Origin of the sequence: Rhodococcus sp. H-CA8f (assembly GCF_002501585.1) — a bacterium.
GTDB lineage: Bacteria > Actinomycetota > Actinomycetes > Mycobacteriales > Mycobacteriaceae > Rhodococcus_F > Rhodococcus_F erythropolis.
In genome coordinates, this window is sequence record NZ_CP023721.1 from 54,504 (window position 1) to 109,446 (window position 54,943).

The 54,943-nt window shown below is 62.7% G+C and carries 65 protein-coding genes (1 of these 65 running past the window's edge); 20 read left to right on the top strand and 45 right to left on the bottom strand.

Annotated features, from left to right (window positions below):
- Positions 1-243 precede the first annotated feature (243 nt).
- From CPI83_RS30835 to CPI83_RS29175, 7 genes are all read left to right on the top strand, one after another.
- Positions 244-384, top strand: a complete 141-nt coding sequence (locus tag CPI83_RS30835; RefSeq protein WP_157920648.1) for a hypothetical protein — start codon at positions 244-246, stop codon at positions 382-384.
- 72 nt (positions 385-456) lie between these two features.
- Positions 457-753, top strand: a complete 297-nt coding sequence (locus CPI83_RS29145) for a hypothetical protein (RefSeq protein ID WP_097388335.1) — start codon at positions 457-459, stop codon at positions 751-753.
- Between the two features lie 190 nt (positions 754-943).
- A complete protein-coding gene (locus CPI83_RS29150; RefSeq protein WP_097388336.1) occupies positions 944-1,876 on the top strand; it encodes a hypothetical protein in 933 nt (310 codons plus the stop codon).
- Positions 1,877-2,106: 230 nt separating this feature from the next.
- Positions 2,107-2,610 (top strand): Pycsar system effector family protein, encoded by a 504-nt coding sequence (locus CPI83_RS29155; protein WP_097388337.1) that lies wholly within the window; start codon positions 2,107-2,109, stop codon positions 2,608-2,610.
- A 100-nt stretch (positions 2,611-2,710) separates the two neighbouring features.
- On the top strand, positions 2,711-3,334 hold the full coding sequence (locus CPI83_RS29160) for an adenylate/guanylate cyclase domain-containing protein (protein ID WP_232816962.1): 624 nt from the start codon (positions 2,711-2,713) through the stop codon (positions 3,332-3,334).
- A gap of 225 nt (positions 3,335-3,559) precedes the next feature.
- Complete coding sequence (locus CPI83_RS29165; RefSeq protein WP_097388611.1) at positions 3,560-4,261, top strand: adenylate/guanylate cyclase domain-containing protein; 702 nt, start codon at positions 3,560-3,562, stop codon at positions 4,259-4,261.
- A gap of 468 nt (positions 4,262-4,729) precedes the next feature.
- A complete protein-coding gene (locus CPI83_RS29175) occupies positions 4,730-5,299 on the top strand; it encodes a hypothetical protein (RefSeq protein WP_097388340.1) in 570 nt (189 codons plus the stop codon).
- A 16-nt stretch (positions 5,300-5,315) separates the two neighbouring features.
- Here CPI83_RS29175 and CPI83_RS29180 read toward each other — a convergent pair whose 3' ends face one another.
- Positions 5,316-5,690: a hypothetical protein gene (locus CPI83_RS29180; RefSeq protein ID WP_232816963.1), complete on the bottom strand. Its 375-nt coding sequence runs from the start codon at positions 5,688-5,690 to the stop codon at positions 5,316-5,318.
- A gap of 135 nt (positions 5,691-5,825) precedes the next feature.
- Here CPI83_RS29180 and CPI83_RS29185 point away from each other — a divergent pair, with 135 nt between their 5' ends.
- On the top strand, positions 5,826-6,221 hold the full coding sequence (locus CPI83_RS29185; RefSeq protein ID WP_157920649.1) for a hypothetical protein: 396 nt from the start codon (positions 5,826-5,828) through the stop codon (positions 6,219-6,221).
- 64 nt (positions 6,222-6,285) lie between these two features.
- Here CPI83_RS29185 and CPI83_RS29190 read toward each other — a convergent pair whose 3' ends face one another.
- A complete protein-coding gene (locus CPI83_RS29190; RefSeq protein WP_157920650.1) occupies positions 6,286-6,801 on the bottom strand; it encodes a hypothetical protein in 516 nt (171 codons plus the stop codon).
- Positions 6,802-7,380: 579 nt separating this feature from the next.
- Here CPI83_RS29190 and CPI83_RS31115 point away from each other — a divergent pair.
- Both CPI83_RS31115 and CPI83_RS29200 read left to right on the top strand, forming a co-directional pair.
- Positions 7,381-8,286, top strand: a complete 906-nt coding sequence (locus tag CPI83_RS31115; protein WP_198586388.1) for a hypothetical protein — start codon at positions 7,381-7,383, stop codon at positions 8,284-8,286.
- A 122-nt stretch (positions 8,287-8,408) separates the two neighbouring features.
- On the top strand, positions 8,409-8,885 hold the full coding sequence (locus CPI83_RS29200) for a hypothetical protein (protein WP_157920651.1): 477 nt from the start codon (positions 8,409-8,411) through the stop codon (positions 8,883-8,885).
- 251 nt (positions 8,886-9,136) lie between these two features.
- Here the strand turns inward: CPI83_RS29200 and CPI83_RS29205 are convergent, their stop codons facing one another.
- The 16 genes from CPI83_RS29205 to CPI83_RS29280 all read right to left on the bottom strand — a co-directional run bounded on the left by CPI83_RS29205 (position 9,137) and on the right by CPI83_RS29280 (position 20,720).
- A complete protein-coding gene (locus tag CPI83_RS29205) occupies positions 9,137-10,648 on the bottom strand; it encodes a DUF6578 domain-containing protein (RefSeq protein ID WP_097388344.1) in 1,512 nt (503 codons plus the stop codon).
- 188 nt (positions 10,649-10,836) lie between these two features.
- Complete coding sequence (locus CPI83_RS29210) at positions 10,837-11,364, bottom strand: CGNR zinc finger domain-containing protein (RefSeq protein ID WP_097388345.1); 528 nt, start codon at positions 11,362-11,364, stop codon at positions 10,837-10,839.
- Entirely contained in the window at positions 11,361-12,173 is an 813-nt protein-coding gene (locus CPI83_RS29215) for an alpha/beta hydrolase (RefSeq protein ID WP_097388346.1), read from the bottom strand. Before CPI83_RS29215 ends, CPI83_RS29210 begins: the two co-directional genes overlap by 4 nt.
- A 451-nt stretch (positions 12,174-12,624) precedes the next feature.
- Entirely contained in the window at positions 12,625-12,960 is a 336-nt protein-coding gene (locus CPI83_RS29220; protein WP_097388347.1) for a hypothetical protein, read from the bottom strand.
- Complete coding sequence (locus CPI83_RS29225; protein ID WP_232816964.1) at positions 12,957-13,733, bottom strand: hypothetical protein; 777 nt, start codon at positions 13,731-13,733, stop codon at positions 12,957-12,959. The genes CPI83_RS29220 and CPI83_RS29225 overlap by 4 nt, the downstream gene beginning before the upstream one ends.
- 311 nt (positions 13,734-14,044) lie before the next feature.
- Positions 14,045-14,356 (bottom strand): hypothetical protein, encoded by a 312-nt coding sequence (locus CPI83_RS29230; protein WP_097388348.1) that lies wholly within the window; start codon positions 14,354-14,356, stop codon positions 14,045-14,047.
- Between the two features lie 26 nt (positions 14,357-14,382).
- A complete protein-coding gene (locus CPI83_RS29235; RefSeq protein ID WP_097388349.1) occupies positions 14,383-14,997 on the bottom strand; it encodes a TetR/AcrR family transcriptional regulator in 615 nt (204 codons plus the stop codon).
- Between the two features lie 120 nt (positions 14,998-15,117).
- Entirely contained in the window at positions 15,118-15,525 is a 408-nt protein-coding gene (locus CPI83_RS29240; protein WP_097388350.1) for a hypothetical protein, read from the bottom strand.
- 142 nt (positions 15,526-15,667) lie between these two features.
- Entirely contained in the window at positions 15,668-16,363 is a 696-nt protein-coding gene (locus tag CPI83_RS29245; RefSeq protein ID WP_097388614.1) for an HNH endonuclease family protein, read from the bottom strand.
- A gap of 103 nt (positions 16,364-16,466) precedes the next feature.
- Complete coding sequence (locus CPI83_RS29250) at positions 16,467-16,862, bottom strand: HD domain-containing protein (RefSeq protein ID WP_232816968.1); 396 nt, start codon at positions 16,860-16,862, stop codon at positions 16,467-16,469.
- Positions 16,863-16,965: 103 nt separating this feature from the next.
- Positions 16,966-17,181: a hypothetical protein gene (locus CPI83_RS29255; protein WP_157920652.1), complete on the bottom strand. Its 216-nt coding sequence runs from the start codon at positions 17,179-17,181 to the stop codon at positions 16,966-16,968.
- A gap of 568 nt (positions 17,182-17,749) precedes the next feature.
- On the bottom strand, positions 17,750-18,112 hold the full coding sequence (locus tag CPI83_RS29260; RefSeq protein WP_157920653.1) for a hypothetical protein: 363 nt from the start codon (positions 18,110-18,112) through the stop codon (positions 17,750-17,752).
- A gap of 128 nt (positions 18,113-18,240) precedes the next feature.
- On the bottom strand, positions 18,241-18,480 hold the full coding sequence (locus CPI83_RS29265) for a hypothetical protein (RefSeq protein WP_157920654.1): 240 nt from the start codon (positions 18,478-18,480) through the stop codon (positions 18,241-18,243).
- A 155-nt stretch (positions 18,481-18,635) separates the two neighbouring features.
- Complete coding sequence (locus tag CPI83_RS29270) at positions 18,636-18,977, bottom strand: hypothetical protein (RefSeq protein WP_097388354.1); 342 nt, start codon at positions 18,975-18,977, stop codon at positions 18,636-18,638.
- A gap of 55 nt (positions 18,978-19,032) precedes the next feature.
- Entirely contained in the window at positions 19,033-20,235 is a 1,203-nt protein-coding gene (locus CPI83_RS29275) for an RNA-guided endonuclease TnpB family protein (RefSeq protein ID WP_097388355.1), read from the bottom strand.
- A 287-nt stretch (positions 20,236-20,522) separates the two neighbouring features.
- Complete coding sequence (locus tag CPI83_RS29280; protein ID WP_097388356.1) at positions 20,523-20,720, bottom strand: hypothetical protein; 198 nt, start codon at positions 20,718-20,720, stop codon at positions 20,523-20,525.
- A gap of 129 nt (positions 20,721-20,849) precedes the next feature.
- Here CPI83_RS29280 and CPI83_RS29285 point away from each other — a divergent pair, with 129 nt between their 5' ends.
- The 3 genes from CPI83_RS29285 to CPI83_RS29295 all read left to right on the top strand — a co-directional run bounded on the left by CPI83_RS29285 (position 20,850) and on the right by CPI83_RS29295 (position 23,047).
- Complete coding sequence (locus CPI83_RS29285; RefSeq protein WP_097388357.1) at positions 20,850-21,515, top strand: hypothetical protein; 666 nt, start codon at positions 20,850-20,852, stop codon at positions 21,513-21,515.
- A gap of 292 nt (positions 21,516-21,807) precedes the next feature.
- Complete coding sequence (locus CPI83_RS29290) at positions 21,808-22,182, top strand: hypothetical protein (protein ID WP_157920655.1); 375 nt, start codon at positions 21,808-21,810, stop codon at positions 22,180-22,182.
- A gap of 220 nt (positions 22,183-22,402) precedes the next feature.
- Positions 22,403-23,047, top strand: a complete 645-nt coding sequence (locus CPI83_RS29295) for a hypothetical protein (RefSeq protein ID WP_157920656.1) — start codon at positions 22,403-22,405, stop codon at positions 23,045-23,047.
- A gap of 462 nt (positions 23,048-23,509) precedes the next feature.
- On the opposite strand, the gene CPI83_RS29300 is transcribed toward CPI83_RS29295, so the two are convergent.
- The 5 genes from CPI83_RS29300 to CPI83_RS29320 are packed head-to-tail and all read right to left on the bottom strand — an operon-like array spanning position 23,510 to position 28,131.
- On the bottom strand, positions 23,510-24,202 hold the full coding sequence (locus CPI83_RS29300) for a type I-E CRISPR-associated protein Cas6/Cse3/CasE (RefSeq protein WP_097388360.1): 693 nt from the start codon (positions 24,200-24,202) through the stop codon (positions 23,510-23,512).
- Entirely contained in the window at positions 24,199-25,008 is an 810-nt protein-coding gene (gene cas5e / locus CPI83_RS29305; protein WP_097388361.1) for a type I-E CRISPR-associated protein Cas5/CasD, read from the bottom strand. The genes CPI83_RS29300 and cas5e overlap by 4 nt, the downstream gene beginning before the upstream one ends.
- On the bottom strand, positions 25,005-26,171 hold the full coding sequence (gene cas7e, locus CPI83_RS29310) for a type I-E CRISPR-associated protein Cas7/Cse4/CasC (protein WP_097388362.1): 1,167 nt from the start codon (positions 26,169-26,171) through the stop codon (positions 25,005-25,007). Before cas7e ends, cas5e begins: the two co-directional genes overlap by 4 nt.
- A gap of 35 nt (positions 26,172-26,206) precedes the next feature.
- Complete coding sequence (locus CPI83_RS29315; RefSeq protein ID WP_097388363.1) at positions 26,207-26,761, bottom strand: type I-E CRISPR-associated protein Cse2/CasB; 555 nt, start codon at positions 26,759-26,761, stop codon at positions 26,207-26,209.
- A complete protein-coding gene (locus CPI83_RS29320; RefSeq protein WP_097388364.1) occupies positions 26,761-28,131 on the bottom strand; it encodes a type I-E CRISPR-associated protein Cse1/CasA in 1,371 nt (456 codons plus the stop codon). Before CPI83_RS29320 ends, CPI83_RS29315 begins: the two co-directional genes overlap by 1 nt.
- A 66-nt stretch (positions 28,132-28,197) precedes the next feature.
- On the opposite strand from CPI83_RS29320, the gene CPI83_RS29325 reads away from it, so the two are divergent.
- A complete protein-coding gene (locus tag CPI83_RS29325) occupies positions 28,198-30,171 on the top strand; it encodes a DEAD/DEAH box helicase family protein (RefSeq protein ID WP_198586389.1) in 1,974 nt (657 codons plus the stop codon).
- A 1,306-nt stretch (positions 30,172-31,477) separates the two neighbouring features.
- Here CPI83_RS29325 and CPI83_RS29330 read toward each other — a convergent pair.
- The 7 genes from CPI83_RS29330 to CPI83_RS29365 all read right to left on the bottom strand — a co-directional run bounded on the left by CPI83_RS29330 (position 31,478) and on the right by CPI83_RS29365 (position 34,796).
- Positions 31,478-31,720 carry a hypothetical protein gene (locus CPI83_RS29330; RefSeq protein ID WP_097388366.1) on the bottom strand — a complete coding sequence of 81 codons (243 nt, stop codon included), beginning with the start codon at positions 31,718-31,720 and terminating at the stop codon, positions 31,478-31,480.
- 121 nt (positions 31,721-31,841) lie between these two features.
- Positions 31,842-32,162 carry a hypothetical protein gene (locus CPI83_RS29335; protein WP_097388367.1) on the bottom strand — a complete coding sequence of 107 codons (321 nt, stop codon included), beginning with the start codon at positions 32,160-32,162 and terminating at the stop codon, positions 31,842-31,844.
- Positions 32,163-32,736: 574 nt separating this feature from the next.
- Positions 32,737-32,952, bottom strand: coding sequence for a hypothetical protein (locus tag CPI83_RS29340; protein ID WP_097388368.1), 216 nt, complete (start codon positions 32,950-32,952; stop codon positions 32,737-32,739).
- A gap of 15 nt (positions 32,953-32,967) precedes the next feature.
- Complete coding sequence (locus tag CPI83_RS29345; protein WP_097388369.1) at positions 32,968-33,201, bottom strand: hypothetical protein; 234 nt, start codon at positions 33,199-33,201, stop codon at positions 32,968-32,970.
- Positions 33,202-33,253: 52 nt separating this feature from the next.
- The gene (locus CPI83_RS29350; protein ID WP_097388370.1) at positions 33,254-33,763 is read right to left on the bottom strand and encodes a hypothetical protein; all 510 of its coding nucleotides are present in this window, start codon (positions 33,761-33,763) and stop codon (positions 33,254-33,256) included.
- Between the two features lies 1 nt (position 33,764).
- The gene (locus tag CPI83_RS29355; protein WP_097388371.1) at positions 33,765-34,124 is read right to left on the bottom strand and encodes a hypothetical protein; all 360 of its coding nucleotides are present in this window, start codon (positions 34,122-34,124) and stop codon (positions 33,765-33,767) included.
- Between the two features lie 405 nt (positions 34,125-34,529).
- Positions 34,530-34,796: a hypothetical protein gene (locus CPI83_RS29365; protein WP_097388373.1), complete on the bottom strand. Its 267-nt coding sequence runs from the start codon at positions 34,794-34,796 to the stop codon at positions 34,530-34,532.
- Positions 34,797-35,013: 217 nt separating this feature from the next.
- Here CPI83_RS29365 and CPI83_RS29370 point away from each other — a divergent pair, with 217 nt between their 5' ends.
- Positions 35,014-35,328: a hypothetical protein gene (locus CPI83_RS29370; RefSeq protein WP_097388374.1), complete on the top strand. Its 315-nt coding sequence runs from the start codon at positions 35,014-35,016 to the stop codon at positions 35,326-35,328.
- A 137-nt stretch (positions 35,329-35,465) separates the two neighbouring features.
- Here CPI83_RS29370 and CPI83_RS29375 read toward each other — a convergent pair whose 3' ends face one another.
- From CPI83_RS29375 to CPI83_RS29395, 5 genes are all read right to left on the bottom strand, one after another.
- The gene (locus CPI83_RS29375; protein ID WP_097388375.1) at positions 35,466-35,957 is read right to left on the bottom strand and encodes a helix-turn-helix domain-containing protein; all 492 of its coding nucleotides are present in this window, start codon (positions 35,955-35,957) and stop codon (positions 35,466-35,468) included.
- Between the two features lie 342 nt (positions 35,958-36,299).
- Positions 36,300-38,933, bottom strand: coding sequence for a DEAD/DEAH box helicase (locus CPI83_RS29380; protein WP_157920657.1), 2,634 nt, complete (start codon positions 38,931-38,933; stop codon positions 36,300-36,302).
- A 515-nt stretch (positions 38,934-39,448) separates the two neighbouring features.
- The gene (locus tag CPI83_RS29385; RefSeq protein WP_157920658.1) at positions 39,449-39,745 is read right to left on the bottom strand and encodes a hypothetical protein; all 297 of its coding nucleotides are present in this window, start codon (positions 39,743-39,745) and stop codon (positions 39,449-39,451) included.
- Positions 39,746-39,871: 126 nt separating this feature from the next.
- Positions 39,872-40,669, bottom strand: coding sequence for a hypothetical protein (locus CPI83_RS29390; protein ID WP_097388378.1), 798 nt, complete (start codon positions 40,667-40,669; stop codon positions 39,872-39,874).
- Between the two features lie 87 nt (positions 40,670-40,756).
- Positions 40,757-41,281, bottom strand: coding sequence for a 3'-5' exonuclease (locus CPI83_RS29395; protein ID WP_097388379.1), 525 nt, complete (start codon positions 41,279-41,281; stop codon positions 40,757-40,759).
- A gap of 220 nt (positions 41,282-41,501) precedes the next feature.
- On the opposite strand from CPI83_RS29395, the gene CPI83_RS29400 reads away from it, so the two are divergent.
- The 3 genes from CPI83_RS29400 to CPI83_RS29410 are packed head-to-tail and all read left to right on the top strand — an operon-like array spanning position 41,502 to position 44,467.
- Positions 41,502-42,146: a hypothetical protein gene (locus CPI83_RS29400; protein WP_157920659.1), complete on the top strand. Its 645-nt coding sequence runs from the start codon at positions 41,502-41,504 to the stop codon at positions 42,144-42,146.
- A gap of 40 nt (positions 42,147-42,186) precedes the next feature.
- Positions 42,187-42,513 carry a hypothetical protein gene (locus CPI83_RS29405; protein ID WP_097388381.1) on the top strand — a complete coding sequence of 109 codons (327 nt, stop codon included), beginning with the start codon at positions 42,187-42,189 and terminating at the stop codon, positions 42,511-42,513.
- A 1-nt stretch (position 42,514) separates the two neighbouring features.
- Positions 42,515-44,467, top strand: a complete 1,953-nt coding sequence (locus tag CPI83_RS29410; protein ID WP_097388382.1) for an FtsK/SpoIIIE domain-containing protein — start codon at positions 42,515-42,517, stop codon at positions 44,465-44,467.
- A gap of 96 nt (positions 44,468-44,563) precedes the next feature.
- Here CPI83_RS29410 and CPI83_RS29415 read toward each other — a convergent pair whose 3' ends face one another.
- Entirely contained in the window at positions 44,564-44,860 is a 297-nt protein-coding gene (locus CPI83_RS29415; RefSeq protein WP_157920660.1) for a hypothetical protein, read from the bottom strand.
- 423 nt (positions 44,861-45,283) lie between these two features.
- Positions 45,284-45,847 carry a hypothetical protein gene (locus tag CPI83_RS30650; RefSeq protein ID WP_157920661.1) on the bottom strand — a complete coding sequence of 188 codons (564 nt, stop codon included), beginning with the start codon at positions 45,845-45,847 and terminating at the stop codon, positions 45,284-45,286.
- A gap of 82 nt (positions 45,848-45,929) precedes the next feature.
- Between CPI83_RS30650 and CPI83_RS29425 the strand changes: the two genes are divergently transcribed.
- Positions 45,930-46,520, top strand: coding sequence for a hypothetical protein (locus tag CPI83_RS29425; RefSeq protein ID WP_097388385.1), 591 nt, complete (start codon positions 45,930-45,932; stop codon positions 46,518-46,520).
- Positions 46,521-46,531: 11 nt separating this feature from the next.
- The gene (locus CPI83_RS29430; protein WP_157920662.1) at positions 46,532-47,449 is read left to right on the top strand and encodes an ESX secretion-associated protein EspG; all 918 of its coding nucleotides are present in this window, start codon (positions 46,532-46,534) and stop codon (positions 47,447-47,449) included.
- A 260-nt stretch (positions 47,450-47,709) separates the two neighbouring features.
- Here the strand turns inward: CPI83_RS29430 and CPI83_RS29435 are convergent, their stop codons facing one another.
- The 8 genes from CPI83_RS29435 to CPI83_RS29470 all read right to left on the bottom strand — a co-directional run.
- Positions 47,710-47,994 (bottom strand): hypothetical protein, encoded by a 285-nt coding sequence (locus tag CPI83_RS29435; RefSeq protein WP_097388387.1) that lies wholly within the window; start codon positions 47,992-47,994, stop codon positions 47,710-47,712.
- A gap of 38 nt (positions 47,995-48,032) precedes the next feature.
- On the bottom strand, positions 48,033-48,332 hold the full coding sequence (locus CPI83_RS29440) for a WXG100 family type VII secretion target (RefSeq protein WP_097388388.1): 300 nt from the start codon (positions 48,330-48,332) through the stop codon (positions 48,033-48,035).
- A 64-nt stretch (positions 48,333-48,396) separates the two neighbouring features.
- A complete protein-coding gene (locus CPI83_RS29445) occupies positions 48,397-49,491 on the bottom strand; it encodes a PPE family protein (RefSeq protein ID WP_097388389.1) in 1,095 nt (364 codons plus the stop codon).
- Positions 49,492-49,501: 10 nt separating this feature from the next.
- Positions 49,502-49,816, bottom strand: coding sequence for a hypothetical protein (locus CPI83_RS29450; protein ID WP_097388390.1), 315 nt, complete (start codon positions 49,814-49,816; stop codon positions 49,502-49,504).
- 495 nt (positions 49,817-50,311) lie between these two features.
- The gene (locus tag CPI83_RS29455) at positions 50,312-51,853 is read right to left on the bottom strand and encodes a type VII secretion protein EccE (protein ID WP_097388391.1); all 1,542 of its coding nucleotides are present in this window, start codon (positions 51,851-51,853) and stop codon (positions 50,312-50,314) included.
- Positions 51,850-53,220, bottom strand: a complete 1,371-nt coding sequence (gene mycP / locus CPI83_RS29460; RefSeq protein WP_097388392.1) for a type VII secretion-associated serine protease mycosin — start codon at positions 53,218-53,220, stop codon at positions 51,850-51,852. Before mycP ends, CPI83_RS29455 begins: the two co-directional genes overlap by 4 nt.
- Positions 53,217-54,695, bottom strand: a complete 1,479-nt coding sequence (gene eccD / locus CPI83_RS29465; protein WP_097388393.1) for a type VII secretion integral membrane protein EccD — start codon at positions 54,693-54,695, stop codon at positions 53,217-53,219. The genes mycP and eccD overlap by 4 nt, the downstream gene beginning before the upstream one ends.
- Before the next feature lie 18 nt (positions 54,696-54,713).
- Positions 54,714-54,943, bottom strand: partial view of a hypothetical protein gene (locus CPI83_RS29470; protein WP_097388394.1) — the 3' portion only. The gene runs 61 nt beyond the window's last position; the window shows 230 of its 291 coding nt (coding positions 62-291); its start codon lies off the right edge, out of view; the stop codon is at positions 54,714-54,716.

Here is a 54,943-nt window from a genome sequence, read left to right on the forward strand (position 1 = left end):
ACTCCCAGTTCGAGACATTTGGTCAACAACCTGTTGGCCAAATTCCCGACCGGAATCGTGTACGCCGGAAGTCGGTCGACTTGGTCGGGCGCGGATCCACCAAATGATCGACAGCGTCGCCGACAGCCTCGTTACTGCCGAGGCTGGATTCACGACCGCGCAGAGTGCGGTGGGCAGTTCCCGGTTCAGCTCAACGCGTGGTTCGGTGAGAATTCGTCGAGGTAACCGCTGTAGCGTCGAACCATGAGAATCGCGCCCCATGCCGATAGGCCTGACGCGCCGCTCGCCGTGCTGGTACCGGGCGAAACCTGTTGCCTGACGGTGCAGCCCGTCGAATCGACTCATCACAAGGTTGCCTCACCTCCGGACACTCTGCACCGCTAGTGTGGCCCAAGTCGACGAGACACCCACCTGCCAGACCCCGACACACGGCATTCGACCCTACGAGGAGGAACAATGTTCAAGGGTTTCAACGATATTGAAGAGATATTGGCCGCAAACGAGAGCAGTCCACAACCCTGGTACCGCCACCCGAGGTGTGAGCTCGAGGCTGCGAGGATCGAAACTGAGGTCATCGACGGCCAGTACTTTGTCGAATCACGTAACCGAGTCCGAGGCATGGAAGAACTAGGCCGCATTTTCCACGCAGTCAAAGCCGATCGCTACGGCGAGTTGCAATTCCTGTTCGGCGGCGACCCTTTCAATACCCTCGACGACGCCCGAAACGCCCTCTCCGAGTTCCTCCGCCGCTAGCCACTTCGACCCGGAAGAGGACTGCCAGTCCAAGCCTGCGTTGCCGCTCAAGCGCCGCCGAAGATCTCCTCAAATTCTCTGGATCACCGCAGCTCAAAGAGTGTTTCGCCAATTTCCTTGCGTGCATCTCGTTCTGCTATTTGCGCACCCTCGCTAAGCTGATGAGTTCTCAAACGAAAGGCATCACACGATGGCGCACAACTTCTTCGACGACCAGAACTTCGCTCGTATCGCGGCAGAACAGGCAGCAAAGATCGACACGAACGGCATTCGAGATGCGGTTCTGCAGAACGTCACCCCGTACGACACGAACGCTGCGCAGCAGGCCATACAGCAGAGCATTTCGGCATTCAATACGGTGGATCTGATCAACTGGCAGAGCCCGGCGCACAATGTTCTCGCTGGCATCACCGAACAGCTCACCGCGCCTGCGTTCGATCAGATGCAGATCGCCCTGCGCGACCTGAACGGTCCTTGGCTGGACTCGATCTCCGCTACCCTCGACCCGATCGGTGACGCCGAATGGCTCAAGCCCTATTTGCAGAGCGTCGACACAGTGACCGTGCTCGACACCGTCTACTCAGCACAGTCACCGATCGTCGAGATGGTGGCGCAGATGAACGACACCGTGCGTGATCAGTTCTTCCTGTCGCCGACGATGACGGAGTCAGTGATCAGTTCACAGTTCGCGTCGATGGTCGACGCCATCGGCGATCTGGTGACTCCGGCGTTGATAGGACAGTTCCGGGACTCGGTGATTGCCCCGAATGTGTCGTCCGTTCTGGACAACATCGCCAAGAGCGCCGACGACGATCTGATCGAGAAGATCGAAGGGTTCCTTGCCAACGTCTCGGACGAGCAGGAAGCGTTCGTCGAGAACCTGATCGACGCCAATCCGACCCTGAAGGTCAAATTCCAGGGCGCGATCGCGAGCCTGGCTGGGAAGATCGCGACAACAGTGGATGAGCGGCAACTGGGTGCTGGGCTCCTTATGTTTGCAGTCACCGCAGTCATTCATACGGTGTTGATGGTGGCACCGGAAGAGGCCCGTGAGCAGACGATGCAGTTCGTGACGATCGCCGCGTTTGTATACGGGGTCTACTTTTTTCACAGCAAGAAATAGCGACTCCAAACCGGCACTAGGACTGGGCATTTCGGTCTGGCTCGCCATCTCGGCATGAACTGAACCGGCGGTGAGCACTCGCAGTGAATGAATCGCGCTGCAAGTACTCACCGCCGGTTTTCCTATCCCCCTCCATAACTTCCTAGAACCTTCACCGCTCTGGCGCAGCATTCCCACCGAACGCCTGAAAAGAGGTCGGGCACGTCGGAGGCGCCTGCGATGATGAACCCGTGACCAACAACCCGGCCAACCCAGCCTCCCCGTCGGAGCAGTCCATGCTTGCGGAAGCGCGCGCAGAAGTCGCCCAGGCCGACCACAAGGCGAGTCTGGTCCTGACCGTACTCGGCATCGGTTTCGGTGCGATCCTGGGCGGCATCCTCGCCGGAAGCTGGAAACCTGATCAGTACCACGCCCCCGGCGAACTCATCTGGTGGCTAGGAGCCCTCGTCGCCCTCGCCTCAGTGCTCTGCGCCGCCTCCGCTGTCTGGCCGCGGTATTCGTCCCACGACGCCTCCGAGGGAATCTTCTACTGGGGACACGTGGCGACATACGACAAACACTCCGAATTCGTGACCGCGCTCGACAACTCACCTCCGGCGGACACCGACCGCACCCGCCACCAGCTCTACCGCCTGTCACGGATCGTCGCACGCAAGTACAACCTCGTCCGCTGGGCAATGAGCCTGGCAGGCACAGCCGGAGTCCTGTTCGCAGCAGCCGCGCTCACCGGCTAGCAATCAACCCGAAGGAAATCCTATGTCTCTCGCCGAACGGCTGAAAAACTATGTCGCAGATACACACCGCGATCCATGGACGACCCGGCAAGGACGGACCGTGCCCAGTACAGACGACATCACACTGTCGAACGACGCCGTCAAACTCGAAGGCACCGTTCTGTACGCGGACCTTGCGCACTCCACGACCATGGTCGACTCTGAACCCGATTGGTTCGCCGCCGAAATCTACAAAAACTACCTCTACTGCGCCGCCCACATCATTCGCGAGTTCGACGGCATCATCACCGCCTACGATGGCGACCGGGTCATGGGCGTCTTCATCGGCGACATGAAGAACACGAACGCCGCGAAATGCGCGCTGAAAATCAACTACACCGTCAAAAAGATCCTCAGACCAGCGCTCGCGGCGAAGTACCCGAAGTCGACGTTCGTGCTCGAACAACGCGTCGGAATCGACACCTCCAACCTGTTCGTCGCGAGAACCGGGATCCGGGGAAGCAACGACCTTGTCTGGGTCGGCAACGCCGCCAACAACGCCGCAAAAATGGCAGCCCTACCCACGTCCTACCCGTCCTACATTTCAGCAGCCGTTTACAACCGACTCGATCCGGAATCGAAGTACTTCGACGACATCACCATGACCGACAACATGTGGACCAATCTGGGCGATTCCGACCTCGGATACGTCATCTATGGCTCCACCTATTCATGGGTGCTGTAGTGAACCCGACCGATCACATCCGACTGGTCGCCCCCTCCATACTCCCAACGGCGACAAAGCATTTCCAGTCTCCACCAGGCCCGGAGTGCGAGATCGACCCTGACAAATGCACGCCGGGAAACAGAGTGGCCAAAATCCGAACAACCTGAGACGAATCGCTGACCTCGCCACCTCGACCCTCCACTGCACGACATGCCCCCCAGCACCCCACCCGAAGGAATTCTGATGTCGCTCACCGATGAACTGAAGGCCTACGTCGCGAATACACACAACAATGCGTGGACGACCCGCGACGGAACCACCGTGCCAGATGCCGACGACCTCAAACTGTCGAACGACGCAGTCGAGCTCGAAGGCACCGTTCTCTACGCGGACCTCGCACACTCCACAGACATGGTCAACAGCTACCAGAATTGGTTCGCCGCAGCGGTTTACAAGAACTACCTCTACTGCGCAGCGCGAATCATCCGCCTGCACGACGGCGTGATCACCGCGTACGACGGCGACCGCGTGATGGGCGTCTTCATCGGCGACTCCAAGAACTCGAACGCCGCGAAATGCGCGCTGAGGATCAATGCAGCCGTGGTGAACATCCTCAGACCCGAAATCAAAACCCGCTACCCGAGTATTTCGTTCGAACTCGAACAGCGAGTCGGCATCGACACCTCCGATCTGTTCGTCGCAAGAACTGGAATCCGAGGCAGCAACGACCTCGTTTGGGTGGGAAAAGCCGCGAACAACGCCGCGAAAATGGCCGCACTCCGCACCTACTACCCGACCTACATTTCCGAAGCGGTGTACACCCAGCTCGATGCCCACACTACGTACAGGGACAGCACCAACCATCGTGACGACATGTGGACCAATCTCGGAACCTCTGATCTCGGCTACGTCATCTACGGATCTCGATACAACTGGCCGTTCTGAGCCATCACCTTGACTCTGTCCTCTCGCCGGTCGGAGAAACTTCAGGCTCGTCGACGCACACCCATCAGCTCCACGAACGATGAACGTCACGCACACTTGCTGGGAGGCAGACAATTTCGAAGCTCGCGCGGCTACTTGACGATGAGCCCGTTCAACGATGGACTGCAACCGTCGCCACCGCCCTGTTCCCTCTGGTCGTTCTGCCTTCACAGATCAACCGGACCGTCGTCGACGCCTCGGCGTGGAACTGGGCACTCCTCATGATCCTTGCCGGGGGGACATACGCAGTCGCCAACGACGCCATCACCAAGTGGCGGAGGCATTTTGCTCGCAGGAAGCAGATCTGATCACAGACGCTCATTCGAGCCGTTGCACCCCGGCCGACAAGACTTCCGAGATCGCCCTCTGCCCTCGAACATCTGCCGTAATGTCGGCCTAACCAGCATTCCTGTCGACAAAGGGGGCCTTATGCGTTGGTTGCTGTCCATGCTCATCGTGGCCGGTCTTGCGGGAGCATTACCGTTGGCGACTTCCGCCCCTGCCTATGCCTGCTCATGTGTCTACGCCCCCGATGGACCTGAGATCGTCGAACAAGTCTCGCAGACCGCATCGGTCTTCACCGGGACCGTGACGGACAAACGCGAGCGCGAACCCATGTGGATCTACGAATTCGATGTGCGCGAAGTCTTCTCGGGGGACGTCGGCCCGACGGCGACCGTATCGGCATACGAGCTGAGCGCTTCCTGCGGCCTCAGTTTCGAAGTCGGGACCGAATACATCGTTTTCACCTCCAAACGCGAAAACCCCGCAGCGTCATGGTCGGTGAACAGTTGCTCGGCGACTACTCAGTCGACCAACGACCGAACACGTGCTGCCGCAGTCACCGTCTACGGAACGCCTCGGACAATCGATCCGCAGTCGAGTGTGGGCAGCGGCGACGGCGAGAAGTCCTTGTGGTGGGTACTCACCGTGATCGGTGGTATCGCCGCGCTCGGCATAGTCCTGTTTGTCTGGCGATTGAGATTGCCCAGACGCTGACAGGCCGCGGGCCTCCCTACGGGGCGCCCGAGAGTTGATAACTGATGTACTTGTAACCCCATTCGAGGTAGGCAGTCGACGTTGCCTGGCCGCGGATCTGGTCGTTCTGCCACTGGTAGACAGGAAGACCCAGTGGGATCGGAAAGGAACTCACCCGTTCGAAGGTGTAGCTCGTGCCATGCCCCTGCGAGTACCGCTGGTCGAGCTCTTCACGACTGCGTGGCGGAAAATTGCTGATCAGGTAGGTGCGACCAAGGGATGTCATCCGCTCCGGCGGTGCGAATACATTGGCACTGCGAAAGGCGGAAGCAAAATACAGATAGACCACCGCGACGATGGCGACCAGCGCCACCACGACGATCTTCGACGTGCGAGGGTGCGACAGCGACATGGTTCACCGTACAACGGGAAACGGACCATGCACCTCACTGCCACGGAGTGGCATCGTGTGGGTCAGCCTCCAGGTGGCGGAGTCCAATGGCCCAGGTTCGCAGGGATTTCCGTGGGCGGACGATAGTCTTCTCCGATGGGCGAAGGTCGAACATCTGGCAGCAAGTCCCGCAGGACTGATGCAGTGGTCATTTGCCTGTTCGTCATCGTCCTTGGCATTGTCGTATTCGCGATTGCGCTGGCCGCTCCGTGGATGGGCGCACCTGGCAATTTCGCGGGATTGTGCGCTGAGCGCGCACCGTGGGGAACTCCGGAGAACCCGCCTTACCCGGGGCCAGCCGGGGTGCGCGCGGTTCGGTCGTGGTGGCCGATCGGGGTGACATGTGACGGCCCTGACCCAGGCAATGGTTTGAATGTCATTGTCCAGCCGAAGAACTGGGGTCCGACGGTCGTGGCGTACATTTCGCTCGCACTCACCTTCCTGGGCGCGTTCACACTGGCGGTGCAGTTGAAGCGCCCGGTAGCTCTGTAGCGACAGGCGAGCGACCGGGGTTTCTCGGCGCCCCATCGACCGCGGGCAACACACAGAACCCCTCTCACAATGCACGTGGCAGATAGAGCACGTCTTCGCTCTGCACCGTCAGGTTCATCACCGCCTCGTACGCCTCCGGAAGTGGTAACCGACATGTTCCACCGACCGGAAATGCCACCCTTACAGCGTTTCCCGCGCCATCGACCAGCCACACCACAGGTGCAGGAATGCTCGAGACTGTGGGGCACTCGCCGAACCATGGCGATTTCAGGGAGTCCCGCTTCAACTGTGCCACTACACGCGCCATGTCCCCAGTTAGGACCGTCCGCGAAAGGATCGCCTCACTGAAATCGTCTGTGTATCTGATGAATTGACACACCTCGACGGATGTGGGCTCAAAGTGGTCGGGAACCGTGCCAGCAGGGGGTAAGGGATCCGATGGCGGCTCGGGCGACTGCACCGGTCCCGGGACCGCCGCGGCGAGGATCTCCGGCGCTGTACAGGTGGCATGATCGACCGCCAATCCTGTCGGCAACGACGCGGGGGCGCGGCGTTCGTCGAGGGTGCGGAACGAGATCACTCCTCCGACTGTGAGTGCAGCGATCACAACTGCCGTGGTGAGGCTCGTCCGTAATCGCTGCATAGCCAACAGTAGGCCCGCGCTACCTGAACTCAGGACACGCTCGATCTCACCTTTCATCGCGCTGCAGTCAGATCCGCCGCCGAGTCCGCGCATTCCTCGAACCACGGGGCAAGATCGACAGGCACTAGTGTGGTGCGCTGGTCGCGGCGGCGGCGATGGCTCACAGCGCGCAGGGCGAGGCCGGTTCGCTGCCGCCGGTGGCGGCGTGAATTTCCACGCATCCACGCTCGTCTGTGGCTGGTCGACCGCGCATACCGGAGAACTCGCCTTCGCCGACAACCTTGCTCGTTTCAGCTAATCATCGGCGACCTGTTATCTATCTGTGACAGTGATTCACGTCTCCCGTTTGCATATTGCGACAATGCAGGTAAAGCGCCCAATTCTGGGTGTTCAGTCACGACTTTCGCCTCGCGCGCTGCGGTATCGACGCACAGTTGAACATTCATCAATCCGGTTGATTGGTACTTTCCACTCCATGATCAGCGATTTGGCAGCAATCGATAGCGGGAGGGTGCGATGAGAAGGCGCGGCGCGTCACCACTGCTACTGAGTGCACTGGTGTCCATCGGGCTGATCGTCGTACCCGCAACGGTGGCGTCAGCGGAAACCCCGGCGGAGCGGTGTGCCCGCGAAACCTCCGCCTACAACAGTGCGTGGGCAGCAACATGGGCTGCCTCGCATCCAGGGAATACCGGCCCTGCCCCGTCGCCGCCGGTGCCGTACGTTTGCCACGATCCGGGCACCGCCCCGACGACTACGACAGCACCTCCCATGACCACCCAGGGATTGCCGACGGCACAGTCTCCAGGCGGTGGCCCGAACGTCGGGGCGAACGCGCCGACGAACTTCCCGACCTACAACGGAACACCGATCGTTCCCGTCCCTGGTTCGCCGCAACCTACTGCCCCACCGGAAACCGGTACGGAGAACCCGTCCGCACTGACGATTCCGACCACCACCGGCCCGGTACCACCCACGGGGTCGTTCTCGGATCTCGGCCGAGCCGACGCCAAAGCGGGTGGACTTCCCCCATATGCAGCGTGCGGATCGTCGAGTGAACGAAAGCAGATCGGCGAGTACACCGTTCAGGGCGGGCGACGCGCATACATGGTCTGCGGAAACCGTGACTACGGGTTCGAACACATCAAAGGCCGACACATGCAGGACTGGGCGAACAAGGGCATGATCACCGGCGACAAGTGGATGGACCTGATGGACTACTCGATCGAGGCGACGCTGCTGCATCCGGAAGCGTCGTCGCAGCGGGACGGGAAGACGTGTTACGCACGCAAGATATGGATGTACGACAAACGCAACGGGGAGATGACCGGAAATTTCTTCTGGTCCAACGTCATCGTCAAGGACTCCAACGGAGACATCATCACCGCATACCCGACGTCAGGAGCGCACCGATGCATGTGACCGGCCGCCATCGGCCACGAGCAATCGTGATCGCCGCAGTGTCGACACTGCTGACAATTACAGTGATGACCAGTGCGTGTAGTCGCACACCAGAACCCTCACCACACGACGACGGAGCGCACATGTCATCCTCGCAGCCGACCAGTGGCAGCGTGAACCTCACCGCACTGCGCGCACCCAGAGTCCTGGACGCGGCACTTCCTCCGGCTTTTCGAGGGCTGCACGCGAATGTCGTCGACGAAGACGACTCAGCTCGGTACTTCACCGTCCTCTACACCCCCACGGAACAGTCCACTGAGGTACGAGCAAGTATTCAAGTCACCGCTCTGGACCGCCCGGTGTCCGGCGATGACGCCGAAGCAGAGGCTCAGCTCTACGGGCCGCCGGTGTATCAGCAGGCGCCGGTCCCTGAGCAGTACCGCGACCGATACGGGCAACACAGCTTCGTCACGACCTCGCACGACCTCGACACAGTGAAGTGGTCCCTCACCTCGGACTCGTTGTATATCAGCGTGAGCTTTCCGGAAAATACAGTTCCAGAAGCCGAACTGTGGAACCTTGCCGACGAGATCTTGCGACTTTCTACGTCGAGCACATAGGAAGTCCCATTGACATGCTGCGTCTGAAGCGACGATGCGGCGTACCAGGTTCGCGTAACCCGTTACACCGCATCGTCTCTCGTGTGGTCAACGGTCAATTACAAGCTAGGCCACAACACGACTGCACTATGCAGCGGTCAATGTGGTTCCCTATTTCGGTCCGCACCACCCAGACGGCTCCGATCACCCGACTGTCATGTCATGACGGACAGTGTCCTCGGCGAGGACGCAACCGCATCGCGGATGGCAGATCAGTTCTCGGCGAGTAGCGCGGCTACGTCCAAGTCATCCGGCCACTGCATCGACTCTGTCGGTATCGACTGCACACCGGCACCTCTCACCCAGATGGTCCCCTTGGCATCGGTCGTCACAGCGGGGTTGGTGGCGAAGATCGGTGTGCTCTTCACCGGTTCGAGAGTGCCCGCATCCAACAAAGTGAAGAGCCAGAACTGGCGGCGGGTGCGGTCGTAATCCACCGGACCGGGTAGAGGCCACCATCCCGTTCGTGATGTCCCACATGGGGGGTGCCCGATGATCCACACGAAGTTTCCGACCTGCCCGCCGTGGAAGGGGTTGCCGTCGAGTTGTTCCATCGAGCCGAGAGTGAGATCGGGGAGGACCTTGGATGCAGTCCCACTGCGGAAGATCCGTAGCGGCGTTCCTGCGAGGTACGGCGATGCTCCTCGTCGACCTGGGATGGTCGGCAATTCTGGGCCTACGGTCACGTCGCCGGACACGTGCACCCGAATCAAGCACTTACTCGTCCCTATGTCGGTGTGAAGCTGCTCGATCAGAACGACGAAGGACTCGCCATCGACGGCGATCGATCTGACGTATCCATCCGGCACGTCCACCACGACCGGCTCGTTGCCCGCGGTGTGCAGCGACCACGTCGTTCCGGACGGGCAGGCCAGAAAGTGCTCGCCGATCACTGCTCCCTGATGCACGGAGCGAGGATTGACTCTCCGAGGTTCCTCACCGGTCACGCACCGGTACAAGCCTCCTTTGCCGCCCACCCAACATTCCGTCGGGGTGGCCCACACGTGCCTCGAGTATCCGATCGGGCCGGGCAGAACATGCTCGCGCGCAACACGATCGGAGTCGACGCTCACCACGATCGGCAATTCCCTGTCCACGACCCACAATGTCTCACCCGATGCCGACACGTCGCCGGGGACGATCGACGGGCGGGCGGGTACGGGTGGTACGTCGTCGAGATCGAGATCGACGACGACACCCACTTCATGGTCCACCTCGACGAGGTCGTCGCGCATGAACATGTCGTGGTCGAAAAAGCGTGGCGCCGCCTCGACGTCACGGAATGTGCGGTGGCCGGGCACGATGTGCCATCCGTGATTTTCCGGCGGGCGCCGATAGCGTTCGGTGACCAACTGAACTCGGGTCACCCGACCACGCACATTCGTCGGGGTGTCGTGTCCCATCACTCCGTAGAAGCGTCCGGTGAGTTCAACGTTGCCGGTACGCGGTGTGAAGCCTCGCCAAGACGCCGTCCACCCGTCACCGCGCAGGATGCCGTTCCATTCCCACCTGCGCGGCGAATCCGGCCCGGTGTACTGAAAAACCGGGTCGCGAGTGCTTGCTTCGAGGAGCGCGTGAATCGTCACTGTGTCAGCGTTGGCTGCAGGTTGTTCGGCGAAACGAAGTGGGAATTCGATCACCGCGCCCAGTTTCGGCGGCTCGATTTGGCCGTCTTCGATCGCGATTTCGTCGATCTGCACGACAAGCGTGCGTTGGCGCGTCATGCGCCTTTCAGTGGAGTCATACACCCGACCGTACCAATTTGTGCCGCTCCGTGTCTGTTTCTGAACGTGTTTGCAGGACGGCAGAATTCGTACCAGCTGCCCTCCAGCTTGGCGCTTCAGCGTTGTTCGGCGTAGCAGCGTGATTCACAACCAGCCCTGCAAGCCAAACCCGTCGGGTTGGCTCAGGTTCACGTGAGCCGTTCGCGGTACTGGCGCATCTTGCTCCGCGCACCGCACGTGTTCATGTCGCACCAGGTCCTCGTCTTGGAGCGTGAACTGTCGTAGAACACCCACCGGCAGGCGTCCGAGGCGCAGGTCCTGACCCGCAGCCCCGGCCCGCTCAGGCCGTGAAGCAGGAGCGCCCCGACTGCCGCTCCTGCGGGTGAGACCGGCTGCGCACCCGACGGGATCAGCGCGAGCCGACCGTCGTCGTCGACATGGGGTCCCGCCCAGTGTTCCTGCGCGAGCCGGTTCAGGGCGGACCGCGCTGCCGTGTCAGTGCGGTCGGCCAGGAACGCGCGCATGACCTCACGCGCGCCACGCAACGAGACGAGATGCTCGAGCGTGGGTTCCCCGTCCCATCCGTGCCGGACGAGCCACTCCCGCCCGCCACGGACGGTCGCCAGTGCGTCGGTGCCGTGCAGCAGCGTGGCGCTGTTGCAGAACTCCTCGACGACGCGCAGCTCTTCGGGCACGGCGGACTGGGCGGTGTTCACGCGCTCAGCAGTCTGAGGAGTTCGCCGGGCTGATCCTCCGGCACCATGTGTCCGGCTCCGTCGATGATCGAGAACCGCGCGTGATCCGGAAGTGCCGTGACGAGCCGCTGGGCGTAGTCGACACCGAGCCACGCATCGTCCGCACCCCAGATCACGTGGATCGGAATGTCCAGCAGCCGGAGTCGGTCCTGCAGCTCGTCGGTGTTGTCCTCACCGCCTTGGGCGTACTGCTGGTAGAACGCCCGTGCCCCTTCAGCGCCTGCCCACTGGCCCGTGTACGAGGCCAGGGCCTCCGCGCGCAGACCCACGTGGCTGCCGGACCGGATCTTGGCGTCGATCAGGGCAGCGCTCGCCCAATCGGGGAGCGCTTCGAAGACCTCGGGGTGCTGGTGGACGGTCTGGAAGAACCCCCCGGTGCCCCACCCGCTTACCGTGGCGGCATCGATGAGCGTGAGCGACTCGAAGGGCACGTCGTGTAGGAGCGTGGCCCGCAGCGCGACCGCGCCGCCGACATCGTGTGCCACGACCCGAGGCGCGGATACCCCCCAGTGTTCGAGGAGATCGACGAAGATCGTCGCCTGCTGTCGGAGGCTCACATCTGGCGCGGTGCGGGTCGACTGTCCGAATCCGAGCATGTCCCAGACGTAGACCCGGTGATCACGAGCGAGCACCGGGGCGATGTCCCGCCAGATGTACGAAGAGAAGGGTGTGCCGTGCATCAGGACGAGCGCTGGTCCGTCGCCGACCGAGCTCCATCGCACCGTGCCGTCGCCAACGTCGAACCGCTCGGTGAGCGACCAATCACTCATGGAGTACCCCTTCATTGTTACCGTCTTCATTGATTAGACGGTAACAGAGAGGGGCGGGCTACGGCAGTTGACGGCCACCATCGATCGTCCCGCCATCTGCCTGATCGGCGGCCGTCAGCGACGTCATGGCCAGCAACATTTAGTTCTGCCATCGCCGGGAGGTCTTTATGTTCCACGCGAATACGCGTCTCATGCCGGTCGGAAGCCCGGACACAAGGGGCGGCAGCGCGAGCACAGTCACGAAACTGCCGACGGCGCACATAACAACGGTGGGACTACTTCTTGTCGCCGGGGGAGTTCTTGCCGCGCACGGGCAGTGTCGACGATGACGACGTCGAGGTCACTTCCCCATCCTGCGATGTAGTCGGTGGTGCGGTCTGGCGAGGACGTAGGCGCCGGATTCGGCTTCGACTTGCCTTCGAGTAGCCAGAAAGAGCATGCCTTCTGACGCCTAGTGCACGACACTGGTCACTGCATCGGAGGTGACCCACAGCCACAGGTCGAAGCCGGTTTTGCCGTCGCCGGTGGTGGCATGAATTTTGACGCACCCGAGCCACTGTCCGTCGCTCAGTCTTGCCCATGCGTGGAGTGTTCCGGGCATGGTTCCTTCGAGTCGGAGGCCTCCGGCAAGTACTCGCAATGGCAGCCTGTCCGGCCTTTCGGCGTTCTTCGCCAAGGGCAGTGCTCGGTTCATCTCGACGACTACTCGGCGGGGCTCGTCGAGTTGGTGCAGGGTCGGTGTCAGTGGCCAGGGTTCGCGCCAGCCGGTGAAGTCGGGGGCGGTCATAGCGCGCGGTGCAGGGGCGCAGGGTGCGGTGTCTGCGAGGTCCAGTCGACGGTGCCATTGGTGGCGCTGAGGTCGAGTGTGGCGGATCGGGGCCGGAATCCTCGGCCACTGACTTCGACGTCGACGGTGATGCCGGTGATCCGGCCGCGTCCTTGTCCGAGACCTGCGTATCCGGTGACCTGACTGTCGATGCGGACGTCGGCGTTGTCCCAGCGGCCTTCGGTGACGACGAGGCACGAGTTTTTGCTGCGTGCGCGGGCGATGACGGCGCGGGCTCGGGTGGGTGGGACGGCTTGTCCGGCGAGGCCGAGGACGACCAGATCCATCCCGTCCAGCAAAATTGCCGCGACGTCGATGGCGGCGTCGCCGGGGGCGGGGACGAGGGCGGAGCGGTTGAGGTCGGCGCCCATTTCGGTGGCGGCGAGGAGCCCGAGCTTGGGGAGGCCGATGACGGTGGCGTGCTTGCCGCTGCTGGTGACGGCTGCGATGAGGCTCAGCAGTATCGAGGACGCCCCGTTGACGGAAGTGACGGTGCCGCGGGCGAGTCCTTGTTTGGGGAGCAGGGCGGCGAGCGCGTCGGGGGCGGGCAAGACGGTGAGTGTGGACCCGGCGGGGAGCGTTTCTCGGGCGTCGAATCGGGCGTCGGGTTGTTCGACCGGGACTGCGGGTGCGGCGCCGTCGGTGCGGGCGGGGATGGAGGCGATGCGGCGGCGGAGCTGCTCGATGCGTTCGTGCGCGGGGAGGTTCGTCAGGGTGGGCGGGGTGATGGCCACAGTGGTTCGACCTCCTCCGCCGGTGCTGCTGTCACCGCCCACTCTAGTCGAACGTACATTCGATTTCGAGTGGGGTGCGGGGCCAGATCGGCGGGTGCGGCGGATTGATGCTCAGATACTCGACTCTTGTTGCGCCGCTGCTAATCCCCGGTGCAGGTTCAGTCGGTGTCGTTTACGTGTGATTTCCGCTGCGTTCGGTTTGACCACAGTCCGCGCAGTGCCGACTGTTGTTCACTCCGCTCGGGTGACATTCCTCGTCGCAGGACTCGGACGGAACGTAGTCGTGCTTGGTGCTTTCCATTGCAGATCTCCTAGTGGGTGTTCGGACGGGTCACGATTCCGCTGGAGAGAGCGCGGGCGGCTCGTATGCTCCGGGCGGCGTCGGCGAGGTGGTTGACGATGTCCTGGTGCTCCGCTTCGTCGGCGAGGAACTTCTCCACCTGCTTGGTTGTGGCCGCACCTTTGTAGGCCTGTTTGAGGGCCTCGACGGCGTCGAGGACGCTGAACTGGGCCATGTCGAGTGCGTCGAGCATCCCGCCGAGGTTGACCAGCGCCTGCTCGCCCTCGGGGTCGCGGCCCTCGTCGGCGACGGGGCGGAGGTGGAGCGGTTTGGCTGTCGTCATCGTCGGCGCCTCTCTGGGTGTCGGGTTCAGTGGGCGAAGGCGAGGTGCATGGTGAGGAGGTCGTGCACGCGGGCGGCGACGTCGAGGTCGTCGCCGTCGATGTCTTCGAGCAGTACCGCGACGGTGAATCCTGCGCAGAGGTTCCATGCGCGGCGGCGACTGTCGACGTCGGCGCTCACCTCAGCACGGGTGATCGCGGCAGCGAAGACGGCATCGGTCGCGGAGACCCATCTGCGGTAGGCGCCCACTCCCCCGCTGACTGCCTTTTCGAGGATCAGCTTCATTCCGGCACGGGCGCGGACGGAGGTGGTGACGATGTCGGCGAGGGCTTCGAAGACTGCGCGTAGCTGCGTGGTGGCAGGAAGTTGTGTCGTTGCAGCGTCGGCGAATTCGGCTTCGATGGTCGCTATCCAGTCTTCGACGAGCTGTTGCGCGATGGCCTCTTTACTCGGAAAGTGGTAGAAGATCGCACCTTTGGTGAGATCGCTGCCGTTCAGCATTTCCGTGATGCTGGCGGGGAAGTACCCGAGAGCGTCGAACACGTGCGCCGTCTCGTCGAGGACTTTCTCTCGCGTGACCTTCGCCCGTGGCTGAATGCAGGGTGAGTGGGCGAAGGTGAATGTGGCGGTCGCAGTGCTCATGTCGGATCCGTTTCTGTGGTGAGCGGCCCGGCCTGTCAGCGCTATTCGGGCAAACTATGTGGTGGAGACACACTCTACCGTCGATCGTTCGCGCGTAGTTGGATCGTTCAACAGGACAGACTATTTCATGATCGCTATGGATCTCGTCGAGTTCAGTTGAGCCAGAGGAGAACTGTCACGCTCGATCCGTGAATGGAGAGCAATCCGCGAGACCAGGCACAACGCCGCAACAAGTGTGAGGGTCAGGTACGCGGTCAGCGACCACAATGCCGTCAGGTTCGTCGCGAGCGCGAGCCAGATCAGGCTTCCGTCCGCTATCCGGTTGACGAACCCGGCCCGGCGCCCTTCCCACAGCGGCTTGGACAGGACTGCGACGAGGACTGTAGCGCCGGAGACGAGCATCAAGACCAGAGCCAGCATCGGGATCGATACGGCGTCCGCGAGGGTGAGAACGCCGAGGACTCCGCCGAGCGCAGCGACCACGCCGATGAGGCGGGCCGCGACATGGTGAATCCTGTTGGTAATCATTGGTTTCCCTTGCGAGATCGTGTGTGGGTTGCGTGGGTGTCGACAAGTGTGGGTGTGAGTGTAGTTGCCGCGCAGCGAATGTGGGCGGAACGCGTAACGCTGAACCACGGGACGCGGTTCAGCGTCACATGGAGGGCGGACGTCAGCAGGTGGCGAGAATTTTCTGCATCGCGCCCTTCTCTGCTTGCGTCACCCACAGGCGGTAGATCGATTTCACCGTGATCTGCTGGGAGACGTAGGTGCATCGGTACGCCTTGTTCGGCGGAAGCCAGGACGCTGCATCGGAATCGGACTTCTGGCCGTTCGTCGGGCCGTCCACGGGGATCAGGTTCCGCGGGTCGTTGGCGAGGTTTCGGCGCTCTTCCGGGCTGAGTTGCTGGGCACCCTTCTGCCACGCGTCGCTGAGGGCGACGACGTGATCGATCTGCACGGCCGTCGAGGTGTCCTGTCCGCGAACGAATTTGATGGTCTTGCCGGTGTAGGGATCAGCCAGGGTGCCGGAGAGGACGACGCACTGCTTCGTCCCCTGCTTGTAGACGATGTCGGTCAGGTCACGGGCGAGGATGTCGTTGCGGGTATCGCAGCCGTTGTGGCCGAACTCGACGGTGACATCGTCGGTCCAGGCTTGGCCGAATTGGTCTCTGCTGTAACCGGTTTTGGGGGCGCGGCCTTTGACGGGGATGGTCTCGAGCGTTGCGAGGGCTGCTGCTGCATTCGTGCCGGGTTGCTCCGTTGCGCCGGTGGATCCCAACGATCCGGCCGAGCCGGTGGGGATGATTTCTGCCAGTGACGCGCTGCACCCGGTCACCGACAGTGCCGTCGCGGTCGTTGCAGCCATCAGCACGAGGCGGATTCGGCTCGTTCGGGTACGCCAGGTGTGGTCCATCGAAGTGCTCCGTTCAGAAGGGGAAATGCGGCCGAGGTACCGGCCGGAAGTGGTCTCACTCAACGGTGAGTGCGGCGCGTGCCCGGGCGTGCTTCCGGGTCAGGCGGTTTCGGGTCTTGTCGTCGAGCTGGGCGAGGCGTCCGGGGGCTGCGTTGTCGGCGATGTCTGCGAGCTTGACCGTCACGGCCATCGGATTGCGCCGGATCCGGGTGTAGTACTCGTCCGGTGTTTCGCGGTCACGGCGGGTGACGGCGTCAACGGCGTCGACGATCTCTGCAGGGAACAGTCGCCGCAGATCAGCGAGCGTGACGGCGGTGTCTTCGACGACGTCGTGTAACCAGGCAACAGCGACGGCAGTGGTGTCGGTGAGACTGGCGGCGACGCGGGCGGGGTGGGCGATGTATGCCTGCCCAGCCTTGTCCACCTGCCCACTGTGAGCGGCGGCGGCGATAGCGCGCGCACAGGTGACGGCGTCGACGGGTGAAAGACTATCGCTCGCTGCAGGGCCGTATTCCCTGACGAACAGGGCGATCAGGTGGAGCGGCCGGGACTGGTCAGTCGACACGGCCGGTCGCTTCGGCGAGTTGGGCACGCAAGTCCGCGTTCTCGTCCTCGAGCTGCGTCAGACGATCGCCGCGGTGGCGGGCGGAGGCTTCGGCGACAATCTCGACTTCGTCGTAGTCGCTAGGGTCGAAGTCTTCACCGGGGACGAATTCCGGTGACTCGAATCCCTGGTCTCCTGCTGCCTGAGCCATCGTCATAAAGTCCATGTCGTAGATCCCTCTCTTTTCGGTTGCGGTTCTGAGGCGTCGAGAGCGCAGAAGAGTTCTCACGTCGCTCCGGGCATCTCGCGGCCTGGGTTCGATCGTCCATGACGGGTACGACATGGTGTCCTGATTTCAAACCGTCTGCCGTTCAACGCGTCAGAGAATCAGCACCACGCCATAGAAGCAGACTCCGCCGGTGTTCGTCGACCCCACTTTTCAGCACACACGATCACGCTCGATCAGCCTGTGTGAGCAGCGATGAGTGCACGGGCCTCGTACAGGCGTTGCACGATCTTGCTTTGGCGCGGCCCGAGCATCGACAACTGCGCCAGCCCATGAGTGTCAGTGACCTGAAATTCGGTGCCCCTCGGACCATCCTCGCCCGCCCGCCCAGCCGGTGGTTCCGCCACCCATGGGCACTTTGCGCACTTCCCAGCGGCCGTCGGCGGTGACATACCCTAAATCTATTTTGGTGAACGCTATCTCGGCCATAGCCGCCCTACCTCTCGTCTCGCCTTGCCCGTTTCGGAGCCACGCTCCGACCACGAGTGTCCAAGCGACAGCACGGCCTTCAGCGGCGATTCTGGACGGCCAGTAGGACCGCTCTGTCCTGCGCCACAAACGCGGCGTCACGGCGTTGCGACAGCTCCAGGAATTGCTGTTCCTTCTCGGTGAGGGACTCGATCGCGTCCGCCACTTCGGCGGGGTCCATTCCCTGGGCGACGGAGGCAAAGAACTCGGCATCGTTGCGGTACGGCTCCCAGCGTTCGGTGATCTCGGCGATCACTGCGAACACGAAACCGCGAATGAGCAGTACAAGCGATGCGAGCCCAAGAGGCCCGACGATGATCAGAATGGGAACAAACAGCTCGTCGAGCCATCCGAGCACGCCGGGCACCACTGTCCAGAAGACGGCCAAGAAGCCAGCGACCACGCACTTCGCCAGACTCGTGCAAGCATCGTGTCGCCATGTCGTCGCCACTCGCCGCGCGTACATCGGCGTGCGCCTTCCTTGCATCTTTGTCTCCTGCTTCACTTTTCGCCGTGCCGGCCCGAACCTATTCAACCCCGTAGCCGTTCGCCTGCCTGTTCGGCCACGGCTTTCGCCTCCGTGAGCGACACCCCGCCGGGGAGGAGTCCCGAGAACTCCTTCTGACTGAAATCGCTACCGATCCGATGAGCTTGGGCGATCCAGCGGCCGTCCACCTTCGACTGGCGCACAATCAACAGAACATACTCGCCGTCTCGTGGACCGATCCACTTCGATCCATCTGCTTGCCAGCCGTCTGCATCGACCTTCACGAACACCCTCTCCGTAGATGCTCCGGTACAACCGTTTTCGAGATCATTCGACGGCACCGCAGCGGTGAATGTCGTGGTCGCGCGCGATGCCCCGCCGACAGTCGCGGCGGAGCGACCCTAAATGGCTCCGGCCCCGGCCGGAGCCGATTGATCCGTCAATTGGCGGGCTTGTGAGCGACGACCCAGCCGACGACGGTGGATTCGTCTTCACCATCTTCGGTCGCTTCGACACTCAACGCGACGTACAGGCCAGGGTTTTCGCGAATGTGCTTCTCCAGTCCGCCGCCGACGAATTCGGAGGTGTGCAGGACGGGGCCGCTGGAGCTCTGCTGGCCGGAGAAGCCTTGGAGGAACGTCCATCCAGACGGGGGTTCGGGCTCACCCTTCGCGTCTCCGTTGCTGTCGAGTGGTTGCTCGACGGATGATTCGACGTACGCGTCGTAGCTGTCGAGAATCTCTCCCCTTGCCGTCACCTCGATGACGTGGCCAAGTTCCATCTGATCGTTGAATCAACTACCTGGCTCTGAAGGACCAGGTTTGCTGCTCACCAATCTAGCTGGATGCTAGAGCGGTGGCTGCTTTAGGCACGGTTGATTGAGCGGCCCAATACTTTTCATGTCCGAGTGCAGCGATATTGCGGGAAGCATTGTGATCCGCATGCGCGGCCCACCCACATTCGCGGCACTCGAACCGAGCTTGACTGCGGCGATTCTTCGCATCGCAGAACCCGCACTGCGAGCAGGTGCGGGAGGTGTTGCGCGGGTTGATCACCTGCACCGGAACACCCACCATCTCTGCCTTGTAGGTGAGGAAGTCCCGCAGTTGGGCGTAGGCCCAACTGTGTACCTGTGCTCGTTGTTTCTTGGCCAGCCGTACCCGATCGCGGATACCCGATAGATCTTCTATCGCGATACCACGGTCGGTGCGTTGCGCCTGAGCAACAATTGTTTTCGACAATTGGTGATTGATGTCGGTGGCGAACCGTCGTTCCTTCCGTCGCCGAGTCTTCAACTTCCGCTTCGCGGACTTCGTGCCAACCTTCTGCAGAGCGGTCCGCATCACCTGGTTCTTTCTGCGGCGCGCGGTGACGGCACCTCCGGACCATCTGACGTCAAGGCTCTTCGGGTCGTCGTCGGTGGTGACCGCGAGGTTCACGATCCCCAGATCCACACCCAGCCAACCATCGACCGGATCCTTCACCGGTACAACAAGTGCCGGTACTGGTTGATCGACGGTCGCATACAGGTAGAACTGGCCGTCGCGGGAAACCAGATCCGTTTCACCTTTACGGTCTGCGAGGAGTTTGCGCTGCCAGGGGGCGCACACGAACCGCACACCCTTCATCCGGCCCGAGGTTGTCCAGATGGAGACCGTCGAGGAGTCGAGTTGCCAAGACAAGCACCGATCGTCGAACGGTTGCGCCGCCAGCGGCCGGAACCGAATAGCTGTATCCGACACGGCCGCATATTTTTTGGATCCGGCTCGACCGTAGTTTCCGGCTTTCAGGTTGGCTTTCCGGGTGGTGTACGCGTCGGACACTTTCTTGATCACCCGAACTGCGGGCTGCGCCGACAACCCGAGCGCCTTGATCCGTGTGTACACCGTTTTCTGCAACGCGAACGCACGCCGATCAGAAGATTGTTGGGCAAGATCGGAAACAACGTCGGCGGCGGCGTTGCACGTGAGTAGCGTTTGCTTCAACGCGGCAGCTTGCTCGTCGGTGACGGCGAGTTTGATCATCACGATTCGTTTCACTGCCGTCACCGCCTTCCGAATAGGGTTCACGCCTTCACGTGCCCGCACATTCCGTTAGGAACAGATCCTTGCAGCGGGTTACGACACATAGGTGAATCCAGTTGCGTCCACGTCCCACCGTCGTATGCGAACCTGCGGTCTACTGCGCAATTCAGAGCCGCTTCCACCCGGCCCTGAAGGGCCAGGCTTCCGCCGATTAGTCAGGTGAATGTTTGGTGCCCCCTCTGACCTTCGAGAGGGGCGAGCGACACGGGTGCGGGCATCCTCATGGCTGAGTGAGCCACGATCTATGAGAGGTCGCCGTTTCTGATTCGACGGATGTGTTCGCGCGACCATCCGGTCACTTTGATGATGTCGACTTGTCTCGTGGTGTCCGGTGACGATTCTCGGATGGCAGTGCGAAGTTCGGCGCGTTTGGCGTGAAGCCGCTGTTCAGCGTTCTTGTACGCGGCGGCTGCCTTGGCGATCTTCTCGATGTCGTCCACAGCGCCATAGCCTACACCGAAGGCCAACCATTGTTGGCGCGCTCCCGAATGTCGCCAACACTTGCAATGCCAACTTGAGTTGGCCTACGGTGTAGGCATTGCTCCGCTCACCGACACGACAGGAACGCCATGACGACGACCGTGGACCCCAAGGCCATCGACCGCGAACTCGCCGAAATCAGCGAACGCCGCTGGGCCGTCCTCGATCGCATGAACCGGGTCTACACCGCCATCCACTACGCCGTCGACGACGTCCGACAGAAGCGTTCCGGCTGGCGCATGACCAACACCGAAGCCTGCGCCCGCCTCACCGAACTCTGCGAGGACCCGAAGAACTTCCGCGCACGCGATGCCGCCAAAAACCTGACCAGCCTCGACAACTGCAACAGCGAACTCGCTGCCATCAACGACGAATTCGATCGCACCGAAGCTCCCTACATCCGAGAACCATGGAGCCGCTTCTACCTCGTCCAGGGCGGACACATCCACGCCACCCGCTCCTGCCACACTCTGCACACCACCACCCGCCTGGGCTGGCTGCCAGACCTGTCAGGAGACACCGAGGAAGCCGCCGTCACAGAGCACGGCCCGCTCCTGTGTACTCACTGCTTCCCCTCGGCGCCCGTCGAATGGACCATCGGCCCCACCAAGAAGACCGACCCGTCACAGTGCGACAACAAGATCCGCGGCGACTGGTACACCCGAGGCCGCTACGCGCACTGCCCCGAATGCGGCGCAGTCGCCTCCACCACCAGCATTGGCAATCTCCGCAAGCACAAACGACCCATCGATTGACGTTGTGCGCCAAGGTGTTTACGACGAACACCTTGGCGCACCCCACTTCCCGGGCTCAGCCCCGTGATATTCTGGCCACGGAGCCGCATCGCAGGGCTCTCTCCGAGCAACCACAAGGTGCCCGTATCATCGGGTTGCGTTCGAGGGCAAGGTCCCGAGCGGATCTGCGATCACGTCACCGACTGCCGGGCGACGAATGCGGGACGTCGACCATGACGAGTCAGGGACCAACATGACGAAAAACGCGGACCTCAAAGCCAGCATCCGACTATTCCAAAGTAAAAACCCCGGTATGAGCTATCGGGCGGCACGTGACGCCGTCCTCGCCGCTAAATCAGTCACACCCCAACAGGCAGCACTGAGTCGCGACGAACGTCTGCTCCAGCAGTACTGCGCCAGCGAAACGGACGTTGATATGCAGGCCTCTATCGACGCGAGCTCTCCCGCAGCCGAATCAGACGAGACTGCCCTCGGCATAGGACGCGCAGGGCGAAAGGTTGACTATCTGGGCATGTTCGCACGCAATGAGATGTGGGAGGACAAACGACGCACGCTCGCCGACCTCCGCCTGCTCGACGAGTCCACCCGCAGCCTGTTCGGATTCGGTAAATCTTTCATCTCGGCTGCGCGGATCGCTGACCTGCACGCACCGGGCAGCGACGAGTAGATTCAGCACCATACGTAACGGTCCACCTCAACCGGGAAGACCGCTTAGGTATGGTGTTGCTTTCTTCCGCATCGGCGAGGTCAAGGCGGGTCACCGACCCCACGTAAATGAGGCTCGGTCGGTACGACGTCGCAGACAATCCTCCCGTTGAGGCGACCGCCGCTCGCTTCGATGGGGTCTGCCTCACAGCGTGCACCTGCGACGCGGATAGCATCGCGAGATGAGTTACGACCTCTGGCTTTTGCCCGCCGAACACTGCTCAGATGCCATAGCGGCCCGCGCCTTCGTGCTTGCGCAGGACAAGGCCGACGAACCGGCGACACAGACTGCTTCCGCACTCGCCGCAGACATCAGCGCTGTCAACGCAGATTTGCCGGAGGAGCTGGGATTCTTGTCGGTCACCCCATTGAGCGGAATCGGCGCCGCGGTGATGATTCCGTCGCCGTGGCGGCGCATCCAAGATGCTCGCGACGTGCTGGTGCCTCGCGCCTTCGCCGTCGACTACGGCGTGTACGACCCGCAGCTCGACATGGTGTTGAGTCCGCACAGGTCGGTCGCCGGAAAGGTCTCGACTTCTCGCGAAGCGACCTTTCCCACGATCACTCCAGAAGTGATCGACCGCTTCGTTAAGACTATGAAGGTGGATGATTTCGTTATCGTCGAAACCAGCGCGGAGGTCTATATCCAAACGACGCGAACAAGTCTCGGGGGCTTCGACGTTGAGTACCGCGCGGGATCGGCAGACCAGCATTTCGGTACCGAAGTGATCACTGCGAAGGAGGTCGTCGGCATGATGAAAGCCTGGCTGGCGAGTGGCAGTGCCGGGGTCACCGATCAACACTCGTGGACCAAGCTCGATCTATGACAAGACCCCGACAGTTGCGGCGCGAAAGATCCACCGAGCTGCGGCAGGGGTGGCATGCGCTCGCCGACTTCGGTATGTACGCCCAATCCGAGAACGAGCGACGCTCCGCCCGAGAGGGACAACGACTTTGCGAGCGGCGGACTGTTCGGCTTCGGCGGACCGCGTCGCTACACGTGAGCGGCCCGTCTGAGGTGAGACGGGCCGCTCGGGTGTGTTGTTGTTTCACTTCCCCGCATCGGCAGGGTTGGTGACAGTGTCCGTGGTTGTCACGGAACTCGAACGGTGGATCCCCGCATCCGCAGGGTCGGCCGAGACGCCCTCGAGCAGTTCAACGAGTATTAGATCGATCCTCACATCGGTGAGGGCACATGTTCGTCCGGGTTGGGTTCACAGCTGTCACGGACTGATGCCGCACCTGTAGGGAAGATCACGCCGCCGGATTCGCTTCGTGCCCTTCACATTTCACGCGGCACGGGTCAGAAGGAGCCCGCACCCGTATGCCTTGGCTGGACCGACGCCGCCGGTGAGCGCGGCGGCATGCAGCGCGGGGTCGCTGATGCGGGCGGTGCCGGTGTAGACGACCGTGGTGTGCGTGAAGACGGCGTTCGGTGTCGCGCGTTGGTTGCGGGGAAGCGATTTGGTTTCGCTTTCCAGGCGCGCGCCGCTGCGGACGTCGAGCGTGGCGACTTCGAGCCCTGCTGCTGTGAGTGCCTTCCGGCCCCACTGTTCACGTTCCTCGGCGGGGACGGCGATCTTCTTGCCGCGTCGCTTTTTGCCGCTGTCGGCCGGTGGGCACGGCAACGATTTGCGGGGCGCAGCGATCAACTGGAATGCGATGGTGCCATCGAGTGGGGCTTGTCGGGCGCGGTGATCGACCTCGCCGAGCAGAACACCTGGCGCCAGTTGCCAGTTCGCCGGTGTGTGTCCTTGTACGACGAGGCGGACGCGGTGGTCGGCGCTGAGTGAGACTGCGTAGAGGATTCCGAGTTCGGCGCGGGGTTCACCTTCGCCGGGGAAGATGTCTTCCCGCCAGCCGGACATGACGAGCTGGTGCATCAGGTGCGTGTCGACAAGGGCGTCGCGGACGGTGCGGTGACGGGCGTCGAGTGTGAGGTAGCTGGTGTGCAGGGTCAGCGTGTCGGCGACGGTGGTCATGGCTGCTCCTCGGGGGCGAAGAAGTCGATAGTGGGCGCATCGGTGGTGGTCGTTGCCGTGGCGATGCGCGTTTCGAGGCGTCCGACAGTGCGGCGGGTGTCGAACTGTGTGGGCTGGTCGACGACCAGTTGGGTGTTCGGCGATCGCCGTCCACGGGTCGGGGTTTCTTCGATCCAGATGGTGTGGTGCGGCAGGGCCTGAGCGGGTGGGATCAACGCGAGGGCGTCGGCGGGATGTTCGACTGGATGGACGACGGGGGCGGGAGGCGCGGACAGTGGGTACGCCTTGCGGCCCAGATGCAAGCTCCGGGCCGGGGCGGTCAGCGCCGCACAGATCTCCTCGACCAGCGTGTGCGGGCCGCTGAGGGCGATCGTGAAGGCGGCGTCGGCGAGGTACGCGTCGGTGGTCTGCACCGCGTTCTCGCGTTTTCCGACGAGGTTGCCTTTGCTGTCGCGGCGGATGTTCTTCGGCGCCGAGTACGCACGGACCAAGGGCAGCCCCTTCGCCGCTGCACGGGCGAGGGTCGGATCGGCGAGCGCTTCGGCGGGCAGCAGCGGGAAGTTTCCGGAACCGGCTGTGTGGTAATCGGATTCGATGATTCCAGGTCGGTCGGCTCGCACTGCGAGCTGCAGTGCCGCGAGGTCGGTGATGTCGTCTGCGCGGTCCCGGCCGAGGGCATTGGCCACCAGGCCCACGATCCCCGACTTCGTCGGATGGTCCTGCGTTGGCCGGTGGGCGTTGCGTTCACGGGTGGACCACGCTTGCTGTGGTCCGGCGAGCCGGAACGTGACGGTGGCGGTGGTCATCGGCGGACCCGGGCGATGAAGTCACCGAGATCGTCTGCGCGGTCGACGCCGGTGAAGTCGAGGTCGTCGGCGATGGTGGGGTTGATCGCCAGCGCAGTGGTGGTGCCGCCGGTGAAGGGGCGCGCGGCGGTGGAGTGGCGGAGCAGACGCTCGGATGCCTTCGCGGCGACGTTGTCCCCCTGGATGGCTGGGGAGAACGCGTCTGCGAGTGAGTACACGGCTCGGCCGGTGTCGGCGAGGACGAGGATCGGCAGGGTGTGTGCGGCGGAGGAGCGTTTTTTCGCGGACGGGATGGAGCGCACCACCCATTCGACGAAGCGAGCTTCTGCGGTGAGAGCGAGTTCTTCGACGACCGATTCGTCCTGTGAGTACCCGGCGAGGTTGCTTCGAAGTTGGCGGCGATCCAGTTCGACGTAACGGTAGAGGGTGGGGGCGGCGAGGTCCGCGGTGTCGAGCATCGACGACACGGCCTCTCCGGGGCCTGCGGCGTCGTCGACGGCGGTGAAGAAATCGGCTTCGAGGGCGAGGGGGTCGACGGAGAACGCGTGCGCGACGGAGACAGCGCCGTCGACGTTGCTGCCGGGGATCTCGGCGAGCATCCGACCGAACAGTGCGAGGTCGATGGTGTTGTCGACGTCGAGTGCGGCACGAGCGGCGGTGAGGACCGCGTCGGGGATGTTCAGCTTGGGAGCTGTCTTCTTCTTCGATTCGTCGGCTTCTTCGTCGGGGTCGGTCACGAGGACGATGTCGGCGTCGTGTTCGGCGAGCGCTGCGGCGACCCGGGTGGGCAGTGCTTCGGAGGCGAAGACCGCCACGGAGGTGTTGCCGGTCTTCTCGTTGGCTTTGAGTCCGAGGCGGGTGAACAAGGCGGCGGACACCGCTGCGGCGCGGTCGGGATCGATGCCGTGGTTGGCGGTGAGCGCTTCTGCGGTCAGCTTCGGGAAGCGTGTGGTGCGCAGGCCGTAGGCGCCGCCGTCGATGGCTTCGGTGCGGATGCCGGTGCGGATGGCGCGTTTCCATGACTGACTCGAGACGCGGGCGCGGGGGGTGCCGTCGATGGTGATCTTTTTGATCGCGCCAGCGTCGTCACGGTTGAGCAGCGAGGCGGGGACGGCGTGCAGGACGTGCAGGCCGAGGAACGGGGCGAGCGCGGTGGTGGTCATGTGATGAGGTCCTTTGCCGGAACGGTAGGGGGAGTTCAGGATTCAGCGGCGTTGGCCGCGGGGTTGGGCTGGTAGGTGGAGAACTGCCGTGCCCAGGTGATCTGTATGTCTTTGCGGGTGTCCGTGTTTCGCCAGGCCGAGATTTCGTCGACGATGGTGGCCCACTGCGGCGGGTAGTCCAGTGTGCGGAGTTCGCGGCCGATCGCGTCGAGGACGTCGGCGAGGGCGGTGTCGTTGCCTGCGGCGAGGAGCCGGTCGAGTAGTCGAACTGCGCCTGGGTTGTTCGGTCCGCGAGATCCTCGGGCGCCGAGGTTGCGCAGTCCGTGACCGAGACCGGTTGCGGGGGTGCCGTACCGGATGCTGGCGCGGCCGGTATGCCATCGTGCGAAGAGTTTCCCGGCGAGCGCCCACGCGATCCACTGGTCGTCGTCGGCGCGGGAGGTGATGCGGATGATGTCGACGTTGACGGCGTTGGAGGGGCGCCAGGTGCGCAGAGCGGCCAGTGCGCGGTCGTTCGATTTCACTGCCGCACCGAGGCTGGTGATGTAGCGGGTGGCCGGTGTGGTGTCGGCGAGGTCGAGGTCGGTCATCAGCTGACGGCTTCTTTCTTCGGTGCGGGAGGAGTGGTTGCGACTGCCGCAGCGGTGGGTGATGCCTGGGCGATTGTGGAGGAGAATTCGGCGACGACGGTGTCGGCGAGCGTGTACATCTCGCCGATGGCGTCGTCGAGTGTGATCTCTCCGGTCAACGCGCGCCGGACGATCGGTTCCATGTCGCTGTTCATCCGGGAGTCGGTGGGCATGTTCCGTTTCCACCATGCACCGGGCGATGTCGGAGTCGAGGACGGAGCGACGACGCGGCCTCCTGCGATGACACGTCCGACGACGTACTTGCGGACGTCGTCGACACCGGCGCCGAGGACCGTGACGTCGCCGCGGGTGATGGTCGGTACCGGCAGCGACCCGGTCACAGGGCCGTCGATACGGGACTGGAAGGACGCCAGCCCGGCCAATCGCATCTGCCCATCTGCAGGCAGGTCGGCGGCGAGCACTCCGGGGGCGTCGATCGAGGCGTACGCGGCGAGCAGTTGCCGCCACGCCGGACGGTCGGCGTGCACGTCCCAGGCGGTGAATGGCTCGCCCGCCTTTTTCTGCTTGAACGTGGTGTGCGGCAGCAGTTGTGGGTCGGTGTCCTCGCCGTAGCGCAGTCCGTCTGTCATTGAAATTCCGGTGACGTACCCGTCGAGGTCGGGTATCAGTAGCGCTGACCGCCCTTGCCAGGTCAGTGCGTCGGCTTGACCACCGAGATCGGGTGCGTCGCCGGGGTTTCCGCCTGGCCAACTGTGGTGGAAGGTTCCGATCGGACCGGGGCGACGGTTCACGATCAGCGTGTCCGCGAGGTTCCCGGCGTCGATCCACGCGAAGGGGCGCGGGACGGCGATCGCCGCCTTCGCGGACTTGAGTCCCTTGAGGTCAGTGATTTTCGGTCCCGTGCGGATCTTGAAGATCGTTTCGGGGAACGATTGGATGCCGCCGACCGAGAATTGCTGGCGCATCATCAACGCGCGGGCAGCTTCTACCGGGGTCAGACGGGTTTGGGATTCGTTGTGGCGGTGATCGAGAAGGACGGTCCCGTTCCCGGCATAACGGTAGGACAGGGTCACTGCCGGTGATACTGTCCGCTCCCCCACATGCTCTCGCAGTTGAGTGTTCTGCCAGAACGGTGCGGCGGTGTCGAAGAGGTTCCATTTCCCGGCGGTTCCGTGCAGCCAGTTGATGGGGTCGCCCTCGCTGGCGAGGTCGATGGCCATGAGCATGCGCAGGATCGCAACATCTTCCAAAGGGTCGGCCGATGCGACGTCGCGGATGTCCCCCCGATTCACCACGACCTCGGCCAGACTCAGTGTCTGGGGGCCGTCGAGGGTGAATACATCGATCCACGGCTCAGTCAGCAGATTCATATTCGAAACAATATACGTAGGACTGTAAATCGGTGGATGTCAGGCATTTCCGCTACCGTTCAAGACATGCCGACAGCTGCCCCGCGCTTCCAACTGCACCCACACCAGCAACAATCGCTGCGCCAGCTGACCGAAGCATGGGACCAGGGCTACGCCCGCGTGACCTTGTCACTGCCCTGCGGAACCGGCAAGACCGTCGTCATGGCCGGACTCCTCGAAAACCTCAGCGCGCCCAGTCATCGCACTGTTGTGTTCGTCCCCACCGTGCGACTGCTCGTGCAGACCGCCAACATACTGCGCGCCGCACGTCCAGGGGCCCGTCTGATCGCCGTCTGCAACGACCGAGGCGCCACCACAGACGAATTCACCCCGGCGACCGCCGAAGAACGCGAACGCGAGATCGACATCGAACCCGCGGATGCCGCCGCCGAACTCGACACCGACATCACCACCGACCCCGAACGGATCGCCGAGCTACTCACCCAGGGCGGCAACAACGCCCTCGTCGTCGCCACCTACGCATCCTCCGCCGTCGTCGCCGCCGCCACCGAACTCGCCTCCATCACATGGGATCTGCTGATCTGCGACGAAGCGCACCGCACCGCCGGAACCGCTGACAAGGCCTGGGCACTCCCCCTCGACAACAACGCACTCCCCTCCCTCCGGCGCCTCTTCGCCACCGCCACCATCCGTGCCGTCGAACCCGCCACCGACACAGACTCCGAACTCGGCCCCATCGAAGTCCTGTCGATGACCTCCGTCGCAGACTACGGCCCCACCATCGCCCCACTGAGCCTGCGTGACGCCATCACCGACCGACGCCTCTCCGATTACCGGATCGCCACCATCGCCGTCGCCGAAGAAGCCGCCCTCGAGCTCCTCGAAAAAGAAGCCGACACCAACCATCTCGACCCGCAAGCAGCCGCCGCACAGCTCGCCCTCATGCGCGCCGCCGACACCAACCCTGACCTCCGCTCAGTGATGGTGTTCCACAACCGAATTGACACCTCACGCGCCTGGGCCACCCAATTCAGGGCGCTCGCAAAGACCACCGACAAAAACGTCCGGGTCTTCCACGTCGACGGCGGCAGCGACCCCCGCCATGTCACCGCAGCGCTCAACGCACTCGCCGCCCCCGGCGACGATCTCGTCGTCGTCTCCAACTGCCGACTCCTCTCCGAAGGCGTCGACGTCCCCGCACTCGACGCCGTCATGTTCGCCGCGCCCCGCACCGGTGCACCCGACATCGTGCAAATCGTCGGCCGCGCACTACGCCCCCACCCCGACGGACACCACCGCACCGCACTGATCATCCTGCCCGTCCTACACCGCCCCCACGACACCACCAGCACCGAAGACCGCGTCGCCCGCACCGACTACCTCACGGCCTGGCAAGTACTCACCGTCCTCGCAGAGGAAGACGAAATAATCTTCACCTCACTCGCCGACCACCGTCGCGCAATCGAATGCGCCACCCCGCCCCCTGGACCCGAATCCCGAATCCGCTTCGACACCACAGGACTTCCCGCCAACATCGACGACGGCTTCATCCTCAAAACCGTTCGCCGCACCACCAGCGGATGGCTCCGCGTCCACCACGCACTCCAACAACAAGCGATGCGCGGAAACAGCCTCAACCCGCGCCCCACACTGACCATCCCCGACCCACACAACCCGAACGGCTATCCCCTCGGTCAACGAGTCGCCGCACTCCGCAAAGCCAAAGCGGCAGGCCGCGTTCCCACACGAATCATCACACTCTTCGACAACGATCCACTTCTCACCGGATGGTCCTGGGACGCCCGAACCGCCACCGCAGCTAGACTTTCCACCGACGACAAACTCGACCTCGTCGAAAAATACATCACCGCCACCCGAATACCGCACGTACTGCCATCAGCAACCGTCGACGACACCTCATCCGGGAAACGTGTCAAGATCGGTGCGTGGCTCGCCACACTCAAACTCAGCTCATTGACACCTCAACAGCGACAACGACTTCACACCCTCCTCCCCACCCAATTCAGTGGACCGAACTGAAGCCGAAGCAGCCGTCACCCAGAAATCACACCAGGCCAGCAAGCCTCACCCCCGAGCACGCGGGGATCAACCCGGGAAAATTATCGATGTAGTGACGAAGCAACTTTCACCCCCGCGCACGCGGGGATCAACCCGTGTTCATTGCAGGTCCTCACATATCTGCATGCTCGCCCCCGCGTACGCGGGGATCACCCCCGAGCGTCAACTCGTTTCTTACGACATCCGAAGCTCACCCCGGCGTACGCGGGGATCAACCCGTCTCGAGCTGCGGCCGAGGGTGAATCGTCGTCTCGCGCCCCCGCATACGCGGGGATCATCCCATCCCCAAAGCCTGCGCAGAATGTCTGCCCGGCTCACCCCGCGCACGCGGGGATCAGTCCACTGCACTTGAGCTCATCACCGGCGGACTCCGCTCACCCCGCCCTCGCGGGGATCAACCCGAGGACATCTCGTTTCCGAAGATCTCGATCGACTCACCCCGCCGTCCGCGGGGATCAATCGGTTACGACGGCGCGCGGCGCAGCGAGGATTGGCTCATCCCCCGCGTATGCGAGGATCAGTTACGAAATGGGAAGTCCAAGTGTCTTGGTTACTTCTCGACGCTGCGGATGCGGTGATTTGCCTTGGGATTACGACACCAAAGCGTATGTTCCGCCGATGCGCCGCGGAATGCGGTGATCTACCGAGAGGTACAGGCGAACATGGGCTCCCCCGCGTATGCGGGGATCGTTCGGCGGCACTGCGGACCAATTGGTTACGACGACTCTCGCCCCGCGTATGCGGGGATCAACCGATGTGTCCATAGACGGACGAGGTTGCCCTGCGGAGGCGGGGACTGTTCGGGGATGGCGCAGATCGTTCTTGGAGCCGTGGTTGGTGTCTTGGGTGCTGTGGGGAGCGATGGTGGACGGGTCTTGGCTTATGGGGTGGAACCGTCTTATCCTGCGTGTGCGGGGTTTGCTCTGCTGCTGTCTGGGCTCGTTTGCGGGTTCTGCAGCTGCCCTGCGGGTGCGGGGATTGTTCGATCGACGAGCTGTTTTTGGCGTTGGATACAGTTCGTTTTGCCTTGCGGATGCGGGGGTTGTTCGAGGATTCGATAGAGGAATCGGAGTGATTGGTTGGCCTGCCCTGCGGATGCGGGGATGTTTCGATGATGTCGGTGGGTGTGGACGTTGACCGGCTGGTGTCCCTGCAGTTGCGGGGCTTTGTGTTCGAGTTGGGTTGTTGCGCTGTTTCAATGTGGACGGCCACCATGTCCGGGTCGGAGATGGTGGCCGTCGGCGCGGGGTTGTGTCGCCGGTGGTGGTTACGCGGATTCGTAGAACCTGCGTACCCATTCGGGGGAGAATTCGCCGAAGCGTTCCGGGTCGGTGACGAATGTTTGGGCGCCGGTGCCGCTGATCATGACGATGGGGCCTCCGGCGGTGTTTCCGACGAACTGTACGACGTCGGTGTCTTCGCCGGGGTAGGTGACGGGCACGGAATAGCTGTGCTGTCCGGCGATCCCGGTGGCGTGGGTGATCTTTCCGATTTCAGGTTTGTCGCTCATGGTGTGGCCTTCTCGTCGGTTGGGGTCTTCGAGGTGTGCGTTTTCGTTGCGAGGTGCGGTTCCGATCGCCTGCGTGCGGGCTGCACTGTGATCGGCTGTCTCGCGCAGAACATTTCGTCGTTCAGGCGAGGATGCCGACGTTTCTCCAGTAGGTGATGTGGGTGCCGTCGAATTTGTCGTCGGTGACGGGTTCGAGGTCGGCGATGATCTGGGTGAAGTCGGCGACGACATCGCCGGATCGTCGCTTGTCACCTAGGCCGTTGAGGTTCTCGTAGATGATCTCTGCGAGGTCGCTGGTGAGTACGTCGGGGCGGGTGTCGCCGTGGTGGACGATTGCGACAGCGGTGCCGCCGTGCGTCCAAGTCTGGGCTGCTTCGATGTCGCGCTTGTCGACGATCTTTGCCAGATCTGTTCGTGTGACGGTGAAGTCGGGATCGCTCATGGTGTGCTCCTAGCGTTGTCGGTTTACATCGTGGGGGTAGTCGTGGCCTGCGAGCCGTTGGCAGTGGCGCCCGGTTCCGGAGCCTTCCAAGCCGTCAGAAATCACGAGCCCGCAGAGTTCGCCCTGTTTCATCGCGGTCAGGGTGCAAGGCTCGCATCGTGGTCCCATGTTGGTGGTGGTGCGGGTGTGGTCGGTCGATCCGCAGTCCTGGCATGTCCACACATTGGACATCGAGTTGCTCCTTCTCGGGGGTGGGGCGCAAATGATCCGATTCTCGGGAGCGGCGGGAATCGCTGAAGTCAGTATCGCCTTTTTGGGGAACACTTTTCGACCCCAGTTCGACCGTCACCAAACGGACCTGTTTTCTGTGAGGCGCGTTGTGCTGGATGCCGGTTCGGCATGTGAGGTGACGATTACGGCGTCGCCGTCGCGGGCCAGGTCGAGCAATGTCGGGCAGGGAGTGCGGGTGAGGGTGTTGTCGAGATCGTCGAGGTCTGCGGCCCCAGGAACAGCGGAAGCGGGGCGCCGAAGGCCGCCGCCCCGATTCCCGCCCCATGCAAAAGGGGATGCACCCCTACGAGGGCGACGCCGCTCCGGCAGGTTCGACGTCGTAGACGTCGAGCTGCGCTGCGACGTGAGACTTGTCCAGCTTGATACCGGTATCGGTGATGATCGTCAGCCACGCACCTTCGAGGCCGTGATTCTGAATCTTGGTGACGGTGTGGCGTTGTCCGTCTTCGGCGACGATGACGTCTCCTTCCGAGAGTTGGATTGCGCTGCGCTGAATCATGTTTGGCCCCTGTCGTTACTGTCTGTCGGCGCTTTCGAGGAAGTGACCGTGTTCGGTGCGTTCCTCGTTCAGGAAGTTGGCGATGACGTCGGAGTCGATCAATGCCAGAGTTTCCGAGCACTCATTGCAGCCGAGTACCGCCAACACTCGCGGCCGAACGTGCAGTGACTGGTCTACCCGTGATGTCACCTCCCACGTGAGATCTTGGCTCTCACATTCGGGGCACTTCTCGATCGGTGCATTGCTCATCGTCGACTCCCTTCGCATGTGAGGGTATTTCGTGTCAGCGCGATCGGCACGGTCATGTGTAGTCGTCCACGGTCAGTAGGTCTGTGCGCGTGAGGGCCGCGCGGGCGGAGGCCGGGTCGGAGAGGTAGTCGATCGTTTCCTTGGCCCACTTCTCGTTCCATCGGCGTTCGCCGCTGTCCGCGCCTTCACGCTCGCAGTGCGCTTCGTACTCGTCGACGCCGCTGGCGATCAGTTCCGGCCCGCTCTGCCCCTTCCCGATGCCGATGCCCAAACCGAGGAGTAGTCCGATGGCGTCGCCTCGATAGCCTTGTTTGCCGATGTTCCAGCTTTTCTCGGCGTTCCAGGCTGCGATGTCACCTTCACCCCACCTGCGGCACGCGATGTTGTCGAGCGCCTCTCCGACTGCCGTCGGGGAGGAGGTGAAGTCGGCGGAGAAGTGTTCGAGGGCGGTGGCGACGACAGCCGCTGGCTCGGGGATCTGTAGGGGTTCGGTCTCCGGGAAGGTCATGACCTCGATCCATGTGTTGATCTCGGCCAGTACAGCTTTGCTGGTGGATGTCATCTCATGCCTCCCAGCGGCCGGGCACGAGCCCGATCTTGAGGTCGTCACTACCTTGCTGTTTCGCTGCGGCGTCGGCGAGGATCGGCCACACCTCGTCGATCGCGTCCTGCCAGGTGTTCCATCGAGCGGACGGCCACTGCGGGTTCAACGGCGCCGAGGGCACGCGTGCCTGCGCGACCGTGACGGCGGACGTTTCTGCGTCTCGGTAGGACATTTCGCCGAGAATGCCTGCGCGGCGCGCTGCTTCGGCGATGGCGTCGTCGATGTAGGGTTCTTCGACGGCGATGTTCGCTGCAGCCCACAGGATTCCGACGCGGGTCTGAGCTAGGTCGGCTGGGATCGTTGCGGGAATGTACTTCATGGGGGCCTTTCTGCTGCCTGGTGATGCGACTGGTGTCGCGGGGTCTGGTTGTCTGCATAAGCAGGTCGCGTCGGGTACGACGTTAGTGGGCGCCATCCAAGAGGGTCGCTTCTTGGAGATCGCATGGGGTTTCGGCATCGTATGCGCTGCGCCGGTTCCCGAGCGTATCGAGGTCTACGCCGTTTATGTTTCGCACGATTGAACGATGCAGATCTGTTTGATGGCGTAACGGTTCACGCTTTGTCGGGGAATACGCCGGGTGACATTGTTGGCATTTCGACGACGTCTTTTCGACTGTCAATATCCTCGCGATTTCCGGATGGTCTGCTCCCCCAATATCAACGAAACGTGGGGTTTTCTGTGCACGCAAAACATCCATTTTCTTGAGCGAGGGGCGAACTGCGATCAGTCCCGGAGTTGGCGGGCCACTTCGTCCCAGTCGACGTCAGACCAGTCACTGCCCGAGAGTTCATCTCTGACCTCTCGAGTGAAGCCGCTGGCGTGGGTCCGGACGATCCGCTCGACGTATTCACGCACCTTGGCCGAATCCCCACCATTCGCCAATCCTGCTGCGACCTCAGAGATCCGGGCCGAACCCTCGGGATCGGTGTCACCTTCGTTGACGATGTAATTCGCAACGAGGGACGTCACTCGTTGCTTGTTTTCACTCATCTCGAATACTCCTTCAAATTGGTCTTGTTCAACATTCGCGGGCGGGCCTCAAGCCGCGCTTACCGAGGTCGATGCTATCGGTTTTTGAGCGGTTCTAGTTCGGGCCCAGCACGCCGTTCATTTCCGCTCGTGCCGAACCACACTATGCGGTTCTCGGATAGATTCATCGACAGCGAATTCCCGCAACACATCACTCTTTTCCGAGAGGATCACCTTTATGTCTTCAGCTACACGTGAGCAGGATTTGCTCGATATTGTCGCTGCCGCTCACCGTGCCCGCGCGGCCGGTGCCGTCGAGCAGTCCGAGCCGGACGATCACGGGAACACGATCGTCTCGTATGCCCGCGCCGACGGGACCGTGTTCCTCGAGAAGCAGGCGGTGATCGGTGGATGGAGCATCGTCCACCTGGCCGAGGACGGCGGGTATCGGTCGACGACTCGGGGACCGTTCGGGGAGGATCCTGCGACTGACAGTTGGATCGACACTGCGTGGGCGGAAGTAACCCGGATCCTCACTGCCGCAACGCTATAAAAGAATCAGCATGCTCGCTGCGGCCGGTGTGAACCGCTACTGCGAGCATGCTGAGTTTCTGCCTGTTGACCTTCGTGCGGCGCCACATCAGGTATCGACATCAGATTGATCGACACGGGGCGTGGTCAGGAAGTTTTCTAGTCTTCGCCGCCTCGGTCGGGATGTTCCGCAGCCACCCAATCCCGGACCGTAGTGCGTGAGACCGCAAGCTGCCGAGCGATGTGCGTCCGCATCACCCCTTCCTCGACGAGGCGAAGAACTTCCACGCGCTGCGCCTCGATCACCTGGTCACGGTAGGCCTCCAGCGCAGCGCGCTCCGCAGTCAAACCAGCGTGATACACCTGCTCCGCGACACCTTCGCCGCTGCTGCCCCCCTCGAACGACTGCGCGAGATATTCGAGGATCGCAAGTCCTGAAACACCTGCAGCGTCAGCGATTTCCCGGTAATCGACCCCATAGATGGTCATCGCTTCGACGACCGCATCCACGTTCCGCTTCTTACGGCTTCGACCCGTCCCCGCATGATCCTCGAGCCCGTTCGTCACTTCGGCAACAGCCCGATCCCGGGCTTCGGATGCTTGCGCGACGGTCACATAGTTCTGAGGGATACGGCTCGGCAGGGCGGTCATGTCGAAAACTCCTCGTCAGGTAAATCTGGTATCAGGCAAGCGTAGTCGGATGTGAGGCGGCGCCTTTCGCGCGGCCCCGCAAGGGAAGTCAGTCTCGGTCACCGATCTTGAAAGAGACGGTGGTGACGTCGGTTCCGCGGTCGCGGGAGTCGATGGACGTCAGGTTTTCGACCTTGCCTCCGATTCAGACGACGATGGTGCCGTCGTCGTGGATGAAGACCGTGGTCCTGTTCGGGAGGCTCGTTTCGACCGAACGAAGTTGTCTTCGACGAAGCTGATATTGAAGAGCTGGGACATGTCGTGGGCCTTTCCAGTTTCGCTGTTCAGGTCGGGTGGAGCGGGTTACGCATTGGCCAGGGCGGTCTGGGCCATAGCCATCGCGATCGCGACGGCCCCGTCTTCCTCGTCCCTGTCCTCGCTCAATTCCACCCCGTCGATCACGGCGTCGAGGACGAGTTGTTTGCCGCCCAGCATCGCCCACATCAGCGTGTCATTGCTGTTGGGGACGACCGGAACAATGTAGTCCACTGGCCGGTCCTGCCCGATGCGGTGGATCCTCTTAGCCATCTGCTTCAGTTCTCCCGGAGTCCAGCACAGTTCGGCCTGGACTCCTATGCGGGCGGCGGTGAGTGTGTGCCCGACGCCTCCGGCGCCGATCGAGACGGTGATCACTGGGGCGTCCGTAAGTGGTGCGGTCTGGAACGCGAGCTTGTCGTCGTCCTTCTCCGCTGCGCTCTGCCCGCCGCGGATGGTCAACCCGCCGAAGCTATCGGCGTATTCCCCGACGACATCGGCGTGGTGCGCAGCGATCATGACCTTCTCGCCCGCCGACACCTGCTCGGCTACCAGCGCCTTGACTGCTGGCAGCTTCGCCCGTCCGAGGATCTGGCGCAAGTGGTTCTGCTTAACCAGGTGCACTGCTTTCTGGGCACTGATCACAGCTCTGGCCATTTCGGCAGTGGGCTCGGCGCCTTTAGCCTTCGCCTCCTTCTGGATACTGCCAAGGATGTAGGCCAGAACATTCGCTTCTGCCTCCCGGTACTCCTCCATCACATCGGGATCGAGCAGTGCGGGATCGAGTTCGAGCATGCGGATCGAGAAGGGCGGCAGGTCGAGTGCGGACTCGTCACGACGAATGTACAGACCCCATGCTTTGAGCCGGTCGTGCAGTTCGGCGAGGTTCGAGTGCCCCTTGAATGTCGTGCCGTGGTCATTCTTGACCGGGCCGCAGTACCGGTAGAGGAATCCTCCGAACTCGCCGAACAAGTGGGCGTCTGTGGCTGTTTCGCCTTCCTCGGCGAGATATCCGAGCATGACGAGCTGCTGGGCGAGTTCACGGGGCCGGTTCACCAGGGGCGTTCCTGACAGGTCGAGGACGAGTCCGTCGACAGCTGCGACGGCGGGCCCGATTTTGGCCATGGCTTGCGAGCGCGCAGCTGTCTCGTTCTTACCAAGGTGTCCTTCGTCGACGATGAACGCCTGCGGCCCGAACTCGACGATCTTCTCCACCCAGGTGTATCGGTCCGCGGCGGTGCGGGTGCGGCGTTCGGCGAGCGCTGCGAGAGCGGTGAATCCGATGATGACGATCTCGGCGTCGGCGGGGATATCGCGGGCAGTCATTCCTGCAGCGGTGTAGATCTTGCGTCCGGGCAATGCACGGGCACTCTCTTTGTGCCAATTCGAGATCAGGTCAGGTTTGCAGGCGATGACCACGGGGAAGCTGTCGGCGGCGGCGACCGAGGCGAGGGCGGTAATGGTTTTCCCCAGTCCCATGTCGTCCGCGAGGATCAGGCGTCGGTGATCGACGATGTGCTGGACTGCCGGATGCTGGTGGGGGAAGAGGTCGACTCCGAGGCCAGGGACCGCTACTGCTGTTCCGGTTTCCGCGGTGGCAGAGGCTCGATTCCTTGCCTGGGTGTCGATTTCGTTGGCGAGGGCTTCGGCGACGCCATCCCCGAGCCGCAGTCCGGCGGTCGTGAAATGGGCCAACAGTTCTGCGGGCGCGACGTGCGTACCGATGCGCAAGGCACCGTTGACGGTGGTCACGCGGTTGCTGCCCCGGAGATCGTAGACGGCGTCGTTGATACCACTGGTGGCGGCGATGAGCAGCGCGGAGCCGTCGAGGGTGACGTGCGGCTCGACGGCCGTGAGGCCGAGGAGGGTGACGACATCATCGTCCGCGACCAAGTCGAATTTCCCGAGGAGTGCAGCGAATGCACCGCGGTCGCACGTCAGGGAAAGGCGGTGGGAGCGGGAGGGGCCGTCCCAGGTGGCCTTGTTGCCGTTGAGCGTGCGCAGCGCTGGCGCCAGGCCATCAACGAAGGGGCAGACGATCTTGAACGCTTTGCCGTCCACGGTCACGTTCGGGTCGGCGTAGGCGCGGGGGTTGGCGTCGACAGCGGTTGCCAGAGTGCGGGTTTCGTCGTCGACCCTGATGCCGTGACGATCCGCGAAGGCGATGACGGCAGACAGCGAGGTGAGGGGGTAGTGGTTGGCTTTGGTCTCGCGGTCATAGCTGCGGCCGGGGATCGCCCGTGATTCTTCGATCAGTTCTTCGTCGTACGGGAACGAGAGTGCGACGGTGGTGCCGTCTACGTGGACGGAACTCCCGGCGGCGATGCGGGTGCGGGCGCGGTGGACTTCTCCGCCACGGCGGGCGACCTCGCGGGCACCGATGTACACCGCTTCGATGTCTTCGTCGGTCATGGTGTCGGTCGCGGGGACGAATTTGTGGTTGATCAGGTCGAGAGCTGGGTGTCCGGTCAGCTGGCGTCGGTACTTGCGGACGAGCTTCTGGGAGGTGAGGACGTATTCCAGAATCCATTCCGCGAGAGGGACTTCGGCGATGAAGTGGCCGATGCCCGCGTCGGCGCTCGAGAATCCTGCGCCGTCGCGCTCGTAGGCGTAGTCGCATGCTCCTGCGAGGATGCTGACGGCTTCGTGCAATGTGCCCCAGTGCGCGTCGGTGGTGGTCATGAGCATTCCCTCCCTAGTGGATGGTTACACCATACATATTTCCGACCGCATTTACACCAAAATATGTATGGCGTGTCCATAAATGTGGACTTTCACTGCATCGCACACCCCCTGTCGCCGATCGGCCCCACCCCCTCAAGGACATTTACCCGGTAAACGGACATCGCAAAGACCCAGGTCAGTGGCCATTCGACAGCGGGCGGCATCCGGAACTAATCAGACAAAAGCCAGAGCGCCTCGATCGCACAGAATGTAGACCCGGGTCGTTCGTTTACCCGGTAAATAACCCTGACATCCAAGCGGGCCGCGATCTCCCAGCGCACGTCGAACTCGTTTCCGGTTCATTGTTTACCGGGTAAACACCCAGAAACGACGATTGCCCTGAACCCCGAGAGGTTCAGGACAATCGAGCGAAGGGGGCACCATAAGCCACCCCGGACGCCAGGTGCCGTTGCCGCCGCCGCAACCCACAGTGACGAGAGCACTGAAACCTGTTGTTGCCGTGGCGATATCGACTATGCAGCAGCCAGAGCCAGGTACGCTGCGGTCGCCGCTGGTTCACTCGGATACTCCCGAACAGTCACTTCCCCGGCCTCACTCCGGACGATGAAGTTGCCGACGGGCATCTCGACACCCAATTCGGCGAGCACCTCAGACATCGCGTCAACGCACTCCGCTTTCTCGGCGTCGCTGATCGTCACCAACGCCACAGAACCGCCTGCCGCATCGGCGTCCCCACTCGATCGGTTACCCCATCCGTCGGCCACCATACGGTCCAGCAGTTCGTCTCGCGTCGAGGCGTACTTCGCCATCGCCATTCACTCCCATCGAATTTCGTTGTGTTGAATCGAATTGTACGGCAGCGCAATTGACGCCAGTTCGACTGCGCGGCGGCGCAAACAGTATCGCAAGTCGGAGGTCGCCGTGGCGCCGCAGCGTCAGCTGTAGGCGAGGAATCGTCGGTAATCAACGTCCGTGGAGTCGCGATAAAGAATGTAGTCGAGGAACAGGCACGGCCTTCGACAGACGGTGTCATCGACTGTCACCTCGCCGTAGTCTCCAACTGGCAGGTGCAGCAGGTGCGCGTTGGTGAGCTGCCTGTCACGTGGAGACAGACCGATGTTGAGATAAATTCCGACAGTCGGCCCGTTGTCGATCAGTGCCTGAATTCGGTTGCTGTACTCAGGGTTTCTGGCAATAAGGTGACTGGCAAGGTCGATTGTCAGCAGGATCGGCCGCTCGATCACTCGACCGGCAGCGACCATCTCCTCGGCTCTATGGAGCAGGGAGTCGGCGTCGTCGGTGGTCGCTATCTCTACGGATTCGGGGAAGTACTTCGAGTCGACTCCCTTGGGATCGATCATCCACGTCTCCCATCCAACACCGTGGGCTACGAGCGCCAGCATCGCGAGGAGGATCGTGCCACCTTGGCCGCTGGTGTGGTGGACCGCGTTGGATTTGAAGTCGCCGACGAGTTGGCCTTTGGTGTTCGCAAACAGAGGAATTGGGATCTCAGATGAGTGCGGCGATTCGTCCCGGCGACGTGGTCGAGGAAGCGGCGTGAAAGACGACGCGGTCACTTCAGTCCTGTATCCGGCAGCTCCCACAAGTTTTTCGATTGTGTCGAGGGTCGGCGCTGCTGATTCTTTGGAGATTCGGTGGCGAGTGCTGCGGCTCACCCCGGAGGCTGCACGGTTCCACAGGGCGGATCGTTCGACGAACTGGCGAAGGTTCATATCTTCACCATAACCCAGATTTGTTCCGCATACGGGACATAAGTGTCTCGACAATGAAACAAGAGGCTGGGCATTCCCGCCTACGGCTCAGCAGGCAACTCCACCCGCGATCGACTGCAGCACGAGACGGGCCGCGCGGACGTCACCGAGCGCGCGGTGCCCGCCGTCCAGACGCAGGCGAGTATCCCCGCCGTGCGCAGAGGACCTCAAGTCCATCAGGCACATCCACCGTCCGGGGTCGCCTATACGCCCCGCGTCCATGCCTATTCGGTTGCAGTCATGGACGATTCGACCGAAGTCGAAGTTGGAGTTGTAGGCCGCGATGTGACGGTCACCGATCGCGGTGGCGAGGTCTGGGTACACGTGAAGCCATTGCCGGGCGCCGACGAGGTCGCTCTCCTGTATTCCGTGCACAGCCGCCGCTTCCGCACTCATCGCGACGCTGCCGGGGTTGACGAGCTCGTCGAACAACACCTCGCCGGTGTCGGCCGCGATGACGGCCACCTCGACGATCGAGCCTTCGAGGTCTGTCGTTTCGACGTCGAGGATGCAGTACCGACCAGCGGCGAGTATCTGTCGCGCCTGGTCGACGGCGTCAGGGGCGGCGTTCATCGGACATCCTGACGGGCCACAGATGACGTGAGCGTCGCGGCGCGCGCTCCGGGTCGATTACGCATCTGCGCACCCTCCACTTCATCTGTTCCGGACATAGGAAGATGTTTATCAGCACCGTCCGACATGTCGCTTTCTTCTTATCCCGATGAACTTGTCGGACGCTTCGGTATCGTTAATCACCTGCCCCTATCCTTTGCCGTCAGATTAGGTTCTCTACATGGATTTTCGACCTGCATTTGCGTTGGCTTCGACGACCATTCTCCTGGCTTTGAATCCCGGCGTTTCCGGTGCCGCGCCGGGGATTTTGTCTCCGGCCGATCCCCTGGTTGCCGTTTCGGTCGACGGAACGACCGACACCTGCACGCTCGGTTTCTTGTTCACCGGCTCGGACGGCTACGCGCGTGGGGTCACGGCGGCTCATTGCGGCAAGGTGGAACAGAAGTTGACGACGACGAATCGGCAGGCGGTCGGCGTGGTGACCCAGCATGGACAGGGCGACATCGCCTTGATCAACATCACCACTGAGCTGCGCGTATTCAGCAAGTTGCCGGGCATCGGGGATATCCGTGGCGCGATCACACCGGAGGAGATCAACAGGACTCAGCCGCTGCTGTGCAAGCGAGGGATTGCGTCTGGCCTGGTGTGTGGTTTGTTGACAGCCCCCGCGGAGGCGGGATTCTTCACGATGAGCGGAGGTAGCGATCACGGCGATTCAGGCTCCCCGGTGTGGGCTATATCAGAAGATGGTTCTTTGTGGGCGGCGGGCATTGTTTCTGGTGTTACCACCAACGAATCCGGCGACGCCTTCGTGATTCCAATCGCTCCATACATGACACAATGGGGACTGACAATTTCTCGATGACTTCCTGGTTATCGAGTACCCCATTCGAGGAGGTCATTTCGTGTCGACAGTTTTCCGTTTGAAGACAGCAGCGCTTCCGCTGCATCTGCTTCTCGGAGATGCGCTCACGGGCAAAACCCGTGAGTACCAGGTCGCGATCCGAGAAGGGTGCGCGGCGGTGAACCTTCCCGTCATCGGCGTGTTCGGCAAGGGCGTCGAGCCGCTCAACCTCCCGACGATGCTCGACGGCGAGGTGATCGACTCTTCCTACATGGCGATCACCTGCACCGTGGAAGTCGACGCGACCCCCGAGGAAGTCGAAGCCGCCTGCGCGAACCTGCAGATACCCGGTTTCCCGGCAACTGCCTGGCAGTTCCCGGAGAGCTGACATGATTCCCGATTCCGCCCGCGCCCCGCTGGCAGGCACGCTCACAGCCGCGGCGGTCGGGCAGACGATGATGGTCGGCGGATCACTACTGGCGCGGGCAGTGGTCGACCTTCCCAGTCAGCAGCTCGACACGACCTCGCTGGCGACGTTCTACGGCCTCTTCACTGCTGGCGCCTGCGCATCCTGGTGGGCCTCACGCCGCGTGCGCAGCGGCGGCAGTCCGCGCAGCGAAGCAGCCGGGCCTGCCACGGCACCTGCGCCGGAGGAGTTCGCACCCGCCATGGTCCCGGCGATGCCGGAGGTCGAGGAGGTGCCACTTCCTACGGACAAGTTCATCAGCCGATTACAGCAGGTCAGCGACGGACTGTCGATCGTGATCACCCATCCCCTCGTCCAGGACGAAGAGACCGGGGAGTACACCTCGTTCCGTGTCCGAGCCACCAAAGCCGGTCTGTTCGCCAAGGAAAATGTTCGTCTCTCGATCTACACGCAACTGACGCAATCGGTCGGCGGGTACTGGAACTTCGCCACCGACGCGCAATCCGACACGATGACATTCACCCGCAAGGCCGGATTCCCATCCGTCATCACCCCACCGATCCCGCATTACATTCCCCAGGACGTCAAAGACGCACTCAGTCTGTACCCGGATTTCCGAATGCGGTTGGGTGTCACCTCTTCTGGCGACGTTCTCGAGATCGATCTCGCGAAGTTGCCCCACTGCTTGTTCATCGGCGGCACGGGTTCAGGTAAGTCGGTGTTCGCCCGCGCGGTGATCGAACACTTCCGAGTCGCTGGCTGGATGTTGTTCCTCGGCGACGGCAAAGGCACCGACTACGAAGGCCTGCACCGCCAGCGCGGCATCGTGGCGATCTCCCAGCGCACCGCGGACCACGTTCGGATGGTGCGCATGGTCGCCGACGAGCTACGCGGGCGCCAGAAGGACGCGAAACTGCGCAAACGGGCTGGGCATCAGGACCCGTTCCAGCGTCCCCCCTTGTTGCTGCTCCTCGACGAGTACGCGACGATGCTCGCAAACGTCAAGGCGGAGTACGGCCATGAGGCATTCGAGCAGGACCTGCTGTTCATCACCCGCGTCGGCCGCGAGTTCAAGGTGCACCTCATCCTGTCCACGCAGGAGGCCTACCGCTCCACGATCCCCGGCGCACTACTGGGCAACCTGGGCTTGCGCGTCTCACTCGGTCCGCCCGAAGACAAGACCATCGCGGAGGTGTTTCCCGAAGCACTGCAGAAAGATGCCAAGCGGATTGGTGGCACCATCAAAAAGAGCGACCGCGGACGTGGTTTGGCGTTGATGTCCGACGAGGAAGGCAACAATTCGGCGATCGAGTTCCAGTCGTACTACGCCTATTCACCTGGCGAGTCGAAACCTCCGGCCAACCCCGAGGTGGCGGAACAATGGCGCCGGTACAAGAGCGAGGCCAGCGACCGGATTCCGGTGCTGTACCCGCGCTTGTGGTTCAAGGTCGAAGGGCCGGATTACGGAGACGAACTCGACGACCTGTACAAACTTCCGGTTGTCCGCCTCAGCGGCCGGGACGGCACCACCCGGCCGTCGATGATGAAATACGATCCGCTGTGCGACGAATACCTCGGCGGCGGGGACGCGGCGGACGGATCGGTGATCCACTCCCTCGACGAGCTCGATGACGACGATGACGACTTCGACGAGCGGGCGCCGGTGAACGGTCTACCTGAGGCGGAGGTCGATCTTCACAAGAGTGAGGTTGATCCGGGCAAAGGACAGTCAGCTGTGATCGAACACGACGAGGAAGACGCTTCAGCGGATATCGCTGGAACTGAGGGCTTTTCGATGACATCCGATGATTTCGAGTACCCGGTTGCGCCGGAACAGGTGGCGGATCCGGAGCCTGACATCGTTGCGTCACCGACGCGGCAGCCGATCGCTCCTCGCCGTCAGCAAGGATTCTGAGTTACCGCAGTACGTACGAAGGCGGGGCCGGTGATCACTCACCGGCCCCGCCTTCGTTGTATCTGCCGGGATGAACTATTCGTCCCGGCGTGAATGCTATTGCGCGATCAAGGTTTCGAGTGTCATGCCACCCCACACGGCATACAGGGTGTCGTTGTCGATCTTCCAGTCGGTGCCGCGCGGCAGCCCACCGATGACGCCGAAGATCACGTCGTCGATGATGACGTCGCGGGAGGCGTCGAGGGCATCGGACGGACGTGAGGAATCGATTCCGCGGTCCTGCGCGCCGACGGCCAACGCCTCGACGACGGCCTTGACGGATACGGCGGGATCCGCCGGGCTGCCCAGGGAGATGCGATTGAAGCCCCACACGTCCCGCAAGTTGTTCTGCATTTTTCCCACTCCATTCGCAACGCCGACGGATCTGGCCGTCGATGGTGCGGTTCTGCCGCACCGACTGGGTCCAATCTAGCGGCTGCCCACCTGGTTCGCGCACGCCGCGCTCCGGGGTGCGGGCACAGAGGTAAGGGGGTCCGGCACCACGGTCGAGCACACAAAGGGGCCGTCCCCGGACTGCGACTGCATCGGAAGAAAAGGGAAAGCGGGCCAGGTGTAGACCTGGCCCGCTTCCCTGACAAAACGAGGCGCTTCACTTCCGCGATTACGGTCGTCGACCGCGTTCGCATTGAGCCGCTTCATAGGGCGGTTTATCGCCCTCCCGCGATCGAGCATTCATAGGCCGCTTCCGCAGTCAGTGCGCGACCAGCAAAGGCCGTTTAGAAATCGGCATTTCACGGGCCATGAGAGACAGAGTCGTTACCCGAGTGGCGTCATGCTGGGGCAGAGCTTCCAGCGGCCGTCCTTGTAGGTCATGTCGTACTCCACGACCCTGCGATCTGTCGTCGGCGGGACGTTGCGGTTGTCCGTCACCGTGGCTTCGGTGCGCAACCGTCCGAGGATCCCGCCTTGGAAGTCCACGTCCAGCAATTCGCTGTCCTGGATCGCCCACGGAGGGCGGTACTTCTTCGACTCCTCGAACGCTGCAAGCAGATCCGCGGTGTCGGCGGCTCGCCGCAGCGAAGTCTCGTCGGAAATGTACTTCTCGCAGGTAGATGCCTCGTATGCGGCGGCGTTCTTCGTTTCCCGCGCCTGCCAGCTTTCCGCCCACACCGATTCCGCGATCGGCAAAGTCAAGGTCTTCGCGCTCGGATCGACGCCGGGTGCGGCGCTGATCTCGGAGGCGGTGGTCGACGACGGCGCTGCGGTGGGCTGCCCGGGGGAATCGGACGGCTGCGCGAGCACCACTGCCCCGGCGACGACGCCGACAACGACCACACCTGCCACGGCCCATTGGCCGATCTTGCGTGCGTCCCAGCTCATCGTCACCACCTTCATCAGTCGACATATTGCGTTCCCGAAGACGATAGCATTGCTCCTATCTACTCGGTCAGGAGTTCATTCGGTGAAATCATTTCTCGCCACGCGTATTCGCAATGTTGCGATCGTCAAGATCGTCATTATCTGCGCGATAGTCGTGGGATCTCTGGGAGCTGTTTTCATGGTTTTCAGCTTGATCCTCTCCGCTGTATTCGCCCCAGTCGAAGCCGTACAGAACGCGGTTTCCAGTTTCTTCGGTAGTGAAGATTCAGCTGATTCCGACGACGACCAGGCGGTCAACCTTCAGGCGTGCCTCCCGATCACCGCGGTAGCGCTTGAGGAGGTCGTCGAAACCGTTCCCCCGCGCACCGACGTCGAGACGGCCTGGGCGTGGATCGCGTGGCGTAGCCAAGAGATTGCGAACGGCATCGATCCGGCCGCGTACGACAGCATCATCGCGTTCGCGAACTCCACTGCTGGCCAGATGGTCACGCAGACGGTGGACACCGATCCGGCGACCATTTCCGAGACGTACACCAGCTCAGCACAGACCGGCTACACCCTTGCAGCTATCACCGGCATCGTCGATCTCACACAACGTGGAATCCTTACCGCGGCCGACGACGACACCGTGACCGAACTCAGCGCCGTCCTCGCGGACCAGTGCAGCTCTTGAAAGGATCATCCGTGACTCACGCCATGTTGACCTCTCTCCACCTGGCTCGCCTCAGCCAGTTCTATCCACACCCTCTCGCCGAACTCGGTCCGAACATCACCGAGGTCCCCGACGATGTGGCGTCCATCGTCGACCAGCAGCTCGTCGCGGCGTCACTGCTCGATACACGTGGTGCGCTGACGGAGCAAGCTCGTTCGCTGCTCGATCCGCTGTTCCGGTACGAGAATGCGTTCACCGCGGTGATCTTGCTGCACAACCAACGCCAGCAGGTGACGTTCGATCTGGACGAGATGTGGATGGAGTACATGCGACAGTCGCTGCCGAGCACTCCACGGGTGTACGTGGTCGTGGCCGCGAGTGGGCCGACGACGGTGACGGCGGTGCGCGCCGGGGAACACGTCGATCTGTCGATGTCCGCGACAGGGGATCCGTTGGCGTTGGTCGCGGCCCGTGAGCTGCTCCGGGTCGGCGACCCCGACAAGCAGTGGTCACCGGCGAAGATTCCGGCGGTGTCTTTTCCGGCGGAGCTGCTCAATCGCGCCCCGGCCCGATCCCCGCTGCCGGACAGTGACGACACGCAGGCTCAGCGTGACCACAAGTTGACGGTCAGCAGATTCGCCGATGCGCTCAGGAAAGCCGAGATCCCTTCTCGCACCATCATGGCGGTCGAGAAGTTCCTCCAACTCGACCACATCGCCGCCACTCATATCGCCTACATCGGTGGAGCTCAACGCATGCTGAGCGAGGGCACGACAACGATCGACTACTTCCACAATGCGGGTGTGTCGGTCGGCGGTGTCCAGAAGACCGGTGACGGGAACTTGTGGAAGACGTTGGCGCCCGCGACGGTCGAAGAGGTTCGCAAGTCGCTGACCTTCTTGTCGCGACTCCCGGCACGTCCGATGCTCTCGGCCCTCGCCGGGTACTGACAGCCCCCACCCGAACTCGTCCAGGCATTCTTTCGCTCGATTCCCCGGGTAAGCGCTCCCCCGTCCGCGACGGTTCATCACGCTCTAACAGCGTGCAGCGTTTACCCGGTAAATACCGATCGGCCCTGCATGCTGACATATCCGGCCTCGCGCGGATGGCACGCTCCCCGCCCCGATCAACGGCACGTAAAACGACTTCGCCGCAGCAACTCCCCGATGATTCCTGGGGTGTTGCTGCGGCGAAATTCTTGCTGTCGAGATCAGGCGATGATGCCCGAGTACTGCTGGTCCTGCGAGCGCACCTTGTCGAGCGAAGCCTGCGCGGTCGCCTTCAGGGTGAGAACGTTCGCCTTGGTCTCCTGACGGAGCGCGTTGGACTTGTTCTGCGTGTCGGTAGCCGCCTGGATCGCGACACCCTCCGACAGATCAGCCAGTCGCTTGAAGCCTGCTTCGATACGGGCAGCGCCGTCTTCGAACTCGCGGGCCTGTCCGTCGACGGCTGCGAGCGCAGCTTCGATCTGGCCGGGGTTGTAATTGATCGTCATGATTTCCTACTTTCAGCAGATGGAGGGATGGAAGTCGATCAGACAGCGTTGGCTGCGGCAGCGTCCTCAGCCTGCGTCTGCTCGACCAGATTGGCGTAGTTGTTGAGCCCTTCAGCCTGCTCGCGGGAGGTCTTGATCAGTTCCCCTGCGCGCTGCGTCAGCTCCTCCTGCTTGCGGGCAACTGCGCGGCCCGCTTCACCCTGCATGCCTGCGACAGACAGGTCGCTGGCGATGCTCGCGAGAGCCTTGCTCGAAGCCTCGAGCTGATCGTTGCCGCTGAGCAGTTCGGCAGCGATTGCGCGCGCGTCGGGTGCACTGAGCTTTACCGGTGTGGACATTCTTTACCCCTTATCGAGTTCGGTGTCGGGTGGTGTTACTCGATGGTTTTCCACCCCTGATTGCTCATCGTAGATGAGCAGGTACGGAAATTTCTTCACCAAATTTCGCGGCTTCATTTGGTGTCTTTACGAGCGTGTCAGCAAACTCTTGATCGGCCGCGATAATTGTTTCTCGATCGCGCTCTTCTACATCCTTTTGCAACTGCGATCCGCGGCCCATTGGCGGCATCATCGGCGCAGCCGGTCGCGCAACAGAGGCGGCATTCTGGACGCCACCGAAAGCGGATCCGGCTCCACCACCGACGCCCATATTCGGGGCGTTGAACGCTGTCAGCGGCGGAGTCAGCAGGCCGCTGAAACCGCCGGACATACCGCCGCCCGCACCCCTGGCACCTGCACCGGCGCCTCCGCCGCCCATCGATGCTCCGCGACCTCCGAACGCTGCACCTGTTCCAGCGCCCGAACCGAGAACACGCGCCAGCGACGACGAGTTGTTGAGTGAGGGACCTGCGTATTGGCTCGGGATGCCCTGCATCATCGAGCGCCCCATCCCCATCGGGTTTGCCCCTCCGGCTTGCTGGGCGAGATTCTGCAGCTGTCCTTGGATTCCGCCGCCGGGGACTGCATCGACCACCAGCGGCGGAGGTGGGGGAATCGGCGTCGGTGCCGTCGCTGCGGTCACGGCGGCATCGTAGGAGGTCATCACTCCGGCGTTGTGCGTCCAGAATGATGCGTATTCGATTTCCAGGCGCACCATTTCGGTGTTCACCGCACCCATTGCACCGAGCACCTGGGCGGTTCTCGCTGCGATCCGGTTGGCGATGATGACCGGTGTCGGCACCATCGCCGCCCGGCCGGTGGCATAAGCCTGAACAACGGCGAAGTTGCGTTGCGCGTTGAGGGTGGCGATGCCGCCCATCTCGTGGAGCCAGGTGATGAACGGCACCGCAGCGGCACTGGTCTTCTGCGATGCGAGACCTTCCCACTGTCCCGTGATCGACCCGACCTGCACTCCCAGGGCTGCTTGCGCCTCGGCAACCAGCCCTGCGAAGGCTGCCCATTCGACCGCGCCAGCGAACCACGTTGCTGGACCAATTCCGGCGTCGTATCGACCGGAGTTGATCTCCGGCGGATACAACCCCCACGGCTCAGCACCCACTTGTTTTCTCCTAGACCGAGATTGCTGTCGCGGCTGCCGCGTTCAGCTCGTCTTGGATTGCGGTGGTCGTGGCAGCGGATCCCACGACCTGCGCCAGACCTTGCTGCTGCGCCAGACCAGCGCGGAGGGCGTTGGAGAAGCCTTCGACGTTGGTTCCCTGGCGCACCGAGGCGAGGTACGAGGCGGAGTCCTGCGTGGGCGGAACAATCGCTGCCGCGACTGCGTGCACGAGCTCGTGCGTTCCGCTGACCTGTCCTTCGATGGCGCTGACTGCGGACGCACCAGCCTGAACGCCCGCTACTGATGCCATTCCTACTGCTGTCATGATGGCCCCTCCTCATTACTTGATGCTCGTCAGATCGGTTTTACCGAACAATGGGGATGGTACCGACAGTTATCCCTCAGATCATCCCCACTTTGCACTTCAGACTACGTGGACTCGGCCCATTTGATGTGTTCATTTGTCGCGGCCTGGCAACTCATCAACCTCTCAATCTCTTTGAGGGTCGCAGCGGGAGTCCGATGAGAGTTTCCTCAGGGCACCTAGGGTCGGGGCGCGTGACGCCTAATCGCCTTTTATAACGATCAATATTGCCGGGAATGTTGCTGACTAATGTTGAACGAATTGTTTAGCGAAAATAGGGCCTGCGCCAGACGAGTCGTGTCGACCGGCCGACGCCAGGCTCCTGCTGTTTCCGAAACGAAACGATTGTTGCCGAGCAAGGCCGCTCCACCGGACGGACCCGCCGTTCGACGCTGCCCCATCCGTTGCAGCCTGCCGGGGCTCGCTTTAGCGGACCCCGGCAGGCACTTCGACGATCTACCCCCGCAGCGAGGTCACGAACGGCAACTCCGCGATCGGGGCTTCCCAATGGAACTTCGCGCGCGAGGTCCGGGAAACGACAGTCATCACACTGTTCTCGTCGGCGGTGATCCGGTGCGCCGACGCGACAGCGGACGGAACACCTTCCGGAGCCCACACGATCACAACGGTCGAAGCCGGGACCTGCGATGGCGGCCTGCCCTGATAGATCGCGACGTCGACAGGTTCGGTCGGGGACAGACGCAACCCGAGAACACGGTTGGCCAGGTCAGACCACTGCGGCGTGTCGATGTAGACGCCGACACGGGCGCCGGTAGTGGTGATGCGAGCAGCCAGCTGCTGCACGAACGCCTCCGGCGTTTCGAGCCAGAGGACCTCGCCGCTGGTGTCGGTGTTGAGGAAAACGCGGCCAGCTCCGTCTGCCCACGGCCCGAGGTACACCCCGAGCCCGTACGCCGGAAGGGAGACAGGGAACGCGGATCCGCGGGGCACCGTCAAGGTCGGGGCAGGCGAGGAGACGGTCTGCGCCAACGGAAGCATCGCCGTGGCATGGTCGCCGTGCTCGCCGTCGTTCGCCCGCAAGCTCAACGCCCGCGCGGGCATCTTCGTCGCTTTGCTGTACGAGTAGGCGACGGTCAAACCGACGGTGGCCTGCCGGTGGCGGTCGTTGGCGATCTCGAGAACATAGGCGATACGGTCGGCCGGGACACCGAGCCACCGCTCGACAGCGAGTTCACTCCATTCGGTCGGCGCCGCCGTCACTGTCGGAACGGCTCCCCCGAGATGCGTCCACCGCTCGTCACGCAGCCCGTCATTCATCGGCGCCAGCATCATGTCGTGGAAGTCTCGAATCTCGTTGCGCCTGAGCACCTTCGCCGAGAACCCCTCGATGTTGAGGTTCTGTTCGAGGCGCCGTGAGACGATGTGCGCGGCCTTACCGATGCCGGTGGGGATGCTGCCGTTCGTGGCGCGGGCCAGCACACTTTGGTACGACTTGCGCAGGTTGACCCGGATCTCGATCACCGTCTGGAGGGTGTCCGGGATCGCGGTCTGCCCGACGACCGAGGTGTACGCCTGACCGTAGGCCGAGTCACCGTAGGCGCGGTAGCCGCTGGCGATCACACGGATGGATTCCAAATTCACATCGCCTTGGATCAGATGGTCGCGGATCAATTCCAGTGGCAATGAACGTGATTCGAGGCCGGTCTCGTTCGCGCCGACCACCGCCACCCGAAACGGAACCGGACGCAACGCAACGAACATCGACAACGCCTGCCCGTCCCACACGGTTCCCACACGCAGCGTCGCGTACAGCAGCGACAAGAACCGGTCGGGGCGGGCGAAATGGCGGCGCCGCCGGAAGCGGTTGACGGTGGACTTGCCGCCGGGAGCAACCAGGATCGACAGAATCACCAGCGCAGCGACCGCGGCGATGATCGGGCGGGCGACACTGTCGCCGGGCAATGCACCGATGGCCAACACGGCGACGGTACCCACGGCCACCGCGACAGGGGCGGTGGTATTCGTCAGCTTGATCATGATCGATCCTCTCGAAGCATTCGATAGGCAACCGCGACAATGAGTCCCAGGATGCACACGCCACCGATCGCGATGATGGTGATGTTGCGGATCAGGGTCTCCACGTCGGTGCCGGGCGCACCGGCAGCCTGGTAGGACGGCGACGCGGTCGCCGCGGGGATGTCAGCGGTAGTGGAGGTCAGTGCCGCGATGGGATCGACGACACCCTCACCGATCAGATTACGGTCTCCGGACCCTGGCGTGTGCGCAGTGTTTCGGATGCGGTCCATCACTTCTCGCGCAGTCAGGTCGGGGTGCATTTCCCGGATCAGCGCAGCGAGACCCGCGACGTATGCGGATGCGAAGGACGTGCCGCTGATCGCACGCGGACCGTCCTTGCCGACGGTCGCGTTGGTCAGTCCGCCGTTGTCGCCTTTGGTGGGGTCGAGGGAGACGATGTCGACAGCCGGGGCCGCGACAGTCACCCACGGCCCGGCCATCGTGCCGGTGTAGGCCTCGCCGGTCAGAGTGGTGCCCCCGACGCTGAGCGCCAGCGGCGCGTAGAACGAGGGCATCGACACGTGCTCGACGCCGTTCCAGTTGCGGGGATCGCCGCCGTTCGCGGGATCGTACCCAGGGTTCGACTTGCAGGCATCGGAACCGGAATTGCCTGCAGCCGTGACGACTACGACGTCTTTGACCTCGACGGCGTATTTCAGCGCTGCAGCAACGTCGGAGGTGTCGACGAACTGATCCGTCGGGTAGCAGGCAGTGATCGACAGGTTGATCACGTCGACGTCGGAGTTCGCGGCTCGCACGATGCTGCGGGCAAGGGTCGCCAAGGTCGACGATCCGCCAGCCGGGGCGTCGGGGCCTTTGTCGGCGGGCTCGTACGCCGACGATGTCTGACGGATGGACAGGATCGACGCGTCGGGGGCGACGCCGACGAAACCGTCGGTGCTGGCGGGGGCCGCGCCGATGATCCCGGCGACCAGCGTGCCGTGATGGTCGCAGTCTTCGAGACCGTTGGTGGTGGTGATGTAGTCGCCGCCACCGGTCAGTCGGGGAAGCCGAACACCGGGAGAGACGCCGGAATCGACGACAGCGACGGTAATTCCCTTACCTGTGGCGTACCGGTGCAGGTTTTCCACACCGAACGCGACGTTCGCCGGTGTGGCGCGGGTGAATTCCGATCCGGCGAGGGTCGCGGACGTTGCGCACGCCGTTTTCTGCACCATCGGTACCGACGGCGCCGGGTTCGGATCGTCGGGTGTGGTGAGAGGAATTCCGGGGATGTCGGGAGGTTCCACGGCGGCGGCGGGCACCGCCGCCGTGGCCAGGAGCACTCCCACAGCACCCGCCACGGCAGCGGCCCGGCGGATCATCATCCGCGAACTTTGTTGTAGCCGTCGAGGATTACGACGATCAGCACGATCGGCATGGCAAACATGATCGACTCGACGAGTTCGAGCAGTTTGAGCAGGACCGGCGAGTTGACGATCTTCTCGCGGATGGAGACGTAGCAGCCCATCGCGGTCCCAGCGCCCAGGACACCGAGACCGATGAGTGCGTAGGAGTAATTCGTGCCGCTCACCGCCAACGTCAGCACGAACGCCGCGTATGTGGTGGCTGCGGCGACGATCCACGACCGTGAGGACACCGCATCCTCGAAGGACTTACCGCGGAACAGGGACACTGCAGCGATGACTACGTAGAACACCATCACCGCGGACTGGTGGTGGTCCATGTTCGCGCCCGCCACCACCGCGGAGATCACGAACGTGGACAACCCACCCCAGGTCATACCGACGAGGCAGTCGTAGGCACTGAGAACTTTGTGTTCCTGGTTGTGAATCGCGGTGATCGCGGCTGAACTGGAACTGGAATCGACGGTGGTGATGTCGTCCGAGTTCTCGTGAACGAACGTCTCACCCATGGTCGGCACGAAGGGCATCGGGATGCCCGCCAGCACGAGCGAGAGTCGCGGGGCGAAAACGAGGAACAGCAATGCCGACGCGCTCAGCAGTACCGCGAACACCAATGGATCTCGTTCTGTGGCAATCGCCAGCAGGCACCCGATCAGGATCAGCGCGCCGAAAGTTGCTACCGCGTAGTGCAATCGAGAGGGTTTCCCGATTGTCATCAGTCCGACGATCGCGCAGGTCGTCAACACCAGCGCACCGACGATCACGCTGAACATGTCCACTGTTCCAGGGAAGGCGAGCAGGCCCGCTCCCCCGACACATACGTAGCCGACCAGAATCAACGCCGCGACGAGATTACGTGCCGTTGCGTCGACCGCACCGCGGATCCCGAATCCCGCGCCGATGAGCAGGCCTGCGCCCAGAACTGCGAGGACACCGCACGCTGAAGCCTGCCCGATGGTGTCGAGTTCGCCTGTCCATCCGCCGTACACGACGATTCCGACGCCGACCAACGCCACCAGCGGCGCAATGAACGAGGCGAGGGTTCGCGCGAACGCACTCGTCCACGACGTCATGTTGCGTTGCGCGAAGGCGATCGACTCGGCGACGTCGTCGATCAGCGCCGGATACGCCTCACGCTGATCGCTTTTCACCAACATCAGGTAGTCACCGTCGAGGACGCCGTGGTCCTTCAGGGACATACTCGACGAGAGGTGGTCGGACGTAAGGTTCGTCAGCTGCCAGACGGCATTTTGATCCTTCACCCATTCCAGGGCTTTCTCGTCGTCCTTGTTCGCCAGCGCGTTCGCGATGTAGGTCACCAATTTTTTGATCGTGATGGCCAGCGCCGGATCGCGAGCGAGGGTGACGTCCACGGTGTGATCGGGCACCTGCACGGTGACACGGACGTGGGTGTCCCTGATGGTGTTGGTCAGCATGGCTGTGCGGCCCTTCGGTTATGCGGACGCTGCCGAGGCACCGGCGGGCTTTCCCGCAGGCTTCTTCGGACGTCCGGGACGCTTGGGGACAGGGTGATTAAATCTCTCGAGAAGCGCATCGGTCAGCAGACCGCCCTTGCGAACTTCCTCGATGCTCTCGTTGTACGCCTGCTGCGCGGCAACCTCATCCTTTTCCGCCTTCTCGCGTACTGCTGTTGCAGCGTCGACGGCGGCGCGTTCCTCTTCGA

Excerpts from the sequence above, each read along its gene's own strand:
- CPI83_RS29365 (WP_097388373.1), bottom strand. The coding sequence starts at position 34,796 with ATGAGTGAAAACAAGCAACGAGTGACGTCCCTCGTTGCGAATTACATC.
- CPI83_RS29325 (WP_198586389.1), top strand. The coding sequence starts at position 28,198 with ATGCCGACAGCTGCCCCGCGCTTCCAACTGCACCCACACCAGCAACAA.
- CPI83_RS29285 (WP_097388357.1), top strand. The coding sequence starts at position 20,850 with ATGACGACGACCGTGGACCCCAAGGCCATCGACCGCGAACTCGCCGAA.
- CPI83_RS29315 (WP_097388363.1), bottom strand. The coding sequence starts at position 26,761 with ATGACCGACCTCGACCTCGCCGACACCACACCGGCCACCCGCTACATC.
- CPI83_RS29370 (WP_097388374.1), top strand. The coding sequence starts at position 35,014 with ATGTCTTCAGCTACACGTGAGCAGGATTTGCTCGATATTGTCGCTGCC.
- CPI83_RS29415 (WP_157920660.1), bottom strand. The coding sequence starts at position 44,860 with ATGCAGAACAACTTGCGGGACGTGTGGGGCTTCAATCGCATCTCCCTG.
- CPI83_RS29185 (WP_157920649.1), top strand. The coding sequence starts at position 5,826 with ATGGGCGAAGGTCGAACATCTGGCAGCAAGTCCCGCAGGACTGATGCA.
- cas7e (WP_097388362.1), bottom strand. The coding sequence starts at position 26,171 with ATGACCACCACCGCGCTCGCCCCGTTCCTCGGCCTGCACGTCCTGCAC.
- CPI83_RS29410 (WP_097388382.1), top strand. The coding sequence starts at position 42,515 with ATGATTCCCGATTCCGCCCGCGCCCCGCTGGCAGGCACGCTCACAGCC.
- CPI83_RS29380 (WP_157920657.1), bottom strand. The coding sequence starts at position 38,933 with ATGACCACCACCGACGCGCACTGGGGCACATTGCACGAAGCCGTCAGC.
- CPI83_RS29205 (WP_097388344.1), bottom strand. The coding sequence starts at position 10,648 with ATGACGCGCCAACGCACGCTTGTCGTGCAGATCGACGAAATCGCGATC.
- CPI83_RS29320 (WP_097388364.1), bottom strand. The coding sequence starts at position 28,131 with ATGAATCTGCTGACTGAGCCGTGGATCGATGTATTCACCCTCGACGGC.
- CPI83_RS29180 (WP_232816963.1), bottom strand. The coding sequence starts at position 5,690 with ATGTCGCTGTCGCACCCTCGCACGTCGAAGATCGTCGTGGTGGCGCTG.
- CPI83_RS29455 (WP_097388391.1), bottom strand. The coding sequence starts at position 51,853 with ATGATCAAGCTGACGAATACCACCGCCCCTGTCGCGGTGGCCGTGGGT.
- CPI83_RS29220 (WP_097388347.1), bottom strand. The coding sequence starts at position 12,960 with ATGACCGCCCCCGACTTCACCGGCTGGCGCGAACCCTGGCCACTGACA.
- CPI83_RS29215 (WP_097388346.1), bottom strand. The coding sequence starts at position 12,173 with ATGAGTGATTGGTCGCTCACCGAGCGGTTCGACGTTGGCGACGGCACG.
- CPI83_RS29230 (WP_097388348.1), bottom strand. The coding sequence starts at position 14,356 with ATGACGACAGCCAAACCGCTCCACCTCCGCCCCGTCGCCGACGAGGGC.
- CPI83_RS29330 (WP_097388366.1), bottom strand. The coding sequence starts at position 31,720 with ATGAGCGACAAACCTGAAATCGGAAAGATCACCCACGCCACCGGGATC.
- CPI83_RS29440 (WP_097388388.1), bottom strand. The coding sequence starts at position 48,332 with ATGTCCACACCGGTAAAGCTCAGTGCACCCGACGCGCGCGCAATCGCT.
- CPI83_RS29385 (WP_157920658.1), bottom strand. The coding sequence starts at position 39,745 with ATGGCGAAGTACGCCTCGACGCGAGACGAACTGCTGGACCGTATGGTG.
- CPI83_RS29340 (WP_097388368.1), bottom strand. The coding sequence starts at position 32,952 with ATGATTCAGCGCAGCGCAATCCAACTCTCGGAAGGAGACGTCATCGTC.
- CPI83_RS29300 (WP_097388360.1), bottom strand. The coding sequence starts at position 24,202 with ATGACCACCGTCGCCGACACGCTGACCCTGCACACCAGCTACCTCACA.
- CPI83_RS29400 (WP_157920659.1), top strand. The coding sequence starts at position 41,502 with ATGGATTTTCGACCTGCATTTGCGTTGGCTTCGACGACCATTCTCCTG.
- CPI83_RS29375 (WP_097388375.1), bottom strand. The coding sequence starts at position 35,957 with ATGACCGCCCTGCCGAGCCGTATCCCTCAGAACTATGTGACCGTCGCG.
- CPI83_RS29295 (WP_157920656.1), top strand. The coding sequence starts at position 22,403 with ATGAGTTACGACCTCTGGCTTTTGCCCGCCGAACACTGCTCAGATGCC.
- eccD (WP_097388393.1), bottom strand. The coding sequence starts at position 54,695 with ATGCTGACCAACACCATCAGGGACACCCACGTCCGTGTCACCGTGCAG.
- CPI83_RS29355 (WP_097388371.1), bottom strand. The coding sequence starts at position 34,124 with ATGAAGTACATTCCCGCAACGATCCCAGCCGACCTAGCTCAGACCCGC.
- CPI83_RS30835 (WP_157920648.1), top strand. The coding sequence starts at position 244 with ATGAGAATCGCGCCCCATGCCGATAGGCCTGACGCGCCGCTCGCCGTG.
- CPI83_RS30650 (WP_157920661.1), bottom strand. The coding sequence starts at position 45,847 with ATGAGCTGGGACGCACGCAAGATCGGCCAATGGGCCGTGGCAGGTGTG.
- CPI83_RS29395 (WP_097388379.1), bottom strand. The coding sequence starts at position 41,281 with ATGAACGCCGCCCCTGACGCCGTCGACCAGGCGCGACAGATACTCGCC.
- CPI83_RS29450 (WP_097388390.1), bottom strand. The coding sequence starts at position 49,816 with ATGACAGCAGTAGGAATGGCATCAGTAGCGGGCGTTCAGGCTGGTGCG.
- CPI83_RS31115 (WP_198586388.1), top strand. The coding sequence starts at position 7,381 with ATGAGAAGGCGCGGCGCGTCACCACTGCTACTGAGTGCACTGGTGTCC.
- CPI83_RS29235 (WP_097388349.1), bottom strand. The coding sequence starts at position 14,997 with ATGAGCACTGCGACCGCCACATTCACCTTCGCCCACTCACCCTGCATT.
- CPI83_RS29240 (WP_097388350.1), bottom strand. The coding sequence starts at position 15,525 with ATGATTACCAACAGGATTCACCATGTCGCGGCCCGCCTCATCGGCGTG.
- CPI83_RS29290 (WP_157920655.1), top strand. The coding sequence starts at position 21,808 with ATGAGCTATCGGGCGGCACGTGACGCCGTCCTCGCCGCTAAATCAGTC.
- CPI83_RS29350 (WP_097388370.1), bottom strand. The coding sequence starts at position 33,763 with ATGACATCCACCAGCAAAGCTGTACTGGCCGAGATCAACACATGGATC.
- CPI83_RS29145 (WP_097388335.1), top strand. The coding sequence starts at position 457 with ATGTTCAAGGGTTTCAACGATATTGAAGAGATATTGGCCGCAAACGAG.
- mycP (WP_097388392.1), bottom strand. The coding sequence starts at position 53,220 with ATGATGATCCGCCGGGCCGCTGCCGTGGCGGGTGCTGTGGGAGTGCTC.
- CPI83_RS29200 (WP_157920651.1), top strand. The coding sequence starts at position 8,409 with ATGTCATCCTCGCAGCCGACCAGTGGCAGCGTGAACCTCACCGCACTG.
- CPI83_RS29255 (WP_157920652.1), bottom strand. The coding sequence starts at position 17,181 with ATGGACTTTATGACGATGGCTCAGGCAGCAGGAGACCAGGGATTCGAG.
- CPI83_RS29435 (WP_097388387.1), bottom strand. The coding sequence starts at position 47,994 with ATGACGATCAATTACAACCCCGGCCAGATCGAAGCTGCGCTCGCAGCC.
- cas5e (WP_097388361.1), bottom strand. The coding sequence starts at position 25,008 with ATGACCACCGCCACCGTCACGTTCCGGCTCGCCGGACCACAGCAAGCG.
- CPI83_RS29150 (WP_097388336.1), top strand. The coding sequence starts at position 944 with ATGGCGCACAACTTCTTCGACGACCAGAACTTCGCTCGTATCGCGGCA.
- CPI83_RS29345 (WP_097388369.1), bottom strand. The coding sequence starts at position 33,201 with ATGAGCAATGCACCGATCGAGAAGTGCCCCGAATGTGAGAGCCAAGAT.
- CPI83_RS29390 (WP_097388378.1), bottom strand. The coding sequence starts at position 40,669 with ATGAACCTTCGCCAGTTCGTCGAACGATCCGCCCTGTGGAACCGTGCA.
- CPI83_RS29165 (WP_097388611.1), top strand. The coding sequence starts at position 3,560 with ATGTCGCTCACCGATGAACTGAAGGCCTACGTCGCGAATACACACAAC.
- CPI83_RS29270 (WP_097388354.1), bottom strand. The coding sequence starts at position 18,977 with ATGGAACTTGGCCACGTCATCGAGGTGACGGCAAGGGGAGAGATTCTC.
- CPI83_RS29335 (WP_097388367.1), bottom strand. The coding sequence starts at position 32,162 with ATGAGCGATCCCGACTTCACCGTCACACGAACAGATCTGGCAAAGATC.
- CPI83_RS29175 (WP_097388340.1), top strand. The coding sequence starts at position 4,730 with ATGCGTTGGTTGCTGTCCATGCTCATCGTGGCCGGTCTTGCGGGAGCA.
- CPI83_RS29245 (WP_097388614.1), bottom strand. The coding sequence starts at position 16,363 with ATGGCTGCAACGACCGCGACGGCACTGTCGGTGACCGGGTGCAGCGCG.